Below are 57,671 nucleotides of genomic sequence, written 5' to 3' on the forward strand. Positions count from 1 at the left end.
CCGTCCTTCGGGAAACCGGTGTCGTCGATGACGAACGCGCGTGGGTCGATGAACTCGCCCGCCCACCGCGCCAGCCGACCCCGAACCTCGACGTAGTCCCAGGTCGAGGACGTGACGAACTGCTGCAACTGCTGGTGATCGACACCGAGGCGGTCGGCCATCGGCTGCATCGACTTGCGTTTGCCGTCCAGCAACAACCCACGCACATACAGCTCGCCCTTGGCCCGCTGATCCGACCGCGCCAGACCACCGAGCATCCCGGCCGCGAACGCCTCCAGCCGCGGGCGGACCCGCGCCATCTCCTCCGGAGTCACGACCCGAACAAGATCACAGGCAGCGCCGGATCAGCGGGAACGACACACCTAACAAAGCCCTACTAGGGGTGGGTGCGGGACCGAGGCGGATGGGATGGAGCGGTCCTGGGACACCTTCGGTGGCCGCGCAGCGATCACCTTCCAGGACGGCGCAAAGTGGGCGGTCATCGCCGCGCGTGCGGGTGTCGCGGGCCGGGATCGGGGAAGGTTCCTGGCCCGCGGCGTCAGGTCACCGACCAGGGGGAGGGGTCAGGGGTGTGGCATCCGAACCCGGGCCTCACCACACCGAGAGCGGTCCGATGCCTAGATGCAGAGCGCATTGAGCTGCTGTCAAGGGTGAGTTGGGTTAACGAGCTGGAATGAAGTCCCTTAGGTAATTGCCGAGATCAGCAGCTCTCAGGCCGTGCCCCTCGAGCTGTGACGCCAAAGCGGTGGGGTTATCCCAACGGTCCGCAGCCAAACCAGCGGAGAAAGCGATCACGGCGTCCTTGAACCTTTGAAGGCCAGCCTCGTCGAGCACCTTCATGCGCTGTGGCGCAGCGGCGTCGTCATGCATGCGAGACGCCTTGTGCACCATGACGGGGGTGGCCTTTACGAGCTCCCCGTAACGCTCTCGGAACCAGTTCATATGTCCCGAGAGCTGGTCGGCGCAGTCCTTGTGAATCCGCTGCGTGTTCGACCCACTCTTGGCTTCGATGACCCAGTACTCCGACGGACCCAGCGCCCACAGGATGTCAGAGCCGCGCCTGGCCTCGAAGTCCGGTCGTTGCGAGGCGAAACCTAGGTGCAGGGCGAGCTGCAGCATGGCCTCTTCGAAGTCGTCCACCCGGGCCCTGTCCTTATCGAAGACGAGGTCGTTGACGATGCCCTGGAAGGCGAGCCGCAGCTCCTCCGCGGTCCCGTACTCCTTCTCCAAGAAGTCGGAAGCGCGGCGTGCTTGGTCAGTCTGGAAGTCCAGCTTCTTGTAGGTAATGCCGGACAGCGGGCGCATAACCTCGGAGTTCTTGTCTTTCGCGCTCGCCAGGATGCGTTGGGCCTTCGCGGGGTCGAGCAGGTTGACGTATGCCGCACGCTGCGCCTGGAGCCACCCCTCCTGCCGGGCTGATAGTGCCTTGAGCTCTGCCGCTTCGAGCACATCCGCTGCAGTCTTGTAGTCGCCCTTCTCCGCTGCATCGAAGGCCGCACGCCGGGCGATCGCGAGGTCAGACACGTTGCCTGGGGCCGGCCTGACAGACGACAGAACCCGCTTGGCCAGCTTCGTCCACGTTGGGTCCCGCTCAAGGGCCTGGTTGGCGGTCTTCATGATCTCCGCCATCGACGACCGCTCCATCTCCTTCGCCATCTGGTGCGAGAGCTTGAGTTGCGCCTGAGTGGCCGGGCTGAAGCGGGCGAGGGAGCGCGGGTCGACCACGAGGTGGTTAAGACGGGTGCCGAGGAGGAAGACGACGCAGTGGTCCTCGCTGCTGCGCACTCCGCGTCCCATGCCCTGCTCGATCCGCTGGATCTGCCGATCATCCGTGCCGGACTGGCGCAAGAGCTTGGTCTCCAGCCGGTCTTCTGCGGACCTCGCCTCTGGCAGCCCGTCCATCACCAGGATGCGGCAGGCCTTGCCAGGCAGGTCGATGCCGTCATAGCGGTTCGCGAACGCAACCAGGCCGACGTGTTCGTCGTCTTTGCGAAGCTGCCTCACGACTTCCTCCACCTGCGAGCTACCGTCCGTGACGACGAGCGCGCCGAACCGTGCCCAGTCCTTCGCCATGCCGTTACTCGGCGCCAGGACGACCACATTGTGCTTCATCGCCAGCCTGGCGATCTCCGCCTTGGCGTCCTCGACGATGAGGCCGGGGTTGATGCCCTGAGGCGCGAGGATCATGCGCTCGCCGATGTCTCCGGCCGTCGGGGGCGCGATGGGCTTCCGGACACTCTCCGGGTTGGCGCCGAACGTCTCGACTAACACGCTGTCATCGGCCAGCGTCGCCGTTAGGTACACGCGCCTCTTGGCGTCTGCGAACTCGGTGATGTGGCTGATCGGCGGGCAAGGCGGTGTGATCGTCACTTCCATGCCGGTGAAGACGACACGGCAGAGTTCCAGCACATCCTTCACTGCGGGCCAGACGTACCGGAGCTGTTCGGTGTCCTGGTGCTTGTGCAGCTCGGCACGAGCCGTCGCGATCTTGCTTTGCCATGCCCAAAACGGGACCTCGCTTAGGGCGCCGTAGCTCTCGTCGTCGATGTCCAGCAGCTCGGTCGGCGACGCCTGGTCCAGATCACTCCGGAACAAGGCCAGCAGCTGCCCGTACGCCTTGTGCTCCCGCCCAAGCCTGATCGACAGGTTCTCGCGAACCGTCGCCAGGGCGGCGTGCGCGTCATCGATCACGACGCTTCCAATGGGGGCTGGCTGGCGGCTCGGCCTTCGGTTAGAAAAGACAGTCTTGCCGTTGACCAGCTTTGAGGCGTTCACCACGGCGATAGCCCTGCCACTGGTGTACGCCGGATCGTCGGGATCCTCCACGGTTTGAATGCCGATACGTTTCGCTTCCTCGATGACCTGGCTGACCAACTGCTTGCCGGGCGCCACGTAGAGCGCCGGGCCGAGGTCCTCGTTGAGAAGGCTCTGCAGGATGACCAGACCGTCGATGGTCTTACCGCCACCGGTGTTCACCTTGACAACCAAATCCCGCTCCGCACGGCGGGCGTGCCACGCTTCCAGCACCTCGCCTTGGACGAGCCTCAGGTAACCGTAGCCGGGCTCCTTGTCGGGCAACGCCTCGTATAGCTCACGAGGATGAGTCGGAGCAGCAGTGTCCGGCCCGTCGAGCAGCTTGCCGAAGTCCATGAAGTAGTGAGCCCCCATCGAGTTGTCACGTGGCGCCAGACCAAGGCCTCCCGTGACCCACGCCTCACTCCAGAGAGTGTAGTGGCAGCGACAGAAAGTCATCCTCGCGGGTAGGACCTGCCCGATCCCGGGCGAAGTTCCTGGAAGAGCGTCGGTGCTCGACTCCGACGTTCATTTCCACGCGTTCGGGACTGTCCAGGCTTCAGTTGGCCCGGTCCGGGTAGATGGGGCAGGTCGCGGTAGCAGCGCCATCGAGGGCGTCGTGGCCTCGTGGCCTCAAATGAAGAACCGCTGACTCCGCACGTGCACGGTGTGACCGCTGACGTGCACGGATGCACCGCCTGTGCACCCTGCGACCAGTGACGAAAATTTTCGGTCTTCGCCCACTGCGGAGGCCGGTTCACGACGTTCGACTCCCGCGAGTGGGACGCGGGCTTCATCCCGTCCGACGCCGGCGGGTCCGCGGCTACGTCGCCGGGAGCATGACCTTGATGCGCGAGAACCATCTTCGAGACCGAGGGCAGGATCATCGAGTACCAGCCGAAGGACTCCACCATCCCGCCTGAGCTGTGCAGCTGACGCGGGGCATCGGTCGACGGCGGACACTCCGCTCGTAGCGCGCTCGGTCAGACGGCGCGTCGGGTCTCACCGTGTCGAGCTGTTCGACCTAAGTGGGGCCGTTAGCCAGCGACGGCGCCGAGACTCGCGTAGTAGCGCGGGACGTCTTGCGGTGAGGGCGAGCACTGGTCTGCTGCAGTCAGCATGGCGCACGGGGAGCTAGAAGGGGCTGGTCTCACGTGAAGCCGCGCGACAGGAGTACTGCCTCGACCTCGGCGGCGTGCCCGTGATCGTGTGGCCTGGGATCGACCAGAACGGCGAGGTCGTGACTCCGCGCCTCGACGAGCTCCCTGTCTGTTCCCCGAGCTCGTTCATCTCGTGGGGTGATTGGCAGCTGGACGGCAGGAGCCGCAGTACCACCGTGATGATTCCGCAGGAACTGAGCCACGTGTCGGACAGGGCGAGCGACACCTATCGTTCGCCGTTCAGCTGCCCTTCGAGAGCAGCGGCGACGGCCTCGAACTCGGCGAGGGCGGAGGTGAGGTCTTCGACGATCTCTCGGGCGATGATCGCGGGTGCGGGGAGGTTGTCGGTGTCTTCGAGTGACTCGTCGCGGAGCCACGTGATGTCGAGGTTCACCTTGTCGCGGCTGACGAGCTCGTCGTAGGTGAAGGCCTTCCACCGTTCCGACTCAGTGCGCTCGTCGCGCGGCTTCCCCGGTAGGTACCCATCGACGAACTCGTCGAGGTGGTGGCGGCGCAGCGGGTTCTGCTTGAGCGTGAAGTGCTGGTTCGTGCGCAGGTCGTACACCCAGAGTCGCTGAGTCCACGGTTGCTCGGAGGCGGGCTTCTTGTCGAAGAACAGCACGTTGGCCTTCACGCCCTGGGCGTAGAACACGCCGGTCGGGAGCCGCAGCATCGTGTGCAGGTCGAAGTCGGCGAGCAGCTTGCGGCGGAGGGTCTCGCCTGCGCCGCCTTCGAAGAGCACGTTGTCGGGCAGCACGACGGCTGCGCGACCGTTGATGTCGAGGATGGTCATGATGTGCTGCAGGAAGTTGAGCTGCTTGTTCGAGGTCGTGACCACGAAGTCCTGGCGCTCGATCTCCCTGTCCTCGCGAACCTCGCGCCCGTCGGCGCCGATCATGGTGAGCGAGGACTTGCGGCCGAACGGCGGGTTCGACAGGACGACGGACCAGCGTCGCCCGGGGTCGGCGATGAGAGCGTCACGGACGTCGATCAGCGAGTCGCCGTCGGGTGTCCCGATGCCGTGCAGGAGCAGGTTCATTGCGGCGAGCCGGGCGGTGCCGTCGACGAGTTCGTAGCCGGTGGCGAACTCGTCGCGCAGGCTCAGTCGCTGTAGCGGTGTGAACTGTTCGGAGCCCTCCGCTGCGCGTTCGTGGGCGACGAGGAGGAACCCGCCCGTACCACATGCCGGGTCGACGACGGTGTCGTCGGCCGTGGGCTGGATGACGTCGACGATCCCGGCGATCAGGTCCCGAGGGGTGAAGTATTGGCCGGCGCCGGAGCCCTTGTCGGAGGCCCCCTTGGCGAGCAGCTGCTCGTAGGCGTCGCCCTTGAGGTCGGTCCCGGAGGCTGACCAGTTCTCCTTGTCGATCAAGTCGACGATGAGGCGCTTGAGCTTGGCCGGGTCCTGCACGCGGTTTTGTGCCTTGCGGAAGATCGTGCCGAGCGTGCCCGGCTGCTCGGCCAACCCGACGAGGATCTCGGTGTAGATCACTTCTAGGTCTGTGCCCTCGGCGTCAAGGAGACGCTGCCACGAGTACTCCTCGGGGACGATCTGCTGCGGCTTGAGCTTCCGAGTGGCCCGCTCGTGCGCCATCTTGAGAAACAGCAGGTAGGTCAGCTGCTCGGTGTACTCGATGACACCGACGCCGTCGTCACGCAGGACGTTGCAGTACGACCAGATCTTGTCGACCAGACGGCGGGACTCCACGGACATGCGGAGCAGTGTGGCACCGTGCTCCGACGGCTCAGTCGACACCACGGCTCTCCCATGCGCCGAAGGTCTGGCCTTCGCTGGAGACCCAGTTGGTGCGGCCGTTGCACGACGCCCGTCCCTGAACGAGGGCTCCTGCGGCGGAGGGCGACTTGAAGACGATGTCCCGGGCGACCCGGCCGACTCCACCCTCGGCAGTGATCGATCCGTCGGCGAGCAGACGCTCGTGTTCGGCCTGTCGTGCCGCGTGCTGCTTTGCCGTGCTGGGCAAGTGTTTTGGGTTCACGGGCGGGAAAACGGCGACGACCGCCGAGCCAGCGAGCACGGTGAACTCGCCGTCGACTTGCTGGGCGCGGGCGTCGACCTGCGCCTTGGCATTGATCAGCCGGAAGACGGGGGACTCCTGGGGCTCGACAGGTGCCTTTGGGGACGGTTTGACACGGATCGCGTTCACGCCCAACACCGGCAGTACGATCTGCAAGTGGGCCACGAACTCGTCCATGTCGGAGACATCGGCCTCCGGCAGTTTCGGGACCTCGGGCTCCTTGTCGTTCGCTAGGTCCACCCGGCCGGCTTTCTTCGCCAGCGCGATCAGCCGCGACTCCAGATAGCGGCCGTGTGCTTTTGTGATGTTCGCGTCCTTCGATGTGACGACGACGACGCGGTCCCAGAAATCCTTTCCGGCGACGTGTTGTTTGAGCCGATCCCCGACGATGTCGGATTCGCCGATGTAGCAGAGCGTTTCGCCCAGCTCGTCACCGCCGAGCAGGAAGTAGACGCCGGTACGCTGCGCCTCGTCGCGGGACAAGAGTTTTCCTAGGTCGGAGCGCGACGCGCTCACTACGTGGCCGGTCCAGTTCGTGATCTCTGCCGTTGTCAAACCGCCCGGCGTGCCGTCGACCAAGAACAACTTTATTTGCTTCCCGGTCATAGGGCGTACTCCGCCCGCGGCGGTGCATAAAGTGCGCTCAGCAAACCTCCGCATTTCGCGGTCACGAAGTGGCTGCCACTTCACGATCCTGCGCGTTGTCGCCGGTTAGATTCCCGGAGAATGCTGCTGCGAGAAGTGCCTTACGGAGACCGTCGCTCCGAGCTTGGGCGAGATCGAGCTCGTTGGTCAATCGATTGGCCTTGTCGCGCACCGAGTTCCACACTTGAATCATTCGACGTTGTGTTGCGAGTGGGGCAATTGGCATCGCGAACCGTTTGATGGTGGCCTTGTTTAAGGCTAGTTGCTGTCCACCTGAACCTCCACGCCGGGTCTCGAAGTACCGTTCCTCAAGGTAGGCGTAGACGTACTCCGGGAGGATCTTCGTTCCCGACACGCGAATCGACGCACAGTTCTGATTGTGTGCTGCCTCGACGTCTAGGATCGCAGCTTGACCACGAGTCTTTCCTTCCCCGATCATCGCGAGCATCACTGTGCCCGGCGGGTGGATACGGGTTCGCGGATTTCCCGCCGCAGATCGTGTGATGTGCTCCCGCGTCGAGGAAATGCGCCCAAACGAAACTTCACCACTCGAAACCCAGGGAAGGTCTCCCGCCCACAATTCCGGTACCGAGCGGGACGGTGTTGCGCCAACGCTGACCTCGAATAAGTCCCCTAGTCGAGCCCACCTCCATGTCTCCGGCACTGGCCATACTCGGTCGTCGCCCGACGGCGTGAAGTTGGTACGGTCACCGACAAGATCGGCACCCGTCCCTTCGGACAAGTCATCGTCGACCAGTTCGCCTCGGAGTCCGACTTGCAGAATCGATCGCATCATCGCTCGCGTTGCGGACTTCGCCCGGGAGAGCGTTGCAGTTGCCGAGTCGAGGTGGGAGAGGTGGCTTTCCAGGGTGTCAACGATGTGGCGTTGACGATCGATCGGCGCAAGAGGAACTGGCACCTCGCGAAGTTTCTGCTGTGGCAGATGCGCAATAGTTGACCCGGTGGCCAGTCGAGTTAGGACGCCGTTGTTTGCGTGGTGTTCCAGCAAATACCGGAGGTAGCGGTTATCGAGGTCCGCACTCGGACGAACCCGGTGAAGTGCCTTTTGGTAGGCCACGTATGTGCCACTGCCTGACCACACTGCCGCCCGCCCGATTTCTCCCCCCTCGCAGACCAGTAGATCACCGGTTCTTACTTCGAAGCGATCACGTAGTTCGTCAGGGAGCTCCATAGTCAGTAGGTCCGCAGTGTCGATGCGGCCCCACTGAACATTGATGTTCCGAAGGTAGGGCACCTCCGGATACCCGTTTGACCTACCGCGATCGAGCATCCTGCCGAGCGCTGTTTCAGCGACATCTCCCAACTTGACTACGGGCCACTTCACGCAGTCAGCTCCTTATTCAATTCGTCGATGATGTCGGCGGCGCGGTCCCCGAGGTCACGAAGGGCGCCGTCGATGCCGCCGCGCTCGGTGAAGGGCGCTTCGTCGAGGTCATCGGGGCTGATGCCGGCGGAGGAAGCGATGACGGAGACCATGCGGTCGAGCCACCACCTCTCGGTGTCGGTGAAGTGCACGCCCGCTTGTTCTTGCTGGGTGAGCCAGCTCACGTACTTCTCCCTGACGCGGTCGGCGTAGGGGACGAGTTGGTCGTCTGCGCCGAGGGTGTAGCGCAGCAAGGAGACGAGGTCGGTGAGCGATCGGCGAGTGCGGGCCTGTGGGCTTGCGCCGTGCTTGTGGGTGACGTCGATGGCGAGGTAGGCGTTCCAGATGAGGTCGGGCGTCCAGTTGCGGGGCGGGCGAGCGATGCGGTCGGCCAGCTCTTGCAGGTCGTCGTACGCGACGCGGCGGTCACGGGCCTCGCCCATGAGCTGGATCGCGGTGATCTCGTCGCGATGTTCATCGAGGTAGGCCTTCCAGGACTCGACGGTCGTCTGTGCACGGTCGGTGTCGACGACGCCGTGGGCGTCGAGGAGGGTGTCGACGCTGACCTCGTCGACTACGCGGTCGTGGGTGCGGCGCAGCTCGATGATGCGGTTGCGCAGCTCCGGATTGGCGGCGACGGGTTCGACGGCCTTCTCGATGAGCGCACGTATCGCCGCGGCTGGGTCCTCGGCGCCTTCGACGGCTTTCGCCTGGTGGTCGGGGTCCACGGCCTCGACGAGCCCGCGGACGACGTTCTTAATGGGAGTGCCGGCTACATCGTCGAGTTCGGTCCGCTCGGCGGGGGTTAGCTCGAGCTCCAGCTTGGCCAGGCGTGATGCGAGCGTGGCGGCATCGTCCTCGGTGAGGGTGAGGTTGGCGGCCTTGTCGAGCAGCTTCTTGAGCGGGACGGTCTTTTCGCGGTTGAGCGGTGGCTGGACGAACGGGTGCTCGGTGACTCCGATCGCGTCGATGAGCACGAAGCGGGTCTTGACCTCGGCGTCGGGTGTGACGCTTTGGAAGTCCGCGGGGGAGATCGTCCGGGCCCCGCGTCCCTTCATCTGCTCGAAGTACTGGGCGGAGCGGACGTCGCGCATGAAGAACACGCACTCCAGCGGACGGACATCGGTGCCGGTTGCGATCATGTCGACGGTGACGGCGATGCGCAGCGTCGGCGATGTGCGGAACGTCTGCAGCTGTGCCTTCGGGTTGGCGGCGCTGTAGGTGATCTTCGCGGCGAAGTCGTTGCCCTTGCCGAAGACCTCCCGCACGGTCGTGACGATTTCCTCGGCGTGGGCGTCGTCCTTCGCGAAGATCAGCGTCTTGGGCACGGTGGAGCGGCCGGGGAAGATCTCGGTGAACAGCTTGTCGCGGAACGTCTCGAGAACGGTCCGGATCTGGCTCTTGCTGGTGACAGCGCGGTCGAGCTGGGTGTTGGTGTAGTCGAGGTCGTCGTCGAGGGCTTCCAGGCGCTGCTTGCGGGTACGTCGGTCGACCTTGGGCACGATCGTGCCAGCCTCGATCGTGGAGCCCTGCTCGGTGATCTGCGTGCGGATGCGATAGAGGTCGAAGTCGACGTTGACGCCATCGGCGACAGACTCGGGGTAGGTGTACTCGGAGACGAGGTTCTGCTGGAAGAAGCCGAAGGTCTGTTTGCCGGGCGTGGCAGTCAGCCCGACGATGTGAGCGTCGAAGTACTCCAGCACGCGCCGCCAAACCCCGTAGATGGAGCGGTGCGCCTCGTCGACGATGATCAAGTCGAAGGCCTCGGGCGGAAGATCCGGCCTGTAGACCACGTCGACAGGCTTATCGGGGACGTACGTGTCGATGCTCTGGTCGTCGACGTCAGCGACGTCCTCGCCGCGTAGCGCCATGAAGACGCGCTGGATGGTAGAGACCGCGATTTTCGTCGAATCGGCCATCCCCGCTCGTCGGACCTTGTCGACGTTGTACAGCTCCGTGAATCGGCGGTTCTCGCCGGGCGTGCGGTAGTTCTGGAACTCGGCCAGCGTCTGATCGGCCAGGTTGTTGCGGTCGACCAGGAACAGGACCCGGCCGAAGCCGCCCCACTTGAGAAGGCGATAAGACAGGGTCACCGCTGTGTAGGTCTTGCCGGCGCCGGTGGCCATCTGGATGAGGCTGCGGCTGAAGTGCTGGTCGCCGAGGCTCTTCTCCACACCCTTGATGGCGGTAATCTGCGCGGGGCGCAACGGTGCCTCGTCGAGCGCTGGCAGGTGACGGACCTTCGCTCGCCATGTCGGGTGCTCTGGATCCGCGTCGGCTTCGCGGAGGATCCGGGCCAGCGTCGCGGGCCTCGGGAAGCTGAACAGACGGCGGGCCCTCGACTCGGGGTCGAACCCATTGGTGAAGTGCGTCTCCGAGCCAGAGGCCTCGAATATGAACGGGAGCCGACCGTCGCGCAGCACTGCCTTGAGCCGGACATCAGCGGGGAGTCCGTCGGCGTACATGGTCGACTGCCACTCGACCCCGCTCAGGGTGGTTCCCTCGGGCTTAGCCTCGATAACACCGACCGCCTTCTTGTCGACGTACAGCAGGTAGTCGACTCGCCCGTGGCCAGCCTTCATGACGATCTCGCGCACAGCGACGCCCTGCGCGGCGAACAGGTTCAGGTCCTTCTTGTCCTGCACTGCCCAGCCTGCGGCCGTGAGCTGGCGGTCGATGAGCAGGCGTGCGCGCTGCTCTGCAGCGAGCCGGCCTGCGTCAACCTGGGGCGCCATCACGGGTGAGGATTCCACATCCGTGGTCCGCTCGTTACCTCTGGTGACCTAGTGTGAGATCACGATTGTGGTCGTACGTCGATGCTGGCGCCCACTCTGGCCGCCAGTCGGTTAGGGGTCGAGCGGTGCCGGTTCGCCGGGCGCTCAGGGCCGCGCGGGCCATGCAAGTGCCTTCGAGTGCTTCCCGGTCGACACCGGCGAGCTCGAAGAATCGCTGCCACTGCGCGTCGGGGACGGGCACGGCGCTGCGGACGAACTTGCGTCGCGTCTCGGCCCAGTCGCCGAGGACGGAGTCGTTGCGGATGGCGTCGAAGGTGACGGGGCGGGCGAACTTTGCGATGACGTCGTAGGTGCAGACCGGCTTGCCGTGGAACTGGCGACCGGGCAGGTCGAGGGGTACGGCGTCGGTGCGGGCGACGATGAGGTGAGAGATGTCTTTGCGTACTCGGGATCGGTAGAGCAGTGCGAGGTCGCAGGTGCGTGTGGTGGGTGCACAGGTCCACCAGCCGCCGGCGACGAAGCCCGCGCCGGGCTCGAATTCTGGCGGTCTTGGCCTTCCTCGTTGAGGTAGTAGTCGGGGCCGGCGACCCAAAGCCAGCGCTATGGCTGACGTGAGGCGGTGGCCGCCGTCATTGGAAGGTTCCCGCTTCTGCGTTGGGCGAGTCAGCCGCCGTCGCGGAGGCATCCGGGGGCACGGGAACTAGTGGCAGAATCGGTAACAGCCGGCCCGCCATCGGGCTCGCCTCCCGATACCGGCAGCCGACTGGCACAAGACCGGCCCGCAACGGCCTGCCTTCAACCGAGGTGCGCAGCGGTCGTCAGGCTGTGGCCTCTGCCGGGGCAGATTCAAGTCGTTCAACATCAACGATGATTGAGTGAGCATCCGGGTAGCGCTGCTCAACCTCATTCGTGGTGCACTTGCGAACAATCCGACTTATCTCGTCCGTGTCGGTGCGTGGTAGTGAATCCTTGCCAGTGAAGATGTACGAGAGCACCCAGCCGATTGAGTAAATCTCGTTGAGGACGTCGTACTTCTTGAAACTTGCGAGCATCGGATCAAGTATCGTTCCGCGCATCTCAGTCCTTGATCGAGTGAACTCCGACGAATGGTCTTTCGCCAGTCCGAAATCGGAGAGTTTGACCAATACCGCCTTGCTCGCATAGACTTTCAAGAGGACGTTTTGCAGGCTGAGGTCGCGGTGAAGCAACTTCTGGCCGTGAATGTAGCTTACCCCGTAGAGGAACTGGAGCGCGATCCGCTTACGAGTAGCGAAGCTCAGGTGGTTGTTCCGCTTTGCAATGTACTTCCGAAGTGTTTCGTGGCAGAACTCCATCGTGTACTCGTCGCGAGCTTCGTCGTAGCGATAGACTTCAACGACATATGGAAAGCTAAGTCGCTTTAGGATATTGAACTCTTCTCTAAACCGGTGCAAGTCGCGCGCGTCGAGGCCTTTCTTGGCACGTTTAACCGCGATCGTGTTTCCATAATCAGGGTCAACAAAGGAGAAAACCTGTGCGTACGAACCCTCGCCTATCAGTTGAAGTCTCACAGCTCGGCTCTGCTTCTTTAGCTTTATCGTCGTCTCGGATCGGAGGAAAACCGGCTCGTACTTGACAATCTCGATGGGCTCGAAATCTTCGGGTACTGTACTGCCGCCGCCTGTTGAGAGCCACGGCCTGCACCGTCGTACAGCGGCCTCATAGTCTTTGCGGAATGAGACGTCAAGTCCGATTCGGCGCAATGTTTCGATGGTCTCAGACAGCTCGTCGATTAATGCTATCAACGCCCGGCTATTGTCGGCCCAGTAATGGCGAGTGGACCTTGCTCTGTCGTTAATTGCAGTAAAGTGCTCGTTCAACTTCTCATGTAGGCTTGCGAATACCCGCCCGAACCGCTCGTCGTCGGTGTACAACCGCGTGAAAGTGTCCGACACGGGCTCCTTCGCGTACTTGTCCCTGAGGTCACCGAGCATCAACTCCACACGATCAGCCACGTCCTGTAGCCCTCCCTCGCGCTTCGCTCATCCCCGACACAGCACTGCACCGACTCATGGCCGCGCGACACGGTCGCTCAAAGCTCCGACGATATCGTTCTAGTACTGTAACGGCAGTTGATCAGTCGGGTGGTGATTCGCCGCGGCGGCGGTAGTGGCAGGCGCGGGCTCGATGCAACGAGATCGCTGGGTGCGTCGTAGAGCTGAATTGACGCGGTCGTGACACGCCATGTGACACGAAACCCAGTCTGGCGGGGCTTTCGTTGATGCTAGGGGTGCCGAGGCTGTGGCCAAAGTTGCTGGTAGAGGCCCTGGACCACGCCGCACGACTGCCTTCCAAACTGGCTACGCGGGTTCGATTCCCGTCGCCCGCTCCACCTGGTTGACCAGCGAGAACGACGGCCTCTCTCGATCATGGGAGGGGGCGTCGTTCGCGTTCGTGCCAGATTCGTGCCAGTTCAGCCCGCGCGGCTCACCCTGCCGCCTCCTCTCCGGCGGCCCGCGCCTCGCGGATCATCAGGTCCAAAGCCTCGGCAATCCTGCGGTCCCGCTCGCTCGTTGCGTGCTGGTAGATCAGTGCCGCCCGGGTGCTGCCGTGGCCGATCCGGGACATCACCTCGCGCAGTGTCGCGCCTGTCTGCGCGGCCAGCGTGCCGCCCGTGTGGCGCAGGTCGTGCAGGTGTAGCAGCGGATTCGCGCTCGCGTTCCGAATCGCCTGCTTCCAGATCCGGTTGAACGAACTGCGGCGCGGCGACGCCCCCTTGGGGCCGACGAACAGCAACCCGTCTGGGCCGGGTTCCGCGTACAAACGGAGGTGCTCGCGGATCTCCGGGAGGATCGCGGCCGGCAGCGTCACGGTGCGCTTGAAGCAGCGTTCGACGACGTTGCGGTTGGCGTAGCGGTCGGGATCGAAGGCTGGTGGGCGGCCGCCGCGGGAGCCCTTCGCTTGGCGGCGCGTGATCTGGTCGCTCTTCTCCGGGCTGGTGAACGCGATCCCGCGTGCGCGCATCGCCCTCCGGGTGGAGGGGTGGGAGTAGGCCTTGTCGGCCAGGACCCGGTCGGGGCGTTTGCGGGGTCGGCCAGGTCCGTCACGGCCGACCGAGATCTGGTCGAGCAGCGGGAGTAGTTGCGGGTTGTCCCCGGCCTGGCCGGGGGTCAGGATCACCGACATCGGCAGTCCGCGCCCGTCGACGGCGAGGTGGATCTTGCTGGTCAGGCCTCCGCGGGACCGTCCGAGGGCTTCTCCGTCGACGGCGAGGGCTTCGATCCACCCGGTGGTGCAGCCCCTTTTTTCCGGGCCCCGGCGGAGTGCTGGTGGGCCCGGACGCTGCTGGAATCGACGCTGAAAGTCCACTCCACGTTCCCGACGGAGTCGTCCTTGACGATGACCTGGTCGAGGATGCGTTCCCAGGTGCCGTCCGCGGTCCAGATCCGCAGGCGTTCATGCGCGGTCTTCCAGGGTCCGTAGCGCTCGGGCAGGTCGCGCCACGGGGCGCCGGTGCGCAGCTTCCACAGGATCGCGTTGATCACCTGTCGGTGGTCTCGCCACCGCCGACCCCCGCTCTCGACCGGCGGCAGCAGCGGCTCGATCCGGGCCCATGACTTCTCCGTCAACTCACCACGTCCCACCACCAAAACATGATCACCGAGACCAGGTCAGACCCCTTACAGGACACGCCCCAAGTAGCAACGACCTCGGGCAGCAGGGCCCAACCGTGGACGTCTCACCTACGTTCCCGTCGATGCGCCACCCGCGTCGCGCTCTGCCTCGTACTCGGCCTTGTGGAATTTCGCAGGGTGAACGATCCGTCCGGTGTCGCTGCGGTGCTCGGTGGGGGAACCGCACCAAAGGCACTCACCTGAGTCGTCATAGCGCAGCTGGTTCAGCAGCTCGGCGTCGCGGTCGTGTCGTTGTGGGCGGCGGATGTGCAGCGAGCGCTGTGTGCTGCGCGCGGGCGGTTGTGGCGGTGGCGCCGCCGCGCCTGGGCCAGTGGGTTGCGGCGGTTGCTGCTGGGGAGGAATCGAGTGGCTCGGCGGGGTGGACGGCGCCGGTGCGGCGGTGCCCCCGATCGCCATGCGGATGGCTTCCTCAACTTCGAGGGCGTGCCAGTCGCGTGGGTGGACCGCGTGTCCGTTCTCTGCACGGTGCGGCCCGGGGTGGCCGCACCACATGCAGCCGCCGATCGCGTCCACAGCAGCCCTGGACTCGATGTCTGCGCGGAGCTGTGCGGCGCGGGCCTCGGCGGCTTGCTTAGCGGCGGCTGCTCGCTTTTCCGCCTGCGCTGCGTTGACCTTCCCGACGATCACGCCCACCACGCCGATCACGATGACGGCGACCAGCAGGCTGCCCAGCACCGGCGACGCCTCGAAAGCCTTACCGATGAATCCGACCACCATCAGCACACCGATGATGCCCAGGCAGCCGAGACATCCGCTGGTGTTCTGCGACTGTCCGTGCTGGGTCTGGGTGTTGACCTGGTTGACGTTGACGTTGACGTTGATCGGTCCGTGCTGATCGGCCATGAGGGGCGGTCCTGGGGTTTGCAGCGGCAGCGAGTGTCGCTGTGTGATCGCGCGGGCCTCGACCCGCGTTACCGAGCACCTGCGTGGCCTGCTGAGACGCGTGCGCGAACGTGAGGCCCCTCCAGCGCAGCAGCCCACTCGATCGTTAGCAGGAGTCGTCAAGATTTGATGAGGGCATGCCCGATGTCCGCTGGCCACCAGTGAGGAGTCGACGCACTTGGATGCCGCCACAGCCGATCTGGTTCGCGGCGGGTTGTGCGTCCACCGGGTCTCCCGGTGATCGCGGGCCTAACGCCCGCAGTCCACACCTCGCCCACACGGACCGGGCCAGCGTGGCCCCGATCAGGACCGACAGCCTCGGTAGGTTGCCCTCTGGGCCGCTCTGGCTGGTTGCACTTTCGGTGGCAATCACTCGCATGCGCGGGCTGTCGTACCCGCCGCAGTGGCAGGAGGACCAGCCATCCGTCGCGCCGCGACTGTCGCCGATCACACCGGCGCAGACGTCGAAATCGTGTGTCCCGGTCGTTGGGGCGCCAGCGCGGAACGGGTGTGCTGCGGCGCTCGTGCCAGATGCGTGCCAGGTAGGGGGCGCTCTCGTGGTCACTGACGGATAACCACGGGCGCTCGGACACAGCGGCGGCCCGGTGGAGTGAGCGGCTGCGCTGCCCGGTGTGGCAGGAGTCCTTCGCCGCCCGAGCCGGGTTCCCGCAGGACCACCCGCTGTTCGCAGGCCACCTTCCGGCTGGTCGCGCCCGGCTCCGGCAGGCGCTGGTCGGTCACGATGTCGTGCTCGCGGTGGGTGCCCCGGTGTTCCGGCAGTACCCGTACGGGCCGGGCCCGCTGGCCGCCGACGGCACCACGGTCGCGATGATCACCGACGACATCGAGGACGCCCACCACAGCCCGGTCGATCTCGCCGTCGTCGCTCGGCCCGCGCCGGTCTGCCGGTTGCTCGCCGAACGGGTGCCGAGGCGGACGGGAACGGCCGTGCCCCGGCTCGACCGCACCCCGCCGCGTCCCCCGCAGACCGGGGAGCCGCTACGGGCCGCGCACGTGATGGCTGCGCTCGCGGAACGGATCCCGGCCGACACCGTCGTGGTCGAGGAAACCCCGTCGAGCCGCCCGGAGCTGCATCGGTTGCTGCCGGCGCGCCGCCCGCTGGGGTTCCTCAGCGCGGCAATGGGCGGGTTGGGGTTCGCCATGCCCGCGGCGATCGGCGTGCGGATGGCCCGGCCGGATGGCCCGGTGGTCGCCGTCGTGGGCGACGGGTCGTCGCTGTACGGCATCCAATCATTGTGGAGCGCGGCGCACTACGGCTGCGGGGTGCTGTTCGTGGTCCTCGCGAACGGCCGCTACGCGATCATGGACCGGCTCGCCGAGCAGCACGGTAACGGCAAGGCGCCATGGCCGGCGTTCGAGGAGGTCAGCGTGCACGGGCTGGCCCGGGCTCTCGGGTGTCCCGCTCAGCGGGTCGAGAGCTACGACGCGCTCGTCGCGGTCCTCGACGCGGTCGTACCCACTCTGACCGGGCGTATCGAGCCGTTGGTTCTCGAGGTTGCGGTGGAGCCGGAGCCGACGTTCGAGCCGTGACCGTCAGGATTTCTCGTCGGGATAGTCCAGACCGAGCATCGACAACAGGCGCTGACAGTCCTGGGCATCCACGGCCTGTTTGGCGACGATGCGTGCGGCCTTGTCACTGTCGGCCGCCTGCCGGAGCTTCTCGGCGGCGCGCGCGTGTGCGAAGTGGTTCTGCTCCTGGACGGTGCGCGTTGGCCTTTCCCACGTCATGTGGTTCCTCCTCCAGCCCAACCGCGGCGGACCGGCCCGACCCGTGCCGGCAAGACCGCAGGCCATCAGGCCCGTCGGCGTTCCCCGAGGTGGGCGGTTTGGGTTTCATGCCGATCGGGGCATCGGGCGAGCCGGCTCGACGACCTTCGCGGTCGGTGGGATGGTGGTGGTGCGAACGCGCGGGCCGACGCCATGTCGGTGCTCCCGTCCCCGGTCGAAGAACCGACCGGCCTGGGTGCGCCGAGAACGACGCCCGCTCCACTGCCGACATCGGAATGCTCTCGACGCCGCCGACCCTACACCGCCGGTACTGGGCGGGCGCCGATCTGCGGGGCGGTGATCACGAGCTCGTCTCAGGCCGCGGAGGCCAATCGGCGGTGCAGTCCGCCGAGGACGATGTCGAGTCCCTCGTCCAGTTCCCGCGCGCCGTCATAGGTGGCGAGAGCGGATGCGAGAGATCGAAGATGTGGCTCTGGAGGAACCCGAAGTACAACCGGTAGGCGTGCAGGGCGCCGTCCGGGCCGAACCCGGCGTCGATGAGCAGCTCGAGCAGATCCTCCAGCAGGCGCAGCGTGCCGCGGGGACGGAGCGCCAGGGGAGTGGCCAGTGGCCGGGTCACCAGCAGCGGGACGACGTTGGGATGGGCTACCGCGATGGCCCGGAAGGCATGGGCGGTCGTCCGCAGTGTCGCCTCCCGGTCCCCGTCGGGAGCGGTGGAGACCCGCAGCTAGGCCAGCACGAGCTCGACGATCCCGTCGAGCAGGGCGTCCTTGCTGGGTGCGTGGCGGTAGAGGCGCATGGGGTCCCGGTCGATTTCTTGGACTCGGAGCGGGTGGTTCGTGCGGGCTTCGCACGTGCGGTCTCGCAGCACTCGCGCACAGCGGAGGACCGGCATGACCGAAGGAACCGTGATGTGGTTCGACGCCGAACGCCACGATCGAGGCCGATCCACCCCCGACATCCACGGCCTGACGCCGCGTTCGCGGTGCTGACGGTTTCCGGGCTACCGGTTCCGGTACGTTCTGCTCAATTCCTAATCCCATTTCAGGACGTGATTCAGCGGATTGTTTCGCCTTTTTCGTCGCTGCGGATACAGGATATGTCGACGGGGCGTGGTGGCCACGGTCGCGGGACCTGCCCGTCGAACTGAGGGGGCATCACTTCCGACGCCCGCCCTGGCTCTCTCTCGATGTACGGCGGCGTGGCGCGGGCACCGAGGACGTTCGGGGCCGATCAAGCCGAAGGTGTAGCCCGGACCACACGATCAGGTGGCCAGCTGCGAATCGGGGCCCGAGAACGTGCACACCTGGTTGTGAACCCTCGCCCTGGAGGCGGCCTCGTTCTCGTCGGTGTACCGAGTCGGTCGGTGTCGTCTCACCCACCGCTAGCCGTGGCGAGATCGACGGTTCCCGGCGGTGTGGGCGGCGTCACTGGATGGGGACTGCCTCGTTGCCGCGCTGAGGAGCTGCTCGAACCTCACCGGACCGTGCCCTCCCCGGGGCTCGGTCGGCTCGTCCGTGGCAGCTGCCTCTGCCAGCTCGAGCAGCCCGCGCTGAGGGGATTGCACGTTGACTGTCTTGCTCCGATCTACTCATGGGTCCCTGCTCCGCCGCGGCCTCGCGGCGGCCGTGGTCGCCGTGGCAGCCATGGGCATGCTGCTGATGAACGGCCTCGCCGGGCCGTGGGCGTTCGCGGCGACGACGTCGGTGGTGCTGGGGGCGGCGGAACCCTTCGCGGTGCTGGCCGGCACGGCGGTGACCAACGCGGGAGCCTCGACCATCTCGGGCGCCGTGGGCGTCAGTCCCGGCACCGCCATCACCGGCTTTCCGGAGGGGGAGGTCACGAACGACCCCGCCGCGGCGCAGGCCCAGTCGGCCCTCAGCGCCGCGTTCACAGAGGTGGGGGAACGCACCGAGCCCCCCACCCCGCTCACCGGTGAGATCGGGGGGCAGACGCTCGCACCGGGTCTGTACGCATCCTCGGCGGCGGTGACCCTGAACGGCACCGTCACCCTCGACGGACAGGGCGACCCGAACGCCGTGTTCGTCCTCCGCGCAGCGACCACGTTGACCGCCGCCGCGAACAGCACCGTGGTCCTGACCAACGCTGCTCAGGCGTGCAACGTGTTCTGGCACGTCGGGACCGCCGCGATCGGGGCCGAGAGCGCCTTCGTGGGCTCCCTCCTGGCGGGGACCTCCATCACGACCGAGACCGGCGCGGCCGTGAACGGACGACTGCTCGCGCGGGACACCACGGTCACCCTGAACGACACCACCGTCACGCGGCCGACGTGCCCGAGCAGCGGCGGCACCACGACCCCCGGGAACACCAGCGGAACCTCCACGAGCGGCGCCACCACCGGTACCACCGCCACCGACGGCTCCAGCGGATCCGGCGGCTCCAGCGGCACCGGGGTGACCGTGCACACCGACCAGATCGACGCCGTCGACAGCGTTCAGGGCGTCGGGGGCGACGGCGGCAACGCGGGCAACGGAGGAAACGGCGGCAACGGAGGGAACGGCGGCGCAGGCGGAAACGGGGGTGCCGGCGGGAACGGCGGTACCGGTGGCGCCGGTGGCAGCGGAACCGGCGGCGCGGGCGGAACCACCGGCAACGGCGGGAGCAGCACCGGCAGCGGCACCGTGATCATGGTCCCCGTCCTGAGCCCGGGCAGCACCGCGACCGGAGGTGGGAACGCGAACAGCGGAAACGCCAACGGCGGCAACGGGACCGGCGGTAACGGCGGCGCTTCCACCGGTGGCAACGGCGGGACCGGGGCCTACGGTGGCAACGGCGGCGGCGGGGACGACGGCGGCTCGGGTGGCACCGGCGGCTCGGGCGGCGACGTCGAGATCGAAGGCCAGGACCACGACAAGCACCGGTAGTCACCCTCGCCGGCGCGCTCGGAGCGGCCCTCACCCCGGCAACGCGGTGAGGGCCGTTTCCGTGCCGGCGGGGAGACGCGGTACCCGGCCCGAACGCGGTCAGCCGCCCGCCATGGCACCCACGATCAGGAAGGGCTCGGCACCCCGTGCCACCGCATCGGGCAACGGGGAGTCCGGCGGTTCGTGGGACAGGTCCTCCTCGCAGGCGAAGAAACGCACGAACGAGCGGCGCCGATGGGTGCCGTGGTCGCGGATGGTCCCGCGCAGCATCGGATAGCGGGACTCGAGCGCGTCGAGGATCGAGCGCTGGGTGGGCGGGCCGCTGACCTCGAGGTCCACCGGACCGGTGACGTGCGCGAGCGTACGCAGGTGCTGCGGGAGCACCACCTTGACCGTCATGGCAGCGTCTGGACTTCGACGGACAGCACAGCCGGAAGGTCCCGGACGATGGGCGCCCAGCTGTCCCCGGCGTCGGCCGAGACGTACACCTGCCCGCCCGTCGTGCCGAAGTACACGCCGCACGAATCGAGCGAGTCGACGGCCATGGCGTCGCGCAACACGTTGACGTAGCAGTCGCGCTGCGGCAGACCGTTCGTGAGCGGCTCCCACTCGTCTCCGCCCGTCCGGCTGCGGTACACGCGCAGCTTCCCCTCGGGCGGGAAGTGCTCCGAATCGCTCTTGATCGGAACGACGTACACGGTGTCCGGCTCGTGGGCGTGCACGGCGATCGGGAACCCGAAGTCGGTGGGCAGGTTCCCGCTGATCTCGCGCCACGACTCGCCGCCGTCGTCACTGCGCATGACGTCCCAGTGCTTCTGCATGAACAGCACGTCGGGGCGGGACGGGTGCATCGCGAGGTTGTGCACGCAGTGGCCGACCTCGGCGGCAGGATCGGGAATGCCCTCGGAGCGCAGGCCGCGGTTCACGGGCCGCCACGACTTGCCCGCGTCGTCGGTCCGGAACACCCCAGCGGCCGAGATGGCGGCGAACATCCGCCCCGGGTCTCTCGGGTCCAGGAGGATCGTGTGCAGGCACATGCCCCCGGCACCGGGCTGCCAGTGGGGCCCGGAGCCGTGCTCACGCAGTCCGGAGAGCTCCCCCCACGTCTGCCCGCCGTCGACGGAGCGGAACAGCGCCGCGTCCTCGACCCCGGCATACACCGTGTCCGGGTCTGTCGACGATGGCTCGAGGTGCCAGACGCGCGCGAACTCCCAGGGGTGTGGGCTGCCGTCGTACCACTGGTGCGTCCCGGGGACGCCGTCGTAGGTGAACTCGTTGCCCACCGGCTGCCAGGTCGTGCCACCGTCGTCGGAGCGCTGGATCACCTGCCCGAACCAGCCTCCGGACTGCGACGCGAACAACCGATCCGGCTCAGCGGGGGACCCCGTGAGGTGGTAGATCTCCCAGCCCGCGAAGTGCGGACCGTTGACGTCCCACTCTTCGCGCTTCCCGTCCGACGTCAGGACGAACGCGCCCTTGCGTGTACCGACCAGAACCCGTACCCGGCTCATCGGTTCTCCTTCCGAGGTTCGCAGCGCACGTACGTGTTGACTGCCGGCGGACCGAGAACTCATCGCTTGCCGCCGCGCGGTGTCATGCCAGCAACTGCAGCAGTTGCTGCCGGTCCGGACCGGGCACCCGGGACGGGGGCGCCGAACCGAGCCGCTCGACGGCGTCGGCGACGTCCGGTCGTTCCTGCACCTCCTGGGGCAGCGCCAGGCACGTGACCGTCTCGATCAGGCCGCGGAACACGTCGGGATCCTGGACGGCGGCGGCGAGGAACCGCGACGTGCGGATATCCGGCGGGGGCGGCTCGGTTCCGGCTCGCAGGGCGTTCATCTCTGCGATCCGTGCCCGGTCCGCCACGATCTGGTTCCAGTAGAACGGCGCCACGGTCTGCTCGGTCAGGGCGTCCCACACCTCGGCGAACCGGGCAGGCTGGTCGAGGTGCGCCCGCACGGTCTCGCGTAGCAGTTGCGCGTGCACGAGGCCGACGCTCAGTCCCCGGCCGGCCGAGGGGTTCGTGCAGGCCCACGCGTCACCGACCGCGGCGAAACCGGTGGCCACCGGGCGACCGTCGACGACGAACCGCCGGTAGCGGTCGAGGATCCCGGCCATCGCCAGGACCTCGGTGACCGGCGCACCGTCGAGCCAGTGCGCGTGCGCCGGGCACGCCCGGACGACGCGGGTGAAGCACTCCGGGGCGCGCACGGACTTGAGTGCGGCGTCGCCGGTCGGCCCGAACAGCGTCACCGACCAGGTCCCGTTGTCGCCGGGCAGCGTCAGCAGGGAGAAGCAGCCCATGGGCGAGAGCATCGGCGCGCGGCGTGGCGGCAACGCCGCACCGCGGAAGTACCGGGTGTAGTAGACGAAGCCGCAGTCCTCCGAGCGGACATCCGGTTCCCGGGCCCCGAGGCCGGCCAGCCAGCTACTCGAGGGCGTGCGCCGGCCGGTCACGTCCACGACCAGGTCGGCGCCCAGACACTCGCCCGACGCCGTCCGCACCCCGGTCACGTGCGGCGTGCCGCCGACCGCAGGGGTCCCGTTCAGCAGCCCGGCCACGCGCGTCCCGCGGCGCACCCTCACCCCGGGCTCCTCCTCGGCGAGCCTCGCGACGACCGACTCGACGACCGGCCGCCGTCCGGTGACGAACCGGAACCGGTCGTCTCCCGGCCGCGGGGATCGGTCGGAGATCGACGGCGGGAGCGGGTAGAGCGGGTCCACCCACACGCATCCCGCCGCGAGCAGCCGCGTGCTCAGCCCGGGGATCTCCTCGTCGATGACCGACCGGAAGCGTGGGAACAGGTTGTGCGGCTGGCGGAACTGCGCGACGCCCGAACGCCTCCACGAGGTCCACGCCTCGACCGGGCCGGCCGGCGGCCCGTCCGCATCGGCCTCCAGCACGCTCACCGTGTGACCGTCGCGCGCCAGCATGACCGCGGCGCACATACCGACGACGCCGCCTCCGCACACGACGATCGACCCCATGCGCCCTCCCCGTGCCGCGACCGCTGACGGGCCGCCACGGTCGCCGCGATCCGCCCACGACCGCCACGGCCGAAAGTCTCGATCCGCGCGCCGAGACCGTTTCGCGGCGGAGGAACCGCATGAGCCACGACCCGGGGTGGTCAGCCGAAGCCCGGCACCCAGCGGGCGACGATGCCGCGCGCGGCGACCGTGCAGTCGAGCTGGGCGAGGATGTTCATCCAGCCCGAGAGCACCCGCAGGACCAGCATGGGCTCGGCGGGCAGGTTCAGCGCCCGCCCGGTCTCGCGGTGGGCGCGGCCGGTGACGTTCGCGACCCGGGCGCCCTGGCGTGCCATCCACTCCCGGTTGAAGTGGAACCGTTCGATGCGCAGCGGATCGGCCAGTGCGCCGACCCAGCGCAGCACGTCGGTCTCCGGCAGGTCGCCCAGCAGGAAGCCCTCGGCCCGCAGCAGGTCGGTCAGCGCGTCGCGTTCGCCGTCGGCGATCAGCCGCAGGATGTCCACCAGCACCGGTGGGACGCCGTCGGGCAGGACGGCCACGGCGCCGAAGTCGATCATGCCGAGGCGGCCGTCGGTGAGGACCATGAAGTTGCCGGGGTGCGGATCGGCGTGCATCAGGCCGAGTCGGGCGGGCGAGGACATCATCGTCTCGCTGACGGTGTGGGCGTGGCGGTCGCGGTCGGCCTGCGCGGCCGCGTCGGCCGGCGCGGTACCGATCAGACTGCCCAGCGGCACCCCGTCCAGCCACTCCGAGACGATCACCTTCGGGGCCGAGGCGACCACTCGCGGCACGTACAGCCCGGGGTCGTCGGCGAACTCGGCGGCGAAGGCGCGCTGCCGGTCGGCCTCGGCGCGGTAGTCGAGTTCCTCGAGCATCCGCGCCCGCAGCTCGCGGGTCAGCGCCCGGGCGTCCAGCGCGGGAACGATCAGGCTGAACAGCTTCGAGAACCGCTCGAGGGTCCGTAGGTCGGCGTCGAGGGCCAGGTCGGCGCCCGGGTACTGGACCTTGACGGCCACCGATCGGCTGTCCTGCCATACCGCGCGGTGCACCTGGCCGACGCTCGCGGCGGCAGACGGGTCGTCGTCGAAGTCGCGGAAGCGTCCCCGCCACTACCGCCCGAGCTGCTCGTCGAGGACCCGATGCACCTGTGCCGAGGCCATGGACGGCCCGGACGACCGGAGCCGGCTCAGCGCCCGAACACCGCGTTCGCCATCGTCTCCGCCCCTCGGTGATGGACGCGATCGGATTCGTGATGAATCGGGTCGAATCGTGCCGTTCCGGAGCGGCGCCGTCGCCCGGGTTACCGCGGAGATCGAGGTGTGGCCAGCCTCCCCCCGCGCGAGCGGGTCAGCCTTCCAGCAGTGCGGCGAGCGCGGTGACGGTGTTCCAGTTGCGACCGGTCACGGCGACCTTCCAGTGCCTGGTTACGAAGCCGGTGACGTCCGGTGCCTTCAGCACCCCGTCCGGGCACCACTGGTAGATCACGCGCTCGCCGATCCGGGTGCGCCCGGGGTCCAGCGCGACGGGGTCGTGCGCGGTCATGAGCGCGGGATCCGGGTCGGCGGACAGGAACAGCGCCATCATCCGCGAGCCGTTGTCGGCGACATCTCCGAGCGGGTGCCCGTGGACGACCGCGCGCATCTCCTCACGCGTGCGCACCAGGCACCGGATGCCCATGCCGAACTCCGCCGAGATCGCCTCCTCGATGCGGCCGGCGAGCTCCTCGGGCGCAACGGGGGGAGCGGTGAGGACGGCGTTGCCGCTCTGCAGATGGGTGCGCACATCCGTGTGGCCGAGCCGGGTCAGCAGCGCGCGCAGGTCGGCCATGGCGATCCTCTTGTTGCCGCCGACATTGATTCCGCGCAGCAACACGGCATGGCTGGGCATCGCGGCAGGGTAATCGCGGCGGGTCGCCGCTGACGTTCCGCTGATCGGCGGAACGTCGGCGGGGGTGTGGTCAACCCCCACTGGGCTACACGGGGTGTCCCCTCTGACGTCGCGGGTACGGTCTGCCACTCTGGAGCCTGTCCCCCCGTGGGGTGGCAGGGACGGCACCGCAGGGCGCCGCCGATCCGTGCCGGCCTGCCGGACCCGCCGACCCAGGAGAGGACCTCGGTAGTGGATCTCGTCGCGGCCTTCGACACCGTGCTGCACAGCGTGTGGCTGCTGCCGGTGCTCGCGTTGCTGATCGCCGTCGACGCGCCGTTCCCCGTGCTGCCGAGCGAGACGCTGCTGATGTCCGCGGCCGCGGCTGCGTTCGGCGTCGGCGACATGCCCGCCATCGCGGGGCTGTTCCTGGCCGCGCTGATCGGTTCCCTGTTCGGGGATCTCATCACGTTCGGTCTGGGGCGTTCGTCGCATCGGGTGCTCCGAGGGGTGACCGATTCCGAGTGCGGGCTGTCGGCCTGGGTGCGGCGCAACCTGTTCCGCCGTCCCGAGGTGGCCCTGATCGGGGCCCGGTTCATGCCGGGCGGCCGGCTGATCAGCACCGCGGCCGCCGGCCGGGTACGGCTGCCGTTGAGCCGCTTCCTGCCCGGCTCACTGGCCAGTTCGGCGCTGTGGAGCATCTACATGCTGGTGGTCGGGCTGTTGCTCGGCCCGATCGTCGGCGGCAACCCGTTGCTCAGCCTGGCGGCCGGGCTGGTCATGGCCGGACTCACCGCGGGTGGGTTCGAAATCGGGCGCAGGCTGCGCGCGCGCCGCCGGGCCACCGCCGCGTCGGTGACCCCTGCCGGGGAGCGCGTGCTCGTCGTGCGCTGACCCGCTGAGGTGGCGGCCGGAGCGTCTGCGCTGGCGGTCGGCCACCGTCGCGGCTCGCGCGCGGACGAGGTGACGAGGTGGCGCGCCGAGTCGGTCCGCGGTGCATCGAGCGCGGGCAGCAGTGCTCCGCCGGGTTCATTCTCCGCGCCGTTCTCGAGCCGGCCGCGGCGAGAAGCCGAGGAGAGTGGGACCGGATCCGGAAATGGTGCGGCCGGCCACTCCTTCGGGATTCGCCGCGATGGGGCGTGGAACCGCCGGGCCGCGGGGGCATGCCGGTCGATGGGGACCGAACGCCGGCCGTCCGCCGGGTCGTGCGGCCGTTGGTTCCGATGTGGGCCGCCTGGCCGTCGAGGGTCTGTGGTCGCCGAGGTGCGGACGGCCCCCGACTCCCGCGACCTGCACAGACGCCCCCGATGGTCGGCGCCGCGGCTCGTGCTGCCGGCGTTCGGTCAGCCCGGTCGGAGAACCGCCACGCAGCGCGGCGGCGTGTGCCGTGGCCGTCGCCGCCCGGTCGCGGTCCGGGGTGCGTGGCGGCCGACGAGGTGGGCGCCTCCGGCGGCAATTCGCGATGCGGTCCGGCCTTCGACCGGGAACGCTCCCATCCGTCTCGATTCCGGTTTCATTCTGAATAGACAAGGCGTGTCGATCATCCATTTCCGGCCAGGTGTCAAGTGGTGATTTTTTACAGTATGGGTCGCATAATCCGGGGCATGCGCAACCAGAACTGGGTGGCCGAGGTCGGCCCGGAGAACGCTCACTGGCTGGCCACCGAGAGCCGTACCGCCCGGCTCGCTCGGGAGTACCGGCCCCGTGATCTGGGGGAGGGGCGCGTCGGGCTGAGCGCGCTCGCTCTGGGTGCCTCGCGGGAGCTCGGCGAGGAGGAGGACGGCTACATCACCGACGACGCCGACGGCCTGCGGCTCTGGATCGGCGACGACGCCTTCGACCTGGAGCTCACCGAGGACTGAGTGCCGCCGTACGGAAGCGCCCGTCGCGAATGAGAGCACTGCTCTTGACGACGGGAGAGCTGGTGCTGTTCGATGCTCCTCATCGAGAGCGGTGCTCTCTCAAGCAGAGGAGACCTCGTGAACACCACGCCCCGCTATGTCGCCCCCGGCCGCGCCGCTGCCCTGTTCACCCGGGCCGTCGCGGGCCTGACACGCCTCGGTATCAGCGTCTGGGGCAGCCGCGTCCTCGCGGTCCGCGGACGGACGAGCGGGCAGTGGCGGACGGTGCCGGTCAACCTGCTCGTCCACGACGGCGCCCGCTACCTCGTCGCGCCCCGCGGGCACACCCAGTGGGTGCGTAACCTGCGCGCCGCCGGTGGCGGGGAGTTGCAGCTCGGACGTCGCGCCGAGCCGTTCACCGCGACGGAGCTGTCCGATGACGAGAAGGTCGCGGTGCTGCGCGCCTACCTGCGCCGGTGGAGGTTCGAGGTCGGGGCGTTCTTCGACGGGGTGGACGCCGACGCCTCCGACGACGAGATGCGCCGGATCGGTCCCGACCACCCGGCCTTCAGGGTCACCGTGGACGTCAGCGGCTGAACCGGATCGGCCCTGCCGCGGCCGGAGACGCCCGGAGTCTGCCCGGCGGAGGGATCAACCGGTGCCGGCGGAGGCTCCCCGTTCCGCCGGCACCGGTCATTCGGTCAACGCGCGGGCCGGTCGAGGGGTTCGGCCCGAACGGGCGCACCGTCGAGCGGACCTCGGACGTCTGCGACCGGCATCCGCTATCCCCCATTGGTCCAAATGAGTACGCGGACCCGCCCGCCGACCGGCGCCGACCGGCCACCGTTCATCCGGCATCGCACGGTAATCACGCGCTCACCCGCGTGCACCCACGAAGTCCACCAGTGCGGTGCCCACCTCGATGGGGCACCCGGTCGGGGCGCAGCAGCGCGGTGTGCCAGTCGACCGGGGCGCCCCAGGCGGGCCCCACCGCCACCGCCTGCTCGGCACCCACTGCGCCGAGGACGCCGACGGCGTGGCCCACGAGAGACAGGATCGAGTCGGCTCCGGCCGCCGCCGCAGCATCGGCAGCACGTGCCGGAACGCACCGGGCCCGGACGAGCGAACTCGTCCGGGCCCGGTGCGCGTCTCCTGGACCGTCAGTTCAGCGGACGGTCCGTCGGGTTGATCGGCCGGGGGAGCACCGAACGCCCGGTGAGGAACCGGTCGACACCTGCCGCGGCGGCCCGGCCCTCGGCGATCGCCCACACGATCAGCGACTGCCCGCGGCCCATGTCGCCGGCCACGAAGACGCCGTCCACGCTGCTCATGTAGTCGTCGTTGCGCGCGACGTTGCCCCGGTCGTCGAGTTCGACGCCCAGTTCGGCGAGCAGCTTGCCCTTCTCCGGGCCGACGAAGCCCATGGCCAGCAGCACGAGGTCGGCCGGCAGCTCCTGCTCGGTGCCCTCGACGGGGACGAACCTGCCGTCCGCGTCGCGGGAGACCTCCACCAGCCGCAGCGCCCGGACCCTGCCCTCCTCGTCGCCCACGAACTCGGTCGTGTTGACCGAGTACAGCCGTTCGCCGCCCTCCTCGTGCGCCGAGGACACCCGGTAGACCATCGGGTAGGTCGGCCAGGGCATGTTGTCGGTGCGGTGCTCCGGCGGCGTCGGCATGATCTCCAGCTGGGTCACCGATGCGGCTCCCTGACGGTGCGACGTGCCGAGGCAGTCGGCCCCGGTGTCACCGCCGCCGATGATCACGACGTGCTTGCCCTCGGCACTGACGGGCGGGGCGTCGATGTCGCCCTGCTGCACGTGGTTGGCCCACGGCAGGAACTCCATGGCCTGGTAGACGCCCTGGAGCTCGCGACCCGGCACGGGGATGTCGCGCCAGGCGGTGGCCCCACCGGCGAGCACCACCGCGTCGAAGTCCTCGCGCAGCTTCTCGACCGGCACGTCCACCCCGACGTCGACCGACGCCCGGAACAGCGTGCCCTCGTCGCGCATCTGCGCCAGCCGACGGTCGAGCCGCGACTTCTCCATCTTGAACTCGGGGATCCCGTAGCGCAGCAGCCCGCCGATCCGGTCGGCACGCTCGAAGACCACGACGTCGTGCCCGACCCGGGTCAGCTGCTGGGCCGCGGCCAGACCGGCCGGACCGGAGCCGACCACCGCGACCTTCTGGCCCGTCTTGACCCCGGGCGGTCGCGGCGTGACCCAGCCCTCGTCCCAGGCCCGGTCGATGATCTCGATCTCGACCTGCTTGATGGTGACCGCGTCGCTGTTGATGGCCAGCACACAGGCCGCCTCGCACGGCGCCGGGCACAGCGTCCCGGTGAACTCCGGGAAGTTGTTGGTCGCGTGCAGCCGCTCGATGGCCTCGCGCCAGTCGTGGCGCCAGACCAGGTCGTTCCACTCCGGGATCAGGTTGCCCAGCGGGCAGCCCTGATGGCAGAACGGGATGCCGCAGTTCATGCAGCGTCCGGCCTGCTTCTCCAGGTCCTCACGGGAGAAGTCCTCGTAGACCTCGCGCCAGTCCATCAGGCGCAGGTCGACGGGACGTCGCTTCGGGGTCTCCCGGGGAGTGGTGAGGAAGCCCTTCGGATCAGCCATGCGCGGCCTCCATGATCGCCTCGTTCACGTCGCGGCCGTCCTTCTCAGCCTGCTCGCGGGCCTGCAGCACCCGCTTGAAGTCCTTCGGCATGACCTTGCCGAAGCGCTCGACCGCGACGTCCCAGTCGGTGAGCAGCGCGTGTGCCACTGCTGAGTCGGTCTCCGCGTGGTGTCGCTCGACGGCGGAGCGCAGGAACTCGCGGTCGGAGTCGTCGAGCGGGTCGAGGTCGACCATCTCGGGGTTGACCCGGTTGCCCAGGAAATTGCCGTTCGCCGCGAGGTCGAGGACGTAGGCCGTCCCCCCGGACATGCCGGCCGCGAAGTTGCGGCCGATCTTGCCCAACACCACGACACGGCCCCCGGTCATGTACTCGCAGCCGTGGTCGCCCACGCCCTCGACGACCGCCAGCGCTCCGGAGTTGCGCACGCAGAACCGCTCGCCGACCACACCGCGGATGAACACCTCACCGGAGGTGGCCCCGTAGAGGATCACGTTCCCGGCGACGATGTTCTCCTCGGCCACGAACGGCGCCGCCGGATCCGGCCGAAGCGTGAGCCGCCCGCCGGACAGGCCCTTGCCGAAGAAGTCGTTCGCGTCGCCCACCAGCCGCAGCGTGATGCCCTTGGGCACGAACGCGCCGAACGACTGGCCCGCCGAGCCGGACAGCGTGACGTCGATGGTGTCGTCGGGCAGACCCTCGCCGCCCCACCGCTTCGTCAGCTCGTAGCCCAGCATCGTGCCGACGGTCCGGTTGACGTTGCGCACCGGCAGGTCGAGCCGCACCTTGTCGCCGGAGGACAGCGCGCCCTCGGCGAGCTGGATCATCGTGTTGTCCAGCGCCTTGTCGAGGCCGTGGTCCTGCGACGTGCTCCGGTGCCGGGTCGAGCCCTTCGGGAGCTCGGGCATCTGGAAGATCGGCCGCAGGTCGAGGCCCTCGGTCTTCCAGTGCTGCACCGCGGCGTCGGTGTCGAGCACCTCCGCGTGCCCGACCGCCTCCTCCAGGGTCCGGAACCCGAGCTGGGCCAGGTACTCCCGGACCTCCTCGGCGACGAACCGCATGAAGTTGACGACGTACTCCGGCCGCCCGTCGAAGCGCTTGCGCAACTCCGGGTTCTGGGTGGCGACGCCGACCGGGCAGGTGTCGAGGTGGCAGACCCGCATCATGATGCAGCCCGAGACCACCAGCGGCGCGGTGGCGAAGCCGAACTCCTCGGCCCCGAGCAGCGCCGCGATGACGACGTCGCGACCGGTCTTGAGCTGGCCGTCGGCCTGCACGACGATCCGGTCCCGCAGCCCGTTGACCAGCAGCGTCTGCTGGGTCTCGGCCAGGCCGAGCTCCCACGGGCCACCCGCGTGCTTGATCGAGGACAGCGGGGAGGCGCCCGTCCCGCCGTCGTGCCCGGAGATGAGCACGACATCGGAGTACGCCTTCGCCACGCCCGCCGCGACCGTGCCCACGCCGACCTGGGACACCAGCTTCACGTGGATGCGGGCGTTCGGGTTGGCGTTCTTCAGGTCGTGGATGAGCTGCTTGATGTCCTCGATCGAGTAGATGTCGTGGTGCGGCGGCGGTGAGATCAGCCCGACGCCCGGCGTGGAGTACCGGGTCTTGGCGATCCACGGGTAGACCTTGCCGCCCGGCAGCTGGCCGCCCTCACCCGGCTTGGCGCCCTGCGAGATCTTGATCTGGATGTCGTCGGCGTTGACCAGGTACTCGCTGGTCACGCCGAACCGGCCGGACGCCACCTGCTTGATGGCACTGCGCCGGTTGTCCCCGTTCTCGTCCGGGGTGAAGCGGTCGGCGTCCTCGCCGCCCTCGCCGGTGTTCGACTTGCCGCCGAGGCGGTTCATCGCGATGGCCAGCGTCTCGTGCATCTCCTGCGAGATCGAGCCGTAGGAGATGGCACCGGTCGCGAACCGCTTGACGATCGACTCGACCGGCTCGACCTCGTCGATCGGCACCGGCGGGCGCACACCCTCCTTGAAGGCGAACAGCCCGCGCAGCGTCATCAGCCGCTTGGCCTGGTCGTCGACGGCCCGGGTGTACTCCTTGAAGATCTCGTACCGGCCCGAGCGGGTGGAGTGCTGCAGCTTGAAGACGGTCTGCGGGTTGAACAGGTGCAGCTCGCCCTCGCGGCGCCACTGGTACTCACCGCCGATCTCGAGCGCGCGGTGGCTGGGACGGACCTCGTCCGAGGGGAAGGCCCGCCGGTGCCGGCGCAGCACCTCCTCGGCGAGCACGTCGAAGCCGACGCCGCCGAGGCGGGACGTGGTCCCGGTGAAGCAGGAGTCGATGACCTCCTTGCCGAGCCCGATCGCCTCGAAGATCTGCGCGCCGGTGTACGACGCGACGGTCGAGACGCCGATCTTCGACATGGTCTTGCGCACGCCCTTGCCCAGCGCCTTGACCAGGTTCTTCGTCGCGGTCTTGGCGTCCACGCCGGGGATGTCGCCGCGCTCGGCCAGGTCCTCGACAGTGGCCATCGCGAGGTACGGGTTCACCGCGGCCGCGCCGAAGCCGATGAGCAGCGCGATGTGGTGCACCTCGCGGGCGTCACCGGACTCGACGATCAGCCCGACCCGGGTCCGGCTGCGCTCGCGCACCAGGTGGTGGTGCACCGCGCCGGTGAGCAGCAGCGACGGGATCGGCGCGTGCTCGGCGTCGACCCCGCGCTGGGACAGCACGATGAGCCGGGCGCCGTCCTCGATCGCCTCGGAGACCTCGGCGCGGATCTCGTCGAGCCGCCGGGTCAGGCCCGCACCGCCGTCGGCCGCCTTGAACAGGCCCTTGACGGTGTACGAGGCGAAACCGGGGTACTCGCCGTCGTCGTTGATGTGGATGATCTTCGCCAGGTCGTCGTTGCCGAGCACGGGGAACGGCACCACGATCGTGCGGCAGTTGTGCGGGCTGGCCGAGAGCAGGTTCTGCTCCGGGCCGAGCTGCGACTGCAGCGACGTCACCATTTCCTCGCGGATCGCGTCCAGCGGCGGGTTGGTGACCTGGGCGAACAGCTGGATGAAGTAGTCGTAGAGCTGCCGGGGGCGCTCGGAGATCGCCGCCAGTGGCGCGTCGTTGCCCATCGAGCCGATGGGCTCGGCCCCCCCGCTCGCCATCGGCTTGAGCAGGACGTTGAGCTCCTCCTCGGTGTAGCCGAACGACTGCTGGCGGTGGGTGAGCGCGGCGTGCGCGATCTGCTCGCGGTCGCGTTCGGGCAGGTTCTCCAGCCGGATGAGGCCGGCGTGCAGCCAGTCGGCGTACGGGTGCTCCGCGGCCAGCTCGCCCTTGATCTCGTCGTCGTCGACGATCTTGCCGGCGGCGGTGTCGACCAGGAACATCCGGCCGGGCTCGAGGCGGCCCTTGCGGATCACCGCGGAGGGCTCGACGTCGAGCACGCCGACCTCGCTGGCCAGCACGACCAGACCGTCCTCGGTGACCCAGTACCGGGCCGGGCGCAGGCCGTTGCGGTCGAGCACGGCGCCGACCACGGTGCCGTCGGTGAATGCGACCAGCGCCGGACCGTCCCACGGTTCCATGAGCGTCGAGTGGTACTCGTAGAACGCGCGGCGGGCCGGATCCATCTCGTCGTGGTTCTCCCACGCCTCCGGGATCATCATCAGCACCGCGTGCGGCAGGCTGCGTCCGCCCAGGTGCAGCAGCTCGAGCACCTCGTCGAAGGTGGCCGAGTCGCTGGCGTCGGGGGTCACGACCGGGGTGAGCCGCTGCAGGTCGCCCGGCAGCACGTCGGACTCCAGCAGCGCCTCGCGTGCGGCCATCCAGTTCCGGTTGCCGCGCAGCGTGTTGATCTCGCCGTTGTGCGCGACGTAGCGGTACGGGTGAGCCAGCGGCCACGCGGGGAACGTGTTGGTGGAGAACCGGGAGTGCACGACGGCCAGCGCGGACGTCACGCGCTCGTCGGACAGGTCCGGGTAGAACAGCTCGACCTGCGGCTCGGCGAGCATCCCCTTGTAGACGATGGTCCGCGGGGACAGGCTCGGGAAGTAGACCCCGGTGCTGTGCTCGACGCGCTTGCGCAGGCAGAAGGTGCGGCGCTCGAGCTCGATGCCGGTGGGGCCGCTGCTCGACTCGATCCCCGCGACGAACAGCTGGCGGAAGCTCGGCATCGCAGCCAGGGCGGTCGGGCCGAGGTCGGCCTTCTCCGGGTCGGTCGGCAGCTCACGCCACCCGAGGACCCGCAGGTTCTCCTCGGCGGCCAGCGCATTGATCTTCTCGACGGCGGCGTCGGCGTCCGCCGGGTCCCGGGGCAGGAATGCGGTGCCGACCGCGTAGGCCCCTGTAACGGGCAGCTCGAAGTCGACGACATCCCGGAAGAAGGCGTCGGGGACCTGGATGAGGATGCCTGCACCGTCACCGGTGTTGGCCTCGCTTCCGCGGGCCCCGCGGTGCTCCAGCCGCAGCAGGGCCGTCAGCGCCTTCTGGACGATCCCGTGGTCGCGCCGACCTGCCAGGTCGGCGACCATGGCGACGCCGCAGGCGTCGTGCTCGTAGTCCGGGGCGTACAGACCCCGTGACGGACCCTGCGCGGCAGGCCTCTGGTCATCGATCGCAGCCAACAGCTCCTCCTGTCGTCTCGGTGCACCCCGACGATCGCATCGGGACGACGTGGACCTCACGGTTCCAAACAACTGCCGACGCTCTCGGCGGACTGTGGTGACTTGTCCGGTCGAGTGCACTGCCCGGATCGGTCGTCCGGCTGGGTGGCGCGTCGGACGTACTTACGACGGCCGCGCGCCATGATGGGGCGCCGGCCGGCCCATTGCACAGTGCGACCGCACGCAGCACCGAGCGCGGTCTGACGGACAAAGAGTCGCATGCGGCACCGCGATTTCGCCAGTGAGCGCCGGAGTGACCAGGGTGACTGTGGGGTGACCTGGGCGTTTCGGCGGTTCGGCGGCCGGCACCCGCTTCGGGCGGGCTCGTACCGAGGGTCACGACCAGGTGGTGAACGGGGCGTCACTGTGGGCCATTCGACGGAGTGGTGTCCCACCGCGCACGCCGGCGCCGCGACCGGTCCGCGGGCACGGACCCGAGCGGTCCGGTGCGCCGTTCGTGTCCGGACCGGCGGGGGTACGGGGGAGACTGTCGAGGTGGATGTGCGCGCGGCGCTGGCCGACGTCGGAGGGCTCGGTCCGTTCTTCGAGGTCGGCACGAACCCCGCGGAACAGGTGGATCCGACGTGGCGACCGATGGCGGATCTCTATTCCGACCCGCTGCCGTTGGGTGAGCGCATCGCCCACGTGCGGCGCGTTCTCGACAGCGACGACCGGGTGGCGGCCTCCATCGCCTTCCAGGGGATGGCGGCCCGGGTGCTGTCCGCGCCGCTGGCCATGGTGGTGCTGCACGGGGTGTTACCGGCCCTCACCGCCCGCACGCTGCACTGGCGGGTCTCCCTGACCGGGCCATGGCCGCTCTGGGCCGACGCACCCGGTGGCGAACACGTGCCCGACGACCCGGACGCCGCCGCCGGCCGACTCACCGACCTGCTGGTCGGCGAGCACCTGCGCCCGCTGGTGGAAGCAGTGGGTAGGCAGGTCGGGATCTCCGAACGGATCCTCTGGGGGAACGCGGCCTCGTCGGTGGCGGCGGGCAAGCGGCTGATCGGCACGACCCGCCCGGAGGCCGCGGACCGGGCCGCCCGAATCGCCGCCGGGGTGCTCGCCCGCGGCCCGTTCGCGACCGCAGGTGAGCGGCGGGCACCGGCCCCGCCCGACGTCGGATGGACCTTCCAGCGGCGCTCCTGCTGCCTGTACTACCGGGTCCGCGACGGCGGGCTCTGCGGTGACTGCGTGCTCAACCTGCGGGCCGGTCGATAACGGCGTCAGTCGAGCCGGACCTCGGCGATCGTCACCTGCACCACGACGGCCAGCCCGGTGTAGGCCGTCACCGCCGCCGCCACCTCCTGTTGCACCGCCCGGGCCAGGTCGCGGCAGTTGACCCCGATCCGGGTGACCACCGTGAGAGCGATCTCGGCGCGGTCGCCGTGCACCGTCGCTGTCACCCCGTCCGTGGCGGGTTGCACCAGATCCGGGCCCAGCACCGAGCCGGCGAGGCCGAGCAGGGCATGGGCGAGGTCGGCCCGCAGTCCCAGCACCCCCGGGACCTGGTGTGCGCACTGCGCCGCGACGCGGGCGACCACGGCGTTCCCGACGTGGAACCGGACACCCGCCGCCGCGCCGGTCACCGCGGTCCCCCGCGGTCCAGCCCACTCTCGAACACGTCGACCACCTCGATGTCCACCCGCCGCACAGCGACGCCGAGCGCCTGCGCGCCGGCCGCGATGATCATCTGCCGGACCCGGGCCGTCACCGACGCCAGGTCGACCCCGAAACGGGCGGTGACGGTCATGGCCACGGTCACCGGGCCGGCGCGGGAAGCGTCCCCGGTCGCCGGTCCGAGCTGTTCGATGCGGCAACTTCGGGCCCGCATCCCGTCCATCCCGTCGACGACGTGCCGCAGCACCGCAGCCGCGGCCGGGCGGCTGAGGAGGGCCGGACCGTGTGGCGAGTCGAGCTCGAGCACGTCGTGGGGCCGCAGCTCGGCCAGCACGGCGCCCATCACCCGGTCCATCACCGACGGCGGCGGCTGCACCGGCTCGGTGGCCATTCGGTGCACCACCGCGTCGAGCTTGCGGGCGTCGGCGATCGCGGCGGCGCAGTGCAGGCAGTCGCGCTCGTGCTCGTCGCGGGCCCCGGCGGTCGCGCGGTCCCACACCGCGGCGGCATCACGACCGCAGGCCAGCACCTCGATCGTGGGGCCCGCATCCGGATCCACCGCCCCGCTCATCTCCCGGCTCACCTCTCCGAGCTCCCCGGCGTTCATCGCCACGGCCGCATCGCCGCCGCCAATCGGGTGCGTGCGCGGTGGATCCGGCCGCGCACCGCCGTCTCGCCCGCCCCTGTGATCTCGGAGATCTCGGTGTACCCGAGACCCTCCAGCTCACGCAGCACCCAGCAGAGCCGCAGCTCGTCCGGCAGTGCCTGCAGCGCCGCGCGCAGCGCCGCCATCCCGGCGTCGAGCTCGGCGGTGCGTTCCGGGGACCGTCCGGGCGCCGGGGCCGGCTCCGGAAGGTCCCCCACCTCGTCCATCGGCACCGCCGGCCGGCGCCGGCGCAGCATGTCCAGGCAGCGGTTGGTCACCACCCGGTACATCCACGTCGAGAACGCCGAGTCACCCCGGAACCGGTTGATCCGCCGCCACGCGTCGAGCAGCGCCTCCTGCAGCGCGTCCTCCGCGTCGGTGGGATCTCCCAGCACCCTCACGGCGACCCGGTAGAGGGTGGCCTGGTGGCGCAGCGCCAGTGCCTCGAACGCCCGGACGTCACCCTCCTGAGCGCGGACGACCAGGGTCTTCTCGTCGAGTTCGGCGAGCCCCGCCCGCGGGCGCGCGGCACCGGCCGCCGACCCGTGGACCAGCTCGTCCGAGGTCACCGGTGCGAGCACCCCGGGTGTTGCGGACGTGCTGCAACCCGGTCCGTCCGCGTGCTGAGTGGCCCGCACGGCTCTCCGCTCACATCGGTCAAATGTGATGCCGGTCACGGAATGGTCAACTTTCGATCAGACCGGGTAAGAGGAGTCTATGCGCGGCACGTGAGCGACCGGTGACCCCTGGTGCCGGTGCCGCCCCGCCCGACGAGGAGGCTGACATGAGCTTGTCCGACAAGGCGAAGAACAAGACCCAGGAGATGTCCGGCAAGGCCAAGGCCGTGACGGGGGAGGCCACCGACGACCGAGACCTGCAGGCCGAAGGCAAGAAGGACCAGTTCGCCGGCAGCGTCAAGCAGGCCGGCGAGAAGGTGAAGGACGCCTTCAAGAAGAGCTGACGCGCCGCCAGGTTGCGTTTCTCGAGCGGCACCCCGGAGCACGCGCCCGGGGTGCCGTTCTCTTTCTGCGCTCGTCGGGTGCATCCCGGCCTGCCCGCCGGCCCGCGCGCGGCTCGTCGGCGAGCCGGCCCGTCGGCGCTGAGTAGCCTGCCGCCGTGACCGACGCACCGCGGGTCCCGGGGTCCGGCGTCCCGACCGACGCCGAGGCGGTCGCGGCCGCGGTCGCGGCCCATCCGGCCGTGGCCCGCCTGGCCGGCGGGCCGTTCGGCACGGTCGCGTCCTACCTGCCCGGGCGGCGGCGGTTGCTCGGTGTCCGTGTCGGCTCCGCGGGGGAGTCGGCCGAGGTCGCCGTCGTGGCCCGCTTCGGCGTCCCCCTGCCGCGGCTGGCCGACGAACTCGGCGCCCTGGTCCGCGCGATCCTGGGCCCGGTCCCGGTCGAGATCACCTTCGTCGACGTCGTCGTCGAGGGCGCGGTCCGGGGCTGAGACGCGGGCCACTCGGCCGCCGCGGACGCGCCGGACGGGCGGCCGGACGCCGCCGAGCCCGTCTCGCCTAGACTCGCCCGTAGTAGCGGCGCCGATGGCAGGCGCCGTGGTCGCATCCGGCGACCGGCACGTGAGTCCACAGCTTCCTGTCTGTCCGTCCAAGGAGTACCACCGTGAAGAGCACCGTCGAGCACCTCAGCCCGACGCGCGTCCGGATCAACGTCGAGGTGCCGTTCGACGAGCTCAAGCCCGACTTCGACCGCGCGTACAAGAAGATCGCCAAGCAGGTCCGGATCCCGGGCTTCCGCCCCGGCAAGGCCCCGGCCCGCATCCTGGAGGCCCGGCTGGGCCGCGGCGTGGTGCTCGACGAGGTCGTCAACGAGGCCATTCCGGCGAAGTACAGCGAGGCCGTCACAGCGTCGGACGAGGTCCGGCCGCTGGGACGTCCCGACATCGAGGTCACCGAGATCGCCGACGGCGAGAAGCTGGCCTTCACCGCGGAGGTCGACGTCCGGCCGGAGATCACGCTGCCCGACCTGGACGGGCTGACCGTCTCCGTCGAGGACGTCGAGGTCACCGACGAGCAGGTCGACGAGCAGCTGGAGCAGCTGCGGGGCCGTTTCGGCACGCTGACCGGCGTCGACCGGCCCGCCGCCCAGGACGACTTCGTCCAGATCGACCTGTCGGCCAGCGTCGACGGCACCCCCGTCGAGGAGGCCACCACCACCGGGTTCTCCTACCAGGTGGGCCAGGGCGGGCTGATCGAGGGGATCGACGAGGCCATCACCGGGCTGTCCGAGGGCGAGTCGCGCACGTTCACCTCCAAGCTGGTGGCCGGCGAGTACGCCGACAAGGACGCCGAGGTCACCGTCAAGGTCACCGCGGTCAAGGAGCGTCAGCTGCCCGACGCGGACGACGAGTTCGCCCAGCTGGCCAGTGAATTCGACACCCTCGACGAGCTCGTTGCCGACCTGCGCGAGCGGCTCGGCCGGGTGCGCCGGATGGAGCAGGTCACCCAGGCCCGCGACCGGGTGCTCGACGCCCTGGTCGAGGCCACCGAGGTGCCGCTGCCGGAGAGCGTCGTGACCGCCGAGGTCGACTCCCGGCTGCACGACGCGGTGCACAGCTTCGACCACGACGAGGAGAAGTTCGGCCAGTTCCTCGAGGCGCAGGGCAAGTCCCGCGAGGAGTTCGACGCCGAGACCCGCGCCGAGGCCGAGCGTTCGGTCAAGACCCGGCTCGTGCTCGACGCCCTGGCCGACGCCGAGCAGGTGTCGGTGAACGACCAGGAGCTGACCGAGCGGATCGTCTACCAGGCCCAGCAGTACGGGATGGCGCCGGAGGAGTTCGTCCAGCGCATCCAGCAGGCCGGCCAGCTCGGTGCCATCTACTCCGACGTGCGGCGCAGCAAGGCGCTGATCACGGCGGTGCGCGCCGCCACCGTCACCGACGCGGCGGGCGAGCCCGTGGACCTGTCGGACCTGCTCGGTCCGGAGGACGGCGCCGCCGAGGTGGCCGAGACCCCGGACGAGACCGCCGAGGCGGCCGGCGAGGCCACCGAGGTGGCCGACGAGGCCGGCACCGGGGATGCGGCCGACAAGCCCGCATCCAGCACGGCCTGACGTCCGCGCCGGGCGCCGCTGCGCCCACAGCGAACAACACCCCGGTTCGCGGACGCCGGACCCGGCGTCCGCGTAGGGTCGGTCCAACAGATCCACAACGGATCTGCACGGACCGGACAACGCGAGCTAGCCAGTAGAAGGCAGGGTGAAGTGAGCCAGCAGGACACCGGCCCGCGTACCGCGGACCGCCTTTCGCAGATGCGTTCCGCGCCGGCGTCGATGACGCTGTCCGACTCGGTGTACGAACGGCTGCTGCAGCAGCGGATCATCGTGCTCGGGCAGCAGGTCGACGACGACATCGCCAACCGGATCGCGGCGCAGATGCTGCTGCTGTCGGCGGAGGACCCGACGGCGGACATCGCGCTGTACATCAACTCCCCGGGTGGCTCGGTCACCGCGGGGATGGCCATCTTCGACACGATGGAGTTCATCGAGTGCGACGTGGCCACCTACGGGATGGGGCTGGCCGCCTCGATGGGGCAGTTCCTGCTCTCCGCGGGGACCAGGGGCAAGCGATACGCCCTGCCGCACTGCCAGATCCTCATGCACCAGCCCTCGGCGGGTGTCGGCGGTACCGAGTCCGACATCGCCATCCAGGCGGAGCTGTTCCGCCGGCACAAGCGCGAGATGGCGGAGCTGATCGCCCAGCACACGGGCCAGACCGTCGAGCGGATCATGTCCGACTTCGACCGTGACCGGTGGTTCTCCGCCCAGGAGGCCCTGGAGTACGGCTTCGTCGACCACGTGATCTCGCGCGCGGGTCAGCTCCCGAACAGCCCCACCAGCGAGAACGGGAGTGCCCGATGAGCCAGTTCCAGAACCCGGGTTTCCAGATGCCGAGCTCCCGGTACGTGCTGCCGTCGTTCGTCGAGCGGACCAGCTACGGGGTCAAGGAGTCGAACCCGTACAACAAGCTCTTCGAGGAGCGGATCATCTTCCTCGGGGTGCAGATCGACGACGCGTCGGCCAACGACGTCATGGCGCAGCTGCTGTGCCTGGAGTCCGCGGACCCGGACCGCGAGATCAGCATGTACATCAACTCGCCGGGTGGTTCCTTCACCTCGCTGATGGCCATCTACGACACGATGCAGTTCATCCGGCCCGACATCCAGACGGTCTGCCTCGGGCAGGCCGCGTCCGCCGCCGCGGTGCTGCTCGCCGCGGGTACCCCGGGCCGTCGGCTCGCGGTGCAGAACGCGCGGATCCTGATCCACCAGCCGGCCACCGAGGGCTTCTACGGCCAGGTGTCCGACCTGGAGATCCAGGCTGCGGAGATCACCCGGATGCGTCGGCTCCTGGAGACGACGCTGGCCAAGCACAGCGGTCGCACCCCCGAGAAGGTCCACGAGGACATCGAGCGCGACCGGATCCTGACGGCCGAAGAGGCCAAGGACTACGGGATCATCGACGAGATCATCCAGAGCCGGAAGCTGTCCGCGGTCGGCTGAGGCCTGCTAGTCAGGGCCTGATGTCGACACCGACAGCGGCTCAACCGCCGGACCGGGGCTGATTCCGGCCCCGGACCGGCCCGTCGGCGCCGAATTCCGGCCCGATGTCGACCGTCTGCCGAAACGTCGCCGATTCGGAGCATCGCGATGCTCCCCGGTGGGCGTCCTCGGCAGGTACCGTCACGAGCGGGCGCGCCGCCGGGCGCGCCGGATGGGACTGGGGTCTGCACTCATGGCACGCATCGGTGACGGCGGTGACCTGCTCAAGTGCTCGTTCTGCGGGAAGAGCCAGAAACAGGTCAAGAAGCTCATCGCTGGACCGGGTGTCTACATCTGCGACGAGTGCATCGATCTCTGCAACGAGATCATCGAAGAGGAACTCGCCGAAGCCGGCGAGGTGAAGCTCGACGAGCTCCCGAAGCCGGCTGAAATCCACGACTTCCTCGATCAGTACGTGGTCGGGCAGAGCGCCACCAAGCGCACGCTGTCCGTCGCGGTCTACAACCACTACAAGCGGATCCAGGCGGGGGACAAGGGCCGAGGCGACGGCAGTGACGGCGTCGAGCTCGCGAAGTCCAACATCCTGATGCTCGGCCCGACCGGGTGTGGGAAGACCTACCTGGCACAGACACTCGCCAAGCTGCTCAACGTTCCCTTCGCCATCGCCGACGCGACCGCGCTCACCGAGGCCGGGTACGTCGGCGAGGACGTCGAGAACATCCTGCTCAAGCTCATTCAGGCCGCCGACTACGACGTCAAGCGGGCCGAGACCGGGATCATCTACATCGACGAGGTCGACAAGATCGCCCGGAAGTCGGAGAACCCGTCGATCACCCGTGACGTCTCCGGCGAGGGTGTTCAGCAGGCGCTGCTGAAGATCCTGGAGGGGACCACCGCCTCGGTTCCCCCGCAGGGCGGGCGCAAGCACCCGCACCAGGAGTTCATCCAGATCGACACGACGAACGTGCTGTTCATCGTGGCGGGTGCGTTCGCCGGTCTCGAGAAGATCATCGGCGACCGGGTCGGCCGCCGCGGGCTCGGCTTCGGCGCCGAGATCCGGTCGAAGAACGACCTGGAGTCGGCGGAGAGCTTCGCCGACACGATGCCCGAGGACCTGATCAAGTTCGGCCTGATCCCCGAGTTCATCGGCCGGCTGCCGGTGGTGGCCTCGGTGACCTCGCTGGACAAGGAGGCCCTGGTCAAGATCCTGACCGAGCCGCGGAACGCGCTGGTGAAGCAGTACCACAAGCTGTTCGAGATGGACGGCGTGGAACTGGAGTTCACCGACGACGCGCTCGAGGCGGTGGCCGACCAGGCCATCCTGCGCGGCACCGGGGCCCGTGGCCTGCGCGCGATCATGGAAGAGGTGTTGCTGCCGGTCATGTACGACATCCCGAGCCGCGACGACGTGGCGAAGGTGGTCGTGACCGAGCAGACCGTGCGGGATAACGTCAACCCGACGATCGTGCCCCGCACGCCTCCGCGCCGTGAGCGCCGGGAACGCTCGGCCTGACCCAGCTCGAACCGAACGCCGGTCCGCATCTCGCGGGCCGGCGTTCGTCGTCGGCGGGGCCCCACCCGCATCACGCGGCCTGATCGGCGTCCCGGATGCCGGGTTCGTCGCATCCGGCTCGTGGCCGGCGGCACTTCAGCCCATCCCGACGGGCTCAATCCACTGTCCCGCTCCCGTCCTGACGGGGGGATGCACCGGCCCTTCGTGGGCTGCGACGGTGGGTCCGACCCCGGATCGGAGGTGGCGATGGCAGAGACGGCGACCACGGGTCCCGGCCACGACGAACGCCATGCCCTGCTCGACGAGATCGAACTGCTGCGGGCCCGGCGCCATGTGCTGGAGCAGGACCTGGAGGTCGACGACGAGCCGAAGGACTTCGGCGAGCAGGGTGAGACCACCCAGCGCCGCGACGAGATCGACTACATCGACCGGCGGATCCGGGACATCCTGCACCTGCTCCACTCGGTGCCGCGGGATCCGGCCGACACCCGGCCGGATCGGGTCGGGATCGGCAGCGTGGTGACACTGCGCTACCCGGACGGCACGACCGACACGGTGCAGGTCGTCGCCGTCCGCGACGAGGACGTGCCGGAGGTGACTCCCGACAGCCCCCTGGGCCGGGCGCTGCTCGGCGCGGCGAAGGGTGACGAGATCAGCTGGGGGGCTCCGGAAGGCCGGTTGCGGGCCCGGATCGAGGAGATCCGCCGCCCCGCGTAGCCGCGTGTCCCGCGGTCGGCAGCTGCTCAGGCGGCCGCCGCAGGATGTCCCGTCCTGCCTCCGCGGGCCCCGGGTGCGGGCCTGGGACGGCAGGACGGCCGAGGCGTGACCCCGCCCCGGCCCGGACGTCCTGTGCAGGGCGGTGCACCGCACGGCGGCAGCCGGCGCCGTGGGCCGTCGTGCGGCGGCGCCGGCTCAGCTGATGCGGCGCTTCGTGTGGCTGCGCGGGCCGCGACCCTGCCGGACGGGTCCACCGTCGGGTCCGACGTGGGACGGGGCGGCCTGCTTGGCCTTCGCCCGGCGAGCGGCGCGGTTCATCGGCATTTCCGCCTCGGTGGCGTCCACCTCTGTGGCCTCGCGTTCCGGGTCGAGAACGGGCTCTTGCTGCTGCGCGCGGGACGGGGCCGGCTGGGACACGGGAACCTCCGAGATCGTGGGGAAAGGGAAGGGCGGCGGATACGGGCTCAGAGGATCACTGGACGAGAGTAACCGGGGCGCCCGGGCCGGGTCCCGCCGGTTTGGCCGAGGGTCTCGCGGCGGGGCCGTCGCAGCACCGCGGCACCGGACCGTCGCCGTGGAAACCGCGTCGGCGCCGCCGCGCACCCCACCGCTGCTTGGCATGGGAGCAACGCACGGGAAAGGCCCGACTCGCGGGGCGGGTGGGGGTCAGCCTGCGGCGGTCAGCTTGTCGATCTCGACGTCGGAGTAGCCGAGCTCGGCCAGCACGCTCCGGGTGTCGGCGCCGAGGGCGGGCACCGTGTGCCCGTCGGGCGCGGCCCACGCGGAGGAGTCCACCGGGGGTGCGAGCATCGGGACGTCGGCGCCGCCGGGCACCGGAACGCGGCGCCACCGGTCGCGGGCGACGAGCTGCGGGTGCGCCGGCAGCTCGGCCACCAGCCCGACCCGGGACCAGGCCACGTCGGCGGCGTCGAGGAGCGCCCCCAGCTCGTCGGCGCTCAACTGGTCGAACCGCCGCTGCAGCTCGGCGTGCAGCGCCTCCCGGTGACGCACCCGCCCGCGCACGGTGACGAACCGCGGATCGCTCGCCAGTTCCGGGCGCGCCAGCACGATCGTGCACAGCCGGCCCCATTCGCGTTCGTTCTGCACGGCGAGGTGCACCGAGACGCCGTCACCGCAGCTGAACGGCCCGTACGGCGCGATGGACGCATGGTGGCCCCCGGTGCGCTGCGGCGGGTTACCGGTGCCCAGCGCGTACAGCATCGGCTGGTGCATCCACTCGGCCAGGGCTTCGAGCAGCGTGATCCGCAGCGTCGCGCCCTGGCCGGTACCGGCCCGGTGCAACAGGGCGGCGAGGACGGCCGCGTGGATCTGCACGCCGGCCGCGATGTCGGCCACCGAGATGCCGGTACGGGCGGTCACCGGGCCGTCACCGGTCAGTTCGAGCAGTCCGGCCTCGGACTGGATCAGCGCGTCGTAGGCCTTGCGCCCCGCCGACGGTCCGCCGTCGCCGTACCCGGTCAGCTCGCAGGTGATCAGCTCCGGACGCCGCGCCCGCAGCGTGTCGCCGTCCATGCCCAGCCGCGCGGTGGCGCCGGGTCCGAGGTTGGCGAGCACGACGTCGGCACGATCGACGAGCCGGTGCGCGGCGGCGAGGCCGTCCGGGTCCTTGAGGTCGAGCACCACCGACCGCTTGCCCCGGTTGATCCAGGCGAAGTAGGAGGAGACGTCACCGCAGGCGCCGTCGTAGTTGCGGGCGAAGTCCCCGCCCCCGGGTCGTTCGATCTTGACGACGTCGGCGCCGAGATCCGCGAGGAGCCGGCTGGCGTAGGGCACGGACACCGCGTGCTCGAGGGATACGACGGTGACTCCGGCCAGCGGGCCGGGCAACGGGGCGCGCACGCCCCATCCTAGGCACGCCGGGGGTGTCGCCCCGGATGTCGCCGGGTACCCGAGGGGCAGCGGTTGCAGCACCGCCTGGCCGGGCCTAGCTTCACCGCGCGACCATTGAGCAACCAAGGAGATGCCCGAGATGGCGGCTGGATTCCTGGACAGGTCACGCATCGTGGCGCCGCCGGGATGGAGCCGCTGGCTGGTTCCGCCCGCGGCGCTGTCGATCCACCTGGCCATCGGACAGGTCTACGCGTGGAGCGTGTTCAAGACCCCGCTGGAGAAGGGCCTCGGTATCTCCGGCGTGGCCAGCGCGCTGCCCTTCACCCTCGGCATCGTCATGCTCGGCCTGTCCGCGGCGCTGTTCGGAACGAAGGTCGACACCAACGGCCCGCGCTGGGCGATGCTCGTCGCGACGGTGTGCTTCTGCACCGGCTTCCTCATCGCCGCGCTCGGCGTCTACACCCGGCAGTACTGGCTGGTCGTGCTCGGTTACGGCGTGATCGGCGGCATCGGCCTGGGGATCGGCTACATCTCACCGGTGTCCACCCTGATCAAGTGGTTCCCGGACCGCCCGGGGATGGCCACCGGCATCGCGATCATGGGCTTCGGCGGCGGGGCGCTCATCGCGTCCCCGTGGTCGACGTCGATGCTGCAGGCGTTCGGGGCCACCGGTGACGATCCGAACCCGAACGGCATCGCCCAGGCCTTCCTGATCCACGGCATCGTCTACGCGGTCTTCATGTCGGTGGGCTGGTTGCTGATCCGGGTCCCGGCCGACGACTGGAAGCCCGCGGGCTGGACGCCGAAGGAGCAGCGGGTCGGCTCGATGATCAGCGCGGCGCACGTGTCGGCGCGCAACGCCCTCAAGACGCCGCAGTTCTGGCTGCTGTGGGTCGTTCTGTGCTTCAACGTCACGGCCGGCATCGGCATCCTGGAGCGGGCCGCGCCGATCTACGTCGACTTCTTCCGCGGCGCCTCACCGGCAGCGGCCGTGGCGGCCGCGGCGGCGGGCTTCGTGGCGATCCTGTCGCTGGCCAACATGTCGGGCCGCTTCATCTGGTCCTCGGCGTCCGACGTCATCGGCCGCAAGAACATCTACCGGCTCTACCTGGGTGCCGGCGCGCTGCTGTACCTGACGATCACATTGATGACCAACTCCAACAAGGTCGTCTTCCTGATCTGCTCGATGCTGATCATCTCGTTCTACGGGGCGGGGTTCGCGACGATCCCGGCCTACCTGCGGGACCTGTTCGGCACCTACCAGGTCGGTGCGATCCACGGCCGCCTGCTCACCGCGTGGTCCACCGCGGGCGTGCTCGGCCCGGTGATCGTCAACGCGATCGCCGACGCCCGGATCGGGCAGGGCGTGGAGGGCCCCGGCCGCTACACGCCGGCGTTCATGGTCATGATCGTCCTGCTGGTGATCGGCTTCGTCGCCAATGAGCTGGTCCGGCCGGTCAACGACAGGTGGCACGAACCGAGCGCCCCGACCAAGGGGAAGGCAGGAGCACAGGCATGAGCTCGGCAGAGAACACCGCGGGGCAGGACACCACGGGGCGCCCGCCCGTGCTCCTGATGGTCCTGGCCTGGCTCTGGGTGCTCGTACCGTTCACGTACGGGCTCTGGCAGCTACTGCTCAAGATCCCGGCGCTGTTCGGCAGCTAGACGGGTGGAAGGCGGGCGCTGCGGGTAGGGAGCCACGGTGAGCGATGAAGCGACTGCAATGTCCGAGTGGGTCACCGCCGTCTGCCGTGCACTCGGTCTCGAAGGTGCCGTGGACACCGGATCCACCGTGGACCTCGTCCTGGACCTGACCTCCGACGTGGCCCACGGCGTGAGCCGGCCGGCCGCCCCGGTGACCGCGTTCCTGATCGGGCTGGCCGCCGGCCGGGCCGACGATCCGGTCATCGCGGCCCGCGACTACGCCGAGAAGGTCACCGGTCTCGCCGAGGGCTGGGACAGCGACTCCGAGCGCGGTGTCCCGGCAGGCGACCAGGAGGTCCGCGGCTGACCGTGGCGCCTGCCGGGCGGCTGCGCCGGACCGATGTCAGGCGGTGATGTCCAGATGGGCGATGGACGGCGCCGCCCTCGACCACGCTGTCCGCCGCGCGCTGATCCCGGCGCAGGCCCGCCGGCGCCGCCACGAACGGCACGTTCGGCCAATAGGTTTGAACGACAGTGCCGTTCGTGACAACGCCGAGGTGAGGGGGAGGGGCCATGCGCACGGTGAGCGGGTTGGCGCGGCGGGTGCAGCGGGCGCTGGGCGGGCGGCGCCCGGCGGCGGCGAGCGGCGTGGCCCGGGCGCTGCCGGGCGGGCGCTCGCTGCTCACCGACGTGCTCGGCGAGCAGCGCCGCGGCGGGGTCCGGCTCGATCAGGCCGACCCGACGACGTGCGGCAGCGCGGTGCTCGTCGCGATGGCGGCGTGGGCGGACCCGGCGGAGTCCGAACGGTTGGACGGGGCCGTGGCGGGGGCAGGCTCCGGCACCGGTTTCGGGATCCGCTACGACGACCGCCAGCGCCGCGTCCACCGCGAGACCAACCGGATCTGGCCGCGGGCGCTGGGCACGACGCCGTGGGGAATGGCGCGCTGGCTGCGCGTCAACGTCCCCGGGGCCGGGCCCTACCGGGTACGGCTGGTGGACGACGCATCGCCGTCCGATGTGGAGGACGTGCTGGCGCAGGTCGGGGTCGCGCTGAGCGCAGGCCACCCGGTGCCGCTCCTGGTCGGGTCGGCGGTGCCCCGGCACTACGTGCTGGTCCTGGGTCCGCTCGGGGACGGCGCGGGCGGGTGGCGGGTGTACGAGCCGACGACCGGGTCGGTGCGGGTCCTGGATCTCGCCCTCGTCCGGCGACGGCGGCTCGCGCCGGTGCTGGGGTTCGACCGCCTGCACGCGGTGCTGCTGCCCGGCTGAGGAGCCGATCCGCCCATGATCATCGGTCCTGCGCCCCGCACCGCGGTTTGCCCTGTTCAGGCTTCCCGGACCACGATCACGGGGCCGCGGAACCCACTCGCGTACGGCTCGTAGAATTGGTGGGGTGACCGACACCCTCCCACCCCGCACCGCCGACCTGCCCGCCAAGTGGAACCCGGGCGAGGTAGAGGGCGGCATGTACCAGCGGTGGGTGGACCGGGGCTACTTCGAGGGCGACCCGGCCAGCGGCAAGCCGCCGTTCTCCATCGTCATCCCGCCGCCCAACGTCACCGGCAGCCTGCACCTGGGCCACGCCATGGACCACACCCTGATCGACATCCTGACCCGGCGCCGCCGGATGCAGGGTTACGACGCGCTGTGGCTGCCCGGCATGGACCACGCGGGCATCGCGACCCAGAACGTCGTCGAGAAGCAGCTCGCCACGGACGGCAAGACCCGGCACGACTTCGGCCGCGACCAGTTCGTGGACAAGGTGTGGGACTGGAAGGCCGAGTCCGGCGGCTCGATCCTCGGCCAGATGCGCCGCCTCGGCGACGGCGTGGACTGGTCGCGTGAGCGCTTCACCCTGGACGAGGGGCTCTCCCGCGCCGTCCAGACGATGTTCAAGCGGCTGTTCGACGACGACCTGATCTACCGCGCGGAGCGGATCATCAACTGGTGCCCGCGGTGCCACACGGCGCTGTCGGACATCGAGGTCGACCACCACGACGACGAGGGCGAGCTCGTCTCCATCCGCTACGGCGACGGGGAGGACTCGATCGTCGTCGCGACCACCCGGGTCGAGACGATGCTGGGCGACACCGGCGTCGCGGTGCACCCCGACGACGAGCGCTACCAGCACCTGATCGGCAGGGAGATCGAGCTGCCGCTCGTCGGCCGCCGGATCCCGGTCGTGGCCGACGAGCACGTCGACCCGTCGTTCGGCACCGGCGCCGTCAAGGTCACCCCGGCGCACGACCCGAACGACTTCGAGATCGGCCAGCGGCACAACCTGCCGATGCCGTCGATCCTCGACGACAGCGGCGTCGTCACGAACTCCGGCACCCGCTTCGACGGGCTCGACCGCTTCGCCGCCCGTGAGGCGGTCCGCGAGGAGCTGCGCGCGCAGGGCCGGATCGTCGCCGAGAAGCGCCCGTACGTGCACGCCGTCGGGCACTGCTCCCGGTGCGACACCGTCGTCGAGCCGCGCCTGAGCCTGCAGTGGTTCGTGCGCGTCGCGCCGCTCGCCAAGGCCGCGGGCGACGCCGTCCGCGACGGCCGCACCACGATCCACCCGAAGGAGCTGGAGAAGCGCTTCTTCGACTGGGTCGACAACATGCACGACTGGACGATCAGCCGGCAGCTGTGGTGGGGCCACCGGATCCCGGTCTGGTACGGCCCGAACGGCGAGGTCGTGGCCGTCGGGCCGGACGAGGAGCCGCCGTCGGGCGAGGGCTGGCACCAGGACGAGGATGTCCTCGACACCTGGTTCTCCTCGGGCCTGTGGCCGTTCTCCACGTTCGGCTGGCCGGAGGACACGGCCGACCTGCGGCAGTACTACCCGACGTCGGTGCTGGTCACCGGCTACGACATCCTGTTCTTCTGGGTCGTCCGGATGATGATGTTCGGGCTGTACGCCATGGACGGACGGCCGCCCTTCGAGCACGTCGTCCTGCACGGTCTGATCCGGGACCAGTTCGGCAAGAAGATGTCGAAGTCCAAGGGCAACACGATCGACCCGCTCGCGCTGATCGACGAGTTCGGCGCCGACGCGCTGCGGTTCACGATCGCGCGCGGGGCGAACCCGGGCTCGGACATGTCGCTGTCCACCGAGTGGGTCGCCGGCTCGCGGAACTTCACGACCAAGTTGTGGAACGCGGCGCGGTTCGCGATGTCGAACGGCGCCGACCCCACCGCGCCGCTGCCGGACGAGAGCCGCCGCACCGACGCCGACCGGTGGATCCTGGGCCGGCTGGCCGAGGTCCGCGAGGAGACCGACGCGCTGCTGGAGGACTTCCAGTTCTCCAAGGCCACCGAGGGGCTCTACCACTTCACCTGGGACGAGCTGTGCGACTGGTACCTGGAGCTGGCGAAGCCGCAGCTCGCCGACGAAGCGACCGCCGAGGGCACCCGTGCGGTGCTCGGACACGTCTTCGACACGCTGCTGCGGCTGCTGCACCCGATCACGCCGTTCGTCACCGAGGCGCTGTGGACCGGGCTGACCGGCGGTGAGTCCGCCGTGATCGCGCCGTGGCCGACCGCGGAGGACACCGGGGCGCGCCCCGACGAGGCCGCCGCGGGCCGCGTCGAGGCCATCCAGAAGCTGATCACCGAGGTGCGCCGTTTCCGCACCGAGCAGGGTCTGCCGGACAAGCGGTCGGTGGCGGCCAAGCTGGTCGGCCTCGACGAGGTGGGGCTCGGCGGGCATCGCAAGGCCGTGGCGTTCCTGACCCGGCTCGACGCGCCGGGGGACGAGTTCGCGCCCACCGCGACCGTGGAGGTGGCGCTGGCGGGCGGCACCGTGCACGTCGAGCTGGACACCTCCGGGGCGATCGACGTGGCGGCCGAGCGGGCCCGGCTGGGCCGCGACCTGGCGGCGGCGCAGAAGGAACTCGAGCAGGCCGACAAGAAGCTGGGCAACCCGAAGTTCACCGAGAAGGCCCCGGCGAACGTGGTCGAGGGCATCCGGGCCCGGCGGGAGGTCGCGCTGGCCGACATCGAGCGGGTCACCGCGCGCCTCGCCGCGCTGCCCGCGTCGTGAGGTCGCCGGTCACCGGAAAGGTTCAGGCATGACGGATCGCTGGGACGACACCGAACCCGAGCACGGCGAGCTGCCGGAGGGGGAGGGTGCGGTCCGCTCGCCCGAGGAGGCCGCCCAGGACGCGGTGATCGCCCACGTCCTCGACGCCGTGCGCGGGGGCGAGACCCCCGACGTCGTCCCCGCGACGTCGTCGGTCGCGGGGTTCGCGGAGTTCCTCGCCGTCGACGCCGAGCTGGACCGGCGCTGGCCGGAGACGGTCATGGAGCCGTCGCTGGACCGGATCTCCGCGCTGGTCGACGTGCTGGGCGAGCCGCACCGCGGCTACCCCGTGGTGCACCTGACCGGCACCAACGGCAAGACGTCCATCGCGCGGATGGTCGACGCGCTGCTCACCGAGGTCGGGCTGCGCACCGGGCGCTACACCAGCCCGCACCTGCAGCGCGCCACCGAGCGGATCAACCTCGACAACCGGCCGATCACCCCCGAGCGCTACGTGCAGGTCTACCGCGACGTCGCGCCGTTCGTGGACATCATCGACGCCCGGCGCGGCGATGGCCCCCCGATGAGCAAGTTCGAGGTGCTCACCGCGATGGCGTTCGCGGCGTTCGCCGACGCGCCGGTCGAGGCCGGTGTCGTCGAGGTCGGGCTCGGCGGGCGCTGGGACGCGACCAACGTCGTCGACGCGGCCGTCTCGGTGATCAGCCCGATCGGGCTCGACCACGCCGAGTTCCTGGGCACCGACGTGCTCGGGATCGCCCGGGAGAAGGCCGGGATCATCAAGCCGGACTCGGTGGCCGTGCTGGCCGCGCAGGACCGCGCGGTGGCCCAGGTGCTCGTCGAGCGGGCCGCCGAGGTGGGGGCCCAGGTGGCCCGCGAGGGCGCCGAGTTCGGCGTGCGGCATCGGGAGCTCGCGGTCGGCGGGCAGCGCCTGGAACTGCAGGGGCTCAGCGGGCACTACGACGACATCTTCCTGCCGCTGCACGGCGAACACCAGGCGTCCAACGCGGCGCTGGCGCTGGCCGCGGCCGAGGCGCTGGTGGGCGCGGGCCCCTCGCAGCCGCTCGACCCCGACGCGGTGCGCGCGGCCTTCGCGTCGGTGATCACTCCGGGCCGTCTCGAGCGGCTGCGCAACGCCCCGACGGTGCTGGCCGACGCGGCGCACAACCCGCACGGCGCCCGTGCGCTCGCCGCCGCCCTGCTCTCGGAGTTCCGGTTCACCCGGCTCGTGGCGGTCATCGGGGTCATGCGCGACAAGGACGCCCGCGGACTGCTCGCGGAGCTCGAACCGGCCGTGCACGAGGTCGTGATCACCGCGAACTCGTCGCCGCGCGCGATGGACCCCGACGAGCTGGCCGCGATCGCCGTCGAGGTGTTCGGGGCGGACCGGGTGAGCGTGGAGCCGCTGCTGGGTCAGGCCGTCGAGCAGGCGGTGGAGCTGGCCGAGGAGGGCGGCGACTCGGGCGTCGGGGTGATCGTCACCGGCTCGGTCGTCACCGCCGGCGAGGCCCGCGCACTGTTCGGCAAGGAGCCGTCGTGACCGACGAGACCCCGGTGGCGCCGAGGCAGATCCCGGATCCGATGAAGGGACTGCGGGGGGTCTTCGCCGCGACGCTGATCCTCGAGTCGATCGTGGTGCTGCTCGCGCTGCTGGTGCTGCCCAAGTTCGGCGACGGCGCGACCCCGGCCGGGATCGGCGCGATGCTCGGGCTGGCCGTCGCGATGGTCGTCGCCGCCGGCCTGCAGCGCCGCCCGTGGGGGCTGAGCCTGGCGCTCGCCCTGCAGGCCGTCATGATCGCGTGCGCGGTCTTCGTCCCGGCGCTGGGAATCCTGGGCGTGGTGTTCGCGCTGGTCTGGGCCGGCCTGCTGCTCATGCGCCGGGACGTCGCGCGCAAGATGGCGCGTGGGGAGCTGCCCAGCCAGCGGTCGTGAGGCCGGTGCCCTACCGGCCGCCGCCGATCGGCGCCCCCGCGACCTGTAACGGAACGGGTGTCGCGGCGCGCCATGACCACATGGACCGCGCCGCCCGTCGCCCGTTCCTGCGCCGCGGTTCGACGTCTCCTTCGGGGCGGCCGCCCTGCGGCCGGGTGCCGGCTGACCCGTCGATACCCTGGACGTCGTGACTGAACGCACCCTTGTCCTGGTCAAGCCCGACGGCGTCGAGCGCAAGCTGATCGGCGAGGTCCTCGCCCGGATCGAGCGCAAGGGGCTCGACCTGGTGGCGATCGAGCTGCGCACCGTCGACCGCGAGCTGGCCGCCCAGCACTACGCCGAGCACGACGGCAAGCCGTTCTTCGAGTCGCTGCTCGAGTTCATCACCTCCGGCCCGGTGCTCGCCGCGGTCGCCGAGGGCCCGCGCGCGATCGCGGCCTGGCGGCAGGTCGCCGGCGGCACCGACCCGGTGGAGAAGGCGGCCCCGGGCAGCATCCGTGGTGACTTCGGTCTGGAGGTCCAGTACAACCTGGTGCACGGCTCGGACTCGCCGGAGTCGGCCGCGCGCGAGATCAAGCTCTGGTTCCCGAACCTGTGACCTGCCCGGCCGCTTCCGGCGACGCCGCTGCGGCCGAGCCCTTCATCACCGGGCCGCACCCCGTCTTCGAGCCGCACCCGGACATGGCGCAGGCCTTCGGGTCGCTGTGGACGGCTGTGGTCCGTAGCGGGGGCGCGGTGGGCTTCCCCGCCGACGCCCCCGAGGAGGACATCCGGGCGGCGGCCGAGCAGGCCGTCGCCGAGGTCGCCGCGCGGCGCCGGCAGATGCTGATCCTCGGTGACGGCGCCGCGCTCGCCGGCACGGTGTTCCTGCGCCGCGGCGCCGGGCCGGTCCTGGCGCACCGGGCCGAGGTGCTCAAGCTGATGGTCCGCCCGGACCTGCAGGGCAAGGGGTGGGGGACGGCCCTGCTCGACGCGGCCGTCGCGCAGGCCAGGGCCCTGGGCCTGGAGCAGCTGCTGATCTCGACGCGCGGGGGGACCTCGCTGCCCGAGTTCTACGCCGCCCGCGGGTGGACCGAGGTGGGTCGCTTCCCGGGCGGGCTGCGGTTGTCGGCCGACGACGTCCGCGACGAGCACTGGTTCCAGCTGCGGCTGTCCTGACCGGCGGCCCGGTGGTGGCTGCGGCCGGGCGCCGTCACGCCCGGCCGGTTCGGGACGGTCCCGGAGCGACCGCGGTCCGTCCGGGCCTCGCCGTGCCGATCGCCATCGCGCCACGAAAGTCCGTGAGGAGGCTCGTCAGCCGGGCCGGCGCGGCGGCCCGGTCCGCTGGGCCGGTGCTACACCGGCGCGGTGACGGTGACGGGGGCGTCGAAGTCGCGCAGCCGGACCGTGACCGGCCCGGTGGCCCCGCCCGGACCGCCCGGCACCTGCAGCTCGGCCTTGACCAGCCGGGACGTCGCGACGTCGATCCAGAGCACTCCGTTCACGGTGCCCCGTACGCCGGGCGCGAGCGTGGCCACCGTGTCCGGACCGAACGCGGCCGGAACCCGGTAGCTGTCGATCCCGTCGGCGATCTCGCGGGCCGGTGCCCCACCCGGGGTCGCGGTGGCCAGCAACCGCGCGAGCCCACGTCGCGGGTCGAGAGCCGCCGTCGGGTCGTAGAAGGCGGCGGCCAGGCTGACCGGGATGGGCGGGCTGAAACCGCCGGTGGGGCCCTTGAGGTAGATGCTGCCGCCGACGACCACGAACTCGAGCTCGACGGGTGCGTCGCCCTCGGTGACGGTGGCCGACCCGACGGCGTCGCCGGACGCGGTCAGGGAGCCGGTCGCACCGCGGACCGGCACGTTGGTCAGGCCGGGATCCACCAGGACGTCCATCCCGACCGAGGTGAGCCGGGCCATCGCCGCCGCCGACCGGGACAGCAGGTCGGTGGCCGCAGGCAGCTCGCCGGCCGGGCCGCCCGGGGCACCGGAACAGCCGGGGAGGAGCAGTGCGACGGCCGCCACGGTGGTGAGCAGACGACTCGACCTCACCGCAGCAGGGTAGCGGTGCTCGCCCACAGCGGAATCCGGGCGCGGACTGTCGGGTGCGCGGGTTAGCGTGCCCAACGTGTCCGATGCTCTGGTGCAGGCGCGGGGGCTCCGCAAGCGCTTCGGGTCGTTCGAGGCCGTCCGCGGCATCGACGTCGACGTCGCCCGCGGCGAGGTCTTCGGCTTCCTCGGCCCGAACGGGGCCGGCAAGTCCTCGACCATGCGGATGATCGCCTGCGTCTCGCCACGTACCGAGGGTTCACTGCAGGTACTGGGCATGGACCCGGGATCCGACGGCCCCCGGATCCGGGCCCGTATCGGCGTCGTCCCGCAGCTGGACAACCTCGACGCCGAACTGTCCGTGCGCGAGAACCTGGAGATCTACGGCCGCTACTTCGGCCTGTCCCGCCGGCACGTCCGTGCGAAGGCCGCGGAGCTGCTGGAGTTCGCGCAGCTGGCCGAACGGGCGGGCGATCCGGTGGAGCCGCTGTCGGGCGGGATGAAGCGGCGGCTGACGATCGCACGGTCGCTGGTCAACGACCCGGAGCTGCTGCTGCTCGACGAGCCGACCACCGGGCTCGACCCGCAGGCCCGGCACCTGCTGTGGGACCGGCTCTACCGGCTCAAACGCGACGGCGTCACCCAGATCATCACGACGCACTACATGGACGAGGCCGAGCAGCTGTGCGACCGGCTGGTTGTGATGGACGGCGGGGTGATCGTCGCCGAGGGCTCGCCCACCGAGCTGATCGAGCGGTACTCCACCCGGGAAGTGCTCGAGCTGCGGTTCACGCCGGAGGCCCGGCCCGAGGCCGGCGTCCTCGAACCGCTGGTCGATCGGGTCGAGGAACTGCCCGACCGGTTCCTGCTCTACACCGCCGACGGGGAGCGGGCCCAGGCCGAGCTGGCCCGGGCCGGGCTGACACCGCTGTCGGCCCTGGTCCGCCGCTCGTCGCTGGAGGACGTGTTCCTCCGGCTCACCGGCCGGACGCTGGTGGACTGATGGCGCTCGTCGAGGTGCCCGCGCGCCCCGCGCCCGACGCTCCCGGCCGCCTGCGCGGGGCGCTGATCGTGGCCGAGCACCACTGGACCTGGTACCGGCGCAACTGGCGCGCCACGGTCGTGTCCTCGGTGCTGCAACCGCTGCTGTTCCTGCTCGCGTTCGGGGTCGGTTTCGGTGCGCTGGTCGACGGCACCGGCCGCGCCGCGACGGCCACCGGCGGGGTCGACTACCTGGTGTGGCTCGCCCCCGCGCTGCTCGCGATGTCCGCGGTGCAGACCGCGGCCTTCGAGTCGACCTACCCGGTGCTGTCCGGGTTCAAATGGCAGCGGGGCTACCACGCGATGGCGGCGACGCCGCTCACCGGCGCGCAGATCGCGGTCGGGCACCTCGGCTGGATCGGCGCCAAGATGTTCGCCTCCGGCGCGATCTACGTGGCGGTGATCGCGCTGTTCGGTGGTGTGCAGAGCGTGGGGATCGTGGTCTCACTGCTGGTGGCGACCCTTGCCGGAATGTCCGTGGCGTCGCTGGTGATGTGGTTCGCGGCGACCGTGGAGAACGAGGGTTCGGCGTTCAGCGCGCTGTTCCGGTTCGTCGTCATCCCGATGACGCTGTTCTCCGGGACGTTCTTCCCGATCGACCGGCTGCCGGTCCTCGTGCAACCGGTGGCCTGGGTGTCGCCGCTGTGGCACGCCACCGAGCTCGCGCGGTCCGCCGCGCTCGACGCCTGGCGTCCCGTGGCCGCCGCCGGCCACCTGGCCCACCTGCTCGTGTTGCTCGCCGTGGGCACCCTGCTCGTGACCCGCCGGTTCGCCCGGAGGCTCGCGCCGTGACCAGCCCGACCACTCCGGGGATGCCGGCCCCGCCCCAGGTCCCACCGATCCTGCGGATGCTGCCGGCCGGCGGCTACGCCGGCCGGTCGCGGATGCTGCTGCTCCGCTCGGCCACCGCGTCCCGGCGCACCTGGATGGCGTTCGTGTCCGGGTTCTTCGAGCCGGTGTTCTACCTGATCGCGATGGGGCAGGGCCTGGGCTCGCTGGTCGGCGAACTGCCCGGCCCGGGCGGGGAGATGATCAGCTATGCGGCGTTCATCGCGCCCGGCCTGCTCGCGGCGTCGGCGATGAACGGCGCGGTGTTCGACTCCACCTACAACGTGTTCTTCAAGCTGAAGTACGCCCGGCTCTATGACGCCATGCTGGCGACCCCGCTCGGACCGGTCGACATTGCTCTCGGTGAGATCGGCTGGGCGTTGATCCGCGGTGGGCTCTACGCCACCGGCTTCCTGTCGGTGATGGCCGCCTTCGGGCTGCTCACCTCGCCGTGGGCGCTGCTCGCGCTGCCCGCCGCACTCGTGGTGGCGTTCGCGTTCGCCGCGATCGGGATGGCGGCGACCTCGTTCATGCGGTCCTGGCAGGACTTCGACCTCGTGACACTGGCGATCCTGCCGATGTTCCTGTTCGCCACGACGTTCTACCCGCTGTCGGTGTACCCGCGGTGGCTGCAGCTGGTGGTGGGGTGCCTGCCGCTGTTCCACGCCGTCGAGCTGATGCGGGCACTCACCACCGGCGCGGTACACCTCGGGCTGCTCGGTCACCTGGCGTACTTCCTGGTCATGATCGCGCTGGGGATCACGGTCGCGGCCCGGCGGCTCGACGTGCTGCTGCTGAAGTAGGTGGCGCCGGGTGGCCGGACCCGCCGGCCGGGGCGACCATGTGCGCATGACCGTCACCACCCCCAGCGCCACCGCCGCGGACGCGGTTCGCACGATCGCGGTGGCGGTGCTCGCCGTGGCCCAGGCCGTCGTGTCCGGCCTGGGCGGTGGCGGTGCGCTCGGCGAGCCGGTCGGCGCGGTGGCGAACTCCTACCCGACGCCGATCCTGGCCGCGGGCTGGACGTTCTCGATCTGGGGGCTGATCTACGCGGGGTTCCTGGTCTACGCGGTGTTCCAGCTGTTGCCCGGCCAGCGCGGGCGGCAGGTTCACCGCCGGACCGGGTGGTGGCTGGCGGTCGCGGCGGTGCTGAACCCGATGTGGATCGTCGCGTTCAGCGCCCGGCTGCTCCCGCTGGCCCAGCTCGTGATCATCGGCCTGCTGGTCAGCCTCGCCGTCGTCTTCGGCAGGCTCAGCCGCGAGCCGGCCGCGGCGCCGCTCGAGCGGGCCGTGTTCCGGGTGCCCGTCGCGTTGTACACCGGCTGGGTCTCGGTGGCCACCGTCCTCGGGTTCGCCACGACCGGGGCCTGGGTCGGGCTGCCCGGAGACGGGGCGCTGGCCGCTGCCGCGGCGGTCGCCGTGCTGCTGGCGACGGCCGCGATCG

Annotated in this window: 53 protein-coding genes and 1 pseudogene (1 of these 54 running past the window's edge); 27 read left to right on the plus strand and 27 right to left on the minus strand. The window is 69.9% G+C overall.

Annotation, left to right across the window (positions count from 1 at the left end; all coding sequences use genetic code 11):
• The 10 genes from HF519_RS07485 to HF519_RS07530 form a co-directional block, all read right to left on the minus strand.
• Positions 1-299 (minus strand): transposase (locus HF519_RS07485; protein ID WP_169411556.1); only part of this gene is annotated, 299 nt, incomplete at its 3' end.
• A gap of 361 nt (positions 300-660) precedes the next feature.
• Positions 661-3,150 (minus strand): DEAD/DEAH box helicase, encoded by a 2,490-nt coding sequence (locus HF519_RS07490; RefSeq protein ID WP_169411475.1) that lies wholly within the window; start codon positions 3,148-3,150, stop codon positions 661-663.
• A 1,029-nt stretch (positions 3,151-4,179) separates the two neighbouring features.
• Positions 4,180-5,667: a type I restriction-modification system subunit M gene (locus HF519_RS07495; protein ID WP_211169671.1), complete on the minus strand. Its 1,488-nt coding sequence runs from the start codon at positions 5,665-5,667 to the stop codon at positions 4,180-4,182.
• Positions 5,668-5,698: 31 nt separating this feature from the next.
• Entirely contained in the window at positions 5,699-6,574 is an 876-nt protein-coding gene (locus HF519_RS07500) for a GIY-YIG nuclease family protein (RefSeq protein WP_211169672.1), read from the minus strand.
• A gap of 82 nt (positions 6,575-6,656) precedes the next feature.
• Entirely contained in the window at positions 6,657-7,979 is a 1,323-nt protein-coding gene (locus HF519_RS32730) for a restriction endonuclease subunit S (protein WP_169411479.1), read from the minus strand.
• Entirely contained in the window at positions 7,976-10,753 is a 2,778-nt protein-coding gene (locus HF519_RS07515) for a type I restriction endonuclease subunit R (protein ID WP_211169673.1), read from the minus strand. The genes HF519_RS32730 and HF519_RS07515 overlap by 4 nt, the downstream gene beginning before the upstream one ends.
• Positions 10,754-11,571: 818 nt before the next feature.
• The gene (locus tag HF519_RS07520) at positions 11,572-12,747 is read right to left on the minus strand and encodes a protein kinase family protein (protein ID WP_211169674.1); all 1,176 of its coding nucleotides are present in this window, start codon (positions 12,745-12,747) and stop codon (positions 11,572-11,574) included.
• A 472-nt stretch (positions 12,748-13,219) separates the two neighbouring features.
• Positions 13,220-13,918 carry a tyrosine-type recombinase/integrase gene (locus tag HF519_RS33510; RefSeq protein ID WP_438826383.1) on the minus strand — a complete coding sequence of 233 codons (699 nt, stop codon included), beginning with the start codon at positions 13,916-13,918 and terminating at the stop codon, positions 13,220-13,222.
• A 41-nt stretch (positions 13,919-13,959) separates the two neighbouring features.
• Entirely contained in the window at positions 13,960-14,361 is a 402-nt protein-coding gene (locus tag HF519_RS33515; protein ID WP_438826384.1) for an IS5 family transposase, read from the minus strand.
• Positions 14,362-14,475: 114 nt separating this feature from the next.
• The gene (locus HF519_RS07530; protein ID WP_169411483.1) at positions 14,476-15,270 is read right to left on the minus strand and encodes a hypothetical protein; all 795 of its coding nucleotides are present in this window, start codon (positions 15,268-15,270) and stop codon (positions 14,476-14,478) included.
• Positions 15,271-15,873: 603 nt separating this feature from the next.
• Between HF519_RS07530 and HF519_RS07535 the strand changes: the two genes are divergently transcribed.
• A complete protein-coding gene (locus HF519_RS07535) occupies positions 15,874-16,860 on the plus strand; it encodes a thiamine pyrophosphate-dependent enzyme (protein ID WP_169411562.1) in 987 nt (328 codons plus the stop codon).
• 3 nt (positions 16,861-16,863) lie between these two features.
• Here the strand turns inward: HF519_RS07535 and HF519_RS07540 are convergent, their stop codons facing one another.
• The 3 genes from HF519_RS07540 to HF519_RS30315 all read right to left on the minus strand — a co-directional run bounded on the left by HF519_RS07540 (position 16,864) and on the right by HF519_RS30315 (position 17,929).
• Positions 16,864-17,058, minus strand: a complete 195-nt coding sequence (locus HF519_RS07540; protein WP_169411485.1) for a hypothetical protein — start codon at positions 17,056-17,058, stop codon at positions 16,864-16,866.
• A gap of 340 nt (positions 17,059-17,398) precedes the next feature.
• Complete coding sequence (locus HF519_RS30310; protein ID WP_211169681.1) at positions 17,399-17,785, minus strand: TetR/AcrR family transcriptional regulator C-terminal domain-containing protein; 387 nt, start codon at positions 17,783-17,785, stop codon at positions 17,399-17,401.
• On the minus strand, positions 17,786-17,929 hold the full coding sequence (locus HF519_RS30315) for a hypothetical protein (protein ID WP_211169675.1): 144 nt from the start codon (positions 17,927-17,929) through the stop codon (positions 17,786-17,788).
• A 170-nt stretch (positions 17,930-18,099) separates the two neighbouring features.
• On the opposite strand from HF519_RS30315, the gene HF519_RS33225 reads away from it, so the two are divergent.
• Together HF519_RS33225 and HF519_RS07550 are read left to right on the plus strand one after the other, a co-directional pair.
• Complete coding sequence (locus tag HF519_RS33225; RefSeq protein ID WP_369009241.1) at positions 18,100-18,519, plus strand: DUF5994 family protein; 420 nt, start codon at positions 18,100-18,102, stop codon at positions 18,517-18,519.
• 107 nt (positions 18,520-18,626) lie between these two features.
• Complete coding sequence (locus tag HF519_RS07550) at positions 18,627-19,943, plus strand: ice-binding family protein (RefSeq protein WP_169411487.1); 1,317 nt, start codon at positions 18,627-18,629, stop codon at positions 19,941-19,943.
• Between the two features lie 99 nt (positions 19,944-20,042).
• Here HF519_RS07550 and HF519_RS07555 read toward each other — a convergent pair whose 3' ends face one another.
• The 5 genes and pseudogenes from HF519_RS07555 to HF519_RS07575 all read right to left on the minus strand — a co-directional run bounded on the left by HF519_RS07555 (position 20,043) and on the right by HF519_RS07575 (position 24,818).
• Positions 20,043-20,342: a MoaD/ThiS family protein gene (locus tag HF519_RS07555; protein WP_169411489.1), complete on the minus strand. Its 300-nt coding sequence runs from the start codon at positions 20,340-20,342 to the stop codon at positions 20,043-20,045.
• Positions 20,339-21,454, minus strand: coding sequence for a WD40/YVTN/BNR-like repeat-containing protein (locus HF519_RS07560; RefSeq protein WP_169411491.1), 1,116 nt, complete (start codon positions 21,452-21,454; stop codon positions 20,339-20,341). Before HF519_RS07560 ends, HF519_RS07555 begins: the two co-directional genes overlap by 4 nt.
• A gap of 82 nt (positions 21,455-21,536) precedes the next feature.
• Entirely contained in the window at positions 21,537-22,931 is a 1,395-nt protein-coding gene (locus HF519_RS07565; protein ID WP_169411493.1) for an NAD(P)/FAD-dependent oxidoreductase, read from the minus strand.
• Positions 22,932-23,071: 140 nt separating this feature from the next.
• A pseudogene (locus tag HF519_RS07570) lies at positions 23,072-24,025 on the minus strand (ABC1 kinase family protein); the annotation flags it as partial.
• A 253-nt stretch (positions 24,026-24,278) separates the two neighbouring features.
• Positions 24,279-24,818 carry a DUF1697 domain-containing protein gene (locus tag HF519_RS07575; RefSeq protein WP_169411495.1) on the minus strand — a complete coding sequence of 180 codons (540 nt, stop codon included), beginning with the start codon at positions 24,816-24,818 and terminating at the stop codon, positions 24,279-24,281.
• Between the two features lie 231 nt (positions 24,819-25,049).
• On the opposite strand from HF519_RS07575, the gene HF519_RS07580 reads away from it, so the two are divergent.
• The 3 genes from HF519_RS07580 (at position 25,050) to HF519_RS07590 (ending at position 27,235) form a co-directional block, all read left to right on the plus strand.
• Entirely contained in the window at positions 25,050-25,691 is a 642-nt protein-coding gene (locus HF519_RS07580) for a DedA family protein (protein WP_169411497.1), read from the plus strand.
• 710 nt (positions 25,692-26,401) lie between these two features.
• Positions 26,402-26,659 carry a hypothetical protein gene (locus tag HF519_RS07585; protein WP_169411498.1) on the plus strand — a complete coding sequence of 86 codons (258 nt, stop codon included), beginning with the start codon at positions 26,402-26,404 and terminating at the stop codon, positions 26,657-26,659.
• A 117-nt stretch (positions 26,660-26,776) separates the two neighbouring features.
• Positions 26,777-27,235 (plus strand): nitroreductase family deazaflavin-dependent oxidoreductase, encoded by a 459-nt coding sequence (locus tag HF519_RS07590; protein ID WP_312859958.1) that lies wholly within the window; start codon positions 26,777-26,779, stop codon positions 27,233-27,235.
• A 271-nt stretch (positions 27,236-27,506) separates the two neighbouring features.
• Here the strand turns inward: HF519_RS07590 and HF519_RS32225 are convergent, their stop codons facing one another.
• The 3 genes from HF519_RS32225 to gltB form a co-directional block, all read right to left on the minus strand.
• A complete protein-coding gene (locus tag HF519_RS32225) occupies positions 27,507-27,683 on the minus strand; it encodes a hypothetical protein (RefSeq protein ID WP_169411502.1) in 177 nt (58 codons plus the stop codon).
• A gap of 115 nt (positions 27,684-27,798) precedes the next feature.
• Positions 27,799-29,253, minus strand: coding sequence for a glutamate synthase subunit beta (locus HF519_RS07600; RefSeq protein WP_169411504.1), 1,455 nt, complete (start codon positions 29,251-29,253; stop codon positions 27,799-27,801).
• Complete coding sequence (gltB, locus tag HF519_RS07605) at positions 29,246-33,826, minus strand: glutamate synthase large subunit (protein ID WP_169411506.1); 4,581 nt, start codon at positions 33,824-33,826, stop codon at positions 29,246-29,248. Before gltB ends, HF519_RS07600 begins: the two co-directional genes overlap by 8 nt.
• A 534-nt stretch (positions 33,827-34,360) precedes the next feature.
• On the opposite strand from gltB, the gene HF519_RS07610 reads away from it, so the two are divergent.
• Entirely contained in the window at positions 34,361-35,086 is a 726-nt protein-coding gene (locus HF519_RS07610) for a (2Fe-2S)-binding protein (protein ID WP_169411508.1), read from the plus strand.
• Between the two features lie 5 nt (positions 35,087-35,091).
• On the opposite strand, the gene HF519_RS07615 is transcribed toward HF519_RS07610, so the two are convergent.
• The 3 genes from HF519_RS07615 to HF519_RS07625 are packed head-to-tail and all read right to left on the minus strand — an operon-like array spanning position 35,092 to position 36,700.
• A complete protein-coding gene (locus tag HF519_RS07615) occupies positions 35,092-35,454 on the minus strand; it encodes an Asp23/Gls24 family envelope stress response protein (protein WP_169411510.1) in 363 nt (120 codons plus the stop codon).
• Positions 35,451-36,092 (minus strand): Asp23/Gls24 family envelope stress response protein, encoded by a 642-nt coding sequence (locus HF519_RS07620; protein ID WP_246242769.1) that lies wholly within the window; start codon positions 36,090-36,092, stop codon positions 35,451-35,453. Before HF519_RS07620 ends, HF519_RS07615 begins: the two co-directional genes overlap by 4 nt.
• On the minus strand, positions 36,089-36,700 hold the full coding sequence (locus HF519_RS07625; RefSeq protein WP_312859959.1) for an RNA polymerase sigma factor: 612 nt from the start codon (positions 36,698-36,700) through the stop codon (positions 36,089-36,091). The genes HF519_RS07620 and HF519_RS07625 overlap by 4 nt, the downstream gene beginning before the upstream one ends.
• Before the next feature lie 215 nt (positions 36,701-36,915).
• Here HF519_RS07625 and HF519_RS07630 point away from each other — a divergent pair, with 215 nt between their 5' ends.
• From HF519_RS07630 to HF519_RS07660, 7 genes are all read left to right on the plus strand, one after another.
• Entirely contained in the window at positions 36,916-37,092 is a 177-nt protein-coding gene (locus tag HF519_RS07630) for a CsbD family protein (RefSeq protein WP_169411512.1), read from the plus strand.
• A gap of 155 nt (positions 37,093-37,247) precedes the next feature.
• Positions 37,248-37,577 carry a hypothetical protein gene (locus HF519_RS07635; RefSeq protein WP_169411514.1) on the plus strand — a complete coding sequence of 110 codons (330 nt, stop codon included), beginning with the start codon at positions 37,248-37,250 and terminating at the stop codon, positions 37,575-37,577.
• A gap of 173 nt (positions 37,578-37,750) precedes the next feature.
• A complete protein-coding gene (tig, locus tag HF519_RS07640) occupies positions 37,751-39,199 on the plus strand; it encodes a trigger factor (RefSeq protein WP_169411516.1) in 1,449 nt (482 codons plus the stop codon).
• A gap of 150 nt (positions 39,200-39,349) precedes the next feature.
• Positions 39,350-40,006, plus strand: coding sequence for a ClpP family protease (locus HF519_RS07645; protein ID WP_169411518.1), 657 nt, complete (start codon positions 39,350-39,352; stop codon positions 40,004-40,006).
• Positions 40,003-40,647: an ATP-dependent Clp protease proteolytic subunit gene (locus tag HF519_RS07650; RefSeq protein WP_211169677.1), complete on the plus strand. Its 645-nt coding sequence runs from the start codon at positions 40,003-40,005 to the stop codon at positions 40,645-40,647. Before HF519_RS07645 ends, HF519_RS07650 begins: the two co-directional genes overlap by 4 nt.
• 232 nt (positions 40,648-40,879) lie before the next feature.
• On the plus strand, positions 40,880-42,160 hold the full coding sequence (gene clpX / locus HF519_RS07655) for an ATP-dependent Clp protease ATP-binding subunit ClpX (RefSeq protein ID WP_169411520.1): 1,281 nt from the start codon (positions 40,880-40,882) through the stop codon (positions 42,158-42,160).
• Positions 42,161-42,406: 246 nt separating this feature from the next.
• A complete protein-coding gene (locus tag HF519_RS07660; protein ID WP_169411522.1) occupies positions 42,407-42,877 on the plus strand; it encodes a GreA/GreB family elongation factor in 471 nt (156 codons plus the stop codon).
• A gap of 195 nt (positions 42,878-43,072) precedes the next feature.
• Here HF519_RS07660 and HF519_RS07665 read toward each other — a convergent pair whose 3' ends face one another.
• Entirely contained in the window at positions 43,073-43,294 is a 222-nt protein-coding gene (locus HF519_RS07665; protein WP_169411524.1) for a hypothetical protein, read from the minus strand.
• 249 nt (positions 43,295-43,543) lie between these two features.
• Entirely contained in the window at positions 43,544-44,737 is a 1,194-nt protein-coding gene (locus tag HF519_RS07670) for a CaiB/BaiF CoA transferase family protein (RefSeq protein ID WP_169411526.1), read from the minus strand.
• Positions 44,738-44,867: 130 nt separating this feature from the next.
• On the opposite strand from HF519_RS07670, the gene HF519_RS07675 reads away from it, so the two are divergent.
• The 9 genes from HF519_RS07675 (at position 44,868) to HF519_RS31060 (ending at position 53,489) form a co-directional block, all read left to right on the plus strand.
• Positions 44,868-46,247 carry an L-lactate MFS transporter gene (locus HF519_RS07675; RefSeq protein ID WP_169411528.1) on the plus strand — a complete coding sequence of 460 codons (1,380 nt, stop codon included), beginning with the start codon at positions 44,868-44,870 and terminating at the stop codon, positions 46,245-46,247.
• Complete coding sequence (locus HF519_RS07680; protein ID WP_169411530.1) at positions 46,244-46,393, plus strand: MFS transporter small subunit; 150 nt, start codon at positions 46,244-46,246, stop codon at positions 46,391-46,393. The genes HF519_RS07675 and HF519_RS07680 overlap by 4 nt, the downstream gene beginning before the upstream one ends.
• 37 nt (positions 46,394-46,430) lie before the next feature.
• Complete coding sequence (locus HF519_RS07685) at positions 46,431-46,739, plus strand: DUF6457 domain-containing protein (protein WP_211169678.1); 309 nt, start codon at positions 46,431-46,433, stop codon at positions 46,737-46,739.
• 206 nt (positions 46,740-46,945) lie between these two features.
• The gene (locus tag HF519_RS07690; protein WP_169411532.1) at positions 46,946-47,641 is read left to right on the plus strand and encodes a hypothetical protein; all 696 of its coding nucleotides are present in this window, start codon (positions 46,946-46,948) and stop codon (positions 47,639-47,641) included.
• A gap of 124 nt (positions 47,642-47,765) precedes the next feature.
• Positions 47,766-50,402, plus strand: a complete 2,637-nt coding sequence (locus HF519_RS07695) for a valine--tRNA ligase (protein ID WP_169411534.1) — start codon at positions 47,766-47,768, stop codon at positions 50,400-50,402.
• Between the two features lie 28 nt (positions 50,403-50,430).
• Complete coding sequence (locus tag HF519_RS07700) at positions 50,431-51,939, plus strand: bifunctional folylpolyglutamate synthase/dihydrofolate synthase (RefSeq protein WP_246242751.1); 1,509 nt, start codon at positions 50,431-50,433, stop codon at positions 51,937-51,939.
• Positions 51,936-52,331 carry a DUF4233 domain-containing protein gene (locus tag HF519_RS07705; protein WP_312859960.1) on the plus strand — a complete coding sequence of 132 codons (396 nt, stop codon included), beginning with the start codon at positions 51,936-51,938 and terminating at the stop codon, positions 52,329-52,331. Before HF519_RS07700 ends, HF519_RS07705 begins: the two co-directional genes overlap by 4 nt.
• A 187-nt stretch (positions 52,332-52,518) precedes the next feature.
• On the plus strand, positions 52,519-52,929 hold the full coding sequence (gene ndk / locus HF519_RS07710; protein WP_169411538.1) for a nucleoside-diphosphate kinase: 411 nt from the start codon (positions 52,519-52,521) through the stop codon (positions 52,927-52,929).
• Positions 52,926-53,489, plus strand: coding sequence for a GNAT family N-acetyltransferase (locus tag HF519_RS31060; RefSeq protein WP_169411540.1), 564 nt, complete (start codon positions 52,926-52,928; stop codon positions 53,487-53,489). Before ndk ends, HF519_RS31060 begins: the two co-directional genes overlap by 4 nt.
• Before the next feature lie 176 nt (positions 53,490-53,665).
• On the opposite strand, the gene HF519_RS32230 is transcribed toward HF519_RS31060, so the two are convergent.
• Positions 53,666-54,361: an LppX_LprAFG lipoprotein gene (locus tag HF519_RS32230; protein ID WP_169411542.1), complete on the minus strand. Its 696-nt coding sequence runs from the start codon at positions 54,359-54,361 to the stop codon at positions 53,666-53,668.
• Between the two features lie 76 nt (positions 54,362-54,437).
• On the opposite strand from HF519_RS32230, the gene HF519_RS07725 reads away from it, so the two are divergent.
• The 4 genes in view from HF519_RS07725 to HF519_RS07740 are tightly spaced (at most 46 nt apart) and all read left to right on the plus strand, a layout consistent with a single transcriptional unit that may run on beyond the window.
• Positions 54,438-55,361, plus strand: coding sequence for an ABC transporter ATP-binding protein (locus HF519_RS07725; RefSeq protein WP_312859961.1), 924 nt, complete (start codon positions 54,438-54,440; stop codon positions 55,359-55,361).
• On the plus strand, positions 55,361-56,191 hold the full coding sequence (locus HF519_RS07730; protein WP_169411546.1) for an ABC transporter permease: 831 nt from the start codon (positions 55,361-55,363) through the stop codon (positions 56,189-56,191). The genes HF519_RS07725 and HF519_RS07730 overlap by 1 nt, the downstream gene beginning before the upstream one ends.
• A 20-nt stretch (positions 56,192-56,211) precedes the next feature.
• Positions 56,212-57,030, plus strand: a complete 819-nt coding sequence (locus HF519_RS07735; RefSeq protein ID WP_169411574.1) for an ABC transporter permease — start codon at positions 56,212-56,214, stop codon at positions 57,028-57,030.
• A 46-nt stretch (positions 57,031-57,076) separates the two neighbouring features.
• Positions 57,077-57,671, plus strand: partial view of a TspO-related membrane protein gene (locus HF519_RS07740; RefSeq protein ID WP_169411548.1) — the 5' portion only. The gene runs 197 nt beyond the window's last position; only the first 595 of its 792 coding nucleotides appear in the window; it begins with the start codon at positions 57,077-57,079; its stop codon lies beyond the right edge, outside the window.

It is taken from the genome of Pseudonocardia bannensis, from assembly GCF_012911875.1.
Classification (GTDB): Bacteria; Actinomycetota; Actinomycetes; order Mycobacteriales; family Pseudonocardiaceae; genus Pseudonocardia; species Pseudonocardia bannensis.

Excerpts from the sequence above, each read along its gene's own strand:
- HF519_RS07490 (WP_169411475.1), bottom strand. The coding sequence starts at position 3,150 with ATGGACTTCGGCAAGCTGCTCGACGGGCCGGACACTGCTGCTCCGACT.
- HF519_RS07495 (WP_211169671.1), bottom strand. The coding sequence starts at position 5,667 with ATGTCCGTGGAGTCCCGCCGTCTGGTCGACAAGATCTGGTCGTACTGC.
- HF519_RS07515 (WP_211169673.1), bottom strand. The coding sequence starts at position 10,753 with ATGGCGCCCCAGGTTGACGCAGGCCGGCTCGCTGCAGAGCAGCGCGCA.
- HF519_RS33510 (WP_438826383.1), bottom strand. The coding sequence starts at position 13,918 with ATGTCGGTGATCCTGACCCCCGGCCAGGCCGGGGACAACCCGCAACTA.
- HF519_RS07530 (WP_169411483.1), bottom strand. The coding sequence starts at position 15,270 with ATGGCCGATCAGCACGGACCGATCAACGTCAACGTCAACGTCAACCAG.
- HF519_RS07540 (WP_169411485.1), bottom strand. The coding sequence starts at position 17,058 with ATGACGTGGGAAAGGCCAACGCGCACCGTCCAGGAGCAGAACCACTTC.
- HF519_RS07555 (WP_169411489.1), bottom strand. The coding sequence starts at position 20,342 with ATGACGGTCAAGGTGGTGCTCCCGCAGCACCTGCGTACGCTCGCGCAC.
- HF519_RS07560 (WP_169411491.1), bottom strand. The coding sequence starts at position 21,454 with ATGAGCCGGGTACGGGTTCTGGTCGGTACACGCAAGGGCGCGTTCGTC.
- HF519_RS07565 (WP_169411493.1), bottom strand. The coding sequence starts at position 22,931 with ATGGGGTCGATCGTCGTGTGCGGAGGCGGCGTCGTCGGTATGTGCGCC.
- HF519_RS07575 (WP_169411495.1), bottom strand. The coding sequence starts at position 24,818 with ATGCCCAGCCATGCCGTGTTGCTGCGCGGAATCAATGTCGGCGGCAAC.
- HF519_RS07585 (WP_169411498.1), top strand. The coding sequence starts at position 26,402 with ATGCGCAACCAGAACTGGGTGGCCGAGGTCGGCCCGGAGAACGCTCAC.
- HF519_RS07600 (WP_169411504.1), bottom strand. The coding sequence starts at position 29,253 with ATGGCTGATCCGAAGGGCTTCCTCACCACTCCCCGGGAGACCCCGAAG.
- HF519_RS07620 (WP_246242769.1), bottom strand. The coding sequence starts at position 36,092 with ATGAACGCCGGGGAGCTCGGAGAGGTGAGCCGGGAGATGAGCGGGGCG.
- HF519_RS07630 (WP_169411512.1), top strand. The coding sequence starts at position 36,916 with ATGAGCTTGTCCGACAAGGCGAAGAACAAGACCCAGGAGATGTCCGGC.
- HF519_RS07650 (WP_211169677.1), top strand. The coding sequence starts at position 40,003 with ATGAGCCAGTTCCAGAACCCGGGTTTCCAGATGCCGAGCTCCCGGTAC.
- clpX (WP_169411520.1), top strand. The coding sequence starts at position 40,880 with ATGGCACGCATCGGTGACGGCGGTGACCTGCTCAAGTGCTCGTTCTGC.
- HF519_RS07660 (WP_169411522.1), top strand. The coding sequence starts at position 42,407 with ATGGCAGAGACGGCGACCACGGGTCCCGGCCACGACGAACGCCATGCC.
- HF519_RS07675 (WP_169411528.1), top strand. The coding sequence starts at position 44,868 with ATGGCGGCTGGATTCCTGGACAGGTCACGCATCGTGGCGCCGCCGGGA.
- HF519_RS07680 (WP_169411530.1), top strand. The coding sequence starts at position 46,244 with ATGAGCTCGGCAGAGAACACCGCGGGGCAGGACACCACGGGGCGCCCG.
- HF519_RS07690 (WP_169411532.1), top strand. The coding sequence starts at position 46,946 with ATGCGCACGGTGAGCGGGTTGGCGCGGCGGGTGCAGCGGGCGCTGGGC.
- HF519_RS07700 (WP_246242751.1), top strand. The coding sequence starts at position 50,431 with ATGACGGATCGCTGGGACGACACCGAACCCGAGCACGGCGAGCTGCCG.
- HF519_RS07730 (WP_169411546.1), top strand. The coding sequence starts at position 55,361 with ATGGCGCTCGTCGAGGTGCCCGCGCGCCCCGCGCCCGACGCTCCCGGC.
- HF519_RS07735 (WP_169411574.1), top strand. The coding sequence starts at position 56,212 with ATGCCGGCCCCGCCCCAGGTCCCACCGATCCTGCGGATGCTGCCGGCC.